Origin of the sequence: Pandoraea sp. 64-18, from assembly GCF_001899225.1 — a bacterium.
Lineage (GTDB): Bacteria > Pseudomonadota > Gammaproteobacteria > Burkholderiales > Burkholderiaceae > Pandoraea > Pandoraea cepalis.
This window is the reverse complement of record NZ_MKVU01000020.1, coordinates 100,869-157,605: the sequence shown is the minus strand read 5'-3', so window position 1 is coordinate 157,605 and position 56,737 is coordinate 100,869. Positions and strand designations below refer to the sequence as shown.

Below are 56,737 nucleotides of genomic sequence, written 5' to 3'. Positions count from 1 at the left end.
CAGTTGCGCCAGACGCTCGAACGGATTCAGCACGAACGGCACATGACCCCGGTTCCAGGTCGAGACCATCAATTGGCCCTGGTAATCCGAGTCGATCAGTCCCACTAGATTGCCAAGCACGATGCCGTGTTTGTGGCCGAGGCCCGAGCGCGGCAGGATCAACGCAGCGTAGCCGGGATCGGACAGATGAATCGCCAGCCCCGTCGGCACGAGCACCGTCTGTCCCGGTTCAATGGTCATCGGTGTGTCGAGGCACGCCCGGAGATCGAGCCCGGCACTGCCCGGCGTGGCATAGGCGGGCAACTGCGAGCGCAGGCGTTCGTCGAGAATCTTGACGTCGAGGTTCATGGTCGTATGGCGTTGGATGAGGGATGGCTGTCGAAAAATGCGGCCAGGGACGCTTCGCGCACAGGCGGGCGCGTCTCCGGTGCCCGTCAGTCGGCGCTGCGCAACGAAAACGCTTGCGCGAGCAGTTCATGTGAGCGCAGCCGGGCGCGATAACTGCCGGCCACGGTCAACACGACAATTTCGTCGGCCTCGAACTGTTCCTGCAACGCCAACACGCGTTCAGTCACGCGCTCTGGGGTGCCGATGATACTACGCGGCTTCTCGCGCGCGATCACGGACAACTCCCGCTCACGATACTGTGCCATGGCCTGCGCGCCTTGCTCAAGGCTCGGAATCGGCTCGTTCATGCCGTAAGCCATCTGCACGCGCCGAAGGTCTACGCCGGCCTCCAGGGCTTCGGCCTCGGCGTCGGTATCGGCACAGATGACGAAGAGCGCCACGGCGCAATAGGGTTTGCGCGGCGCGCCCGGCGTGAAGCGCTCGCGGTACGCCTGCGTAACGCGATGGCCATCATGGGCATTGATGAAGTGGGCGAAGCAGTAGCGCAGACCGAGCTGCGCGGCAAGCAGGCCACCGAACTCGCTCGAGCCCAGTACCCACAGCTCGGGGCGTGTTGCCACCGCCGGCTGCAGCAGCACGTCGCGGTATGGGTGATCGTCGGCCAGCGTGTCGTTGAATAGGCCGGCCAGCTCTGCCACCTGTTGCGGGAAGTGCTCGCCGGCGTCGTACGGCCCTTTCGCCACGGCGCGCGCCGTGCGCATGTCGCCGCCGGGGGCACGTCCGACGCCAAGGTCGATGCGATTCGGAAACAACGCCTCGAGCGTCAGAAATTGCTCGGCCAACTTGAACGGGCTGTAGTACGGCAGCATGACGCCGCCCGAGCCGACCCGCAGGTGCTTCGTCACGCTGGCGAGCCGGGCGATCATGACCTCCGGTGCCGGATTGGCCACACCACGCAATCCGTGATGCTCCGCGCACCAGTAGCGCGTGTAGCCCAGGTCGTCGGCGGCCTGCGCCAGTTCCACGGTCGCTGCGATGGCGTCCGCCACACTGTGGCCGTGAATTACGGGAGTTTGATCGAGGATCGACAGCTTGATGCGTGCCGCGGCCGTAGTCGTCATGAATTCGAGGCTCCAAGTCGATGGCGTCGGGCCATCGACGTCGTCGTGGTGCGGAATCAGTGGCCGCTGCCGGCGGACGAATCCGCCGGTGTCGCGACCGGGCCTGCGTGCGGCAGGCGCGCAATCATGAGAATCGCGACGATGCCGCCGAGGGCACCGCACAGGAAGATCGAGGCATAGCCGAAATAGTTGGCGACGAGACCGGCCATCGGACCGATCAGCCCAAGCGCCAGATCGAAGAATGCCGAGTAGGCCGCCAGCGCCGCGCCGCGGTTCTGCGGCGGGACCTGACGCAGCGCCTCCACGCCGAGGGCCGGGAAGACCAGCGAGAAGCCCACGCCGGTGAGTCCGGCGCCCACGAGGGCCATGTCCGGGTTCACCGCGCCCCACAGCAGGAACTGGCCGATGGCGCTGAACACGAGCGAGGCCATAGCCACGCGGCGTCCGCCGAATCGATCGACGGCGTGCGCGAGCACGATCCGTATGCCGATAAAGCATGCGCTATAGAGCGTGAGCGCGAACGCGGCACCCGACCAGCCGTGGCTCGCATAGTACAGCGTGATGAACGCGGCAATGACGGCATAGCCGATGCTGCCCAGCGTCATGGCCAGTCCCGGGCGCCATACCAGTCCCACCACACGGAAGAACGGCAAGCGATTCCCGCCAATGGGCGCGGCTGCTGGCAGACGCAGCGCGATCGCGAACGCGATGGCGGGCAGCGCGATGTTCACCAGCGAGACCGCCGTAAAGCCGGCCGATTGCAGCAGGTAGGCCCCGAACGGGGCACCGATGGCGATCGCCGTGTACATGGACACGCCTTGCCACGAAATCGCCTTGCTGGCGTGGGCGGCGCCGAGCAGGCCGATGCCCCACGACATGCCGCCGGTCAGGATCAGGCTTTCGCCGAAGCCGAGCACAACGCGTCCCGCGATGAGAATGCCCAGCGCAAGTGCCGGGTGCGGCACCATCGACGCCGCCAGATAGAGCACGCCCGCCACGCCGCAGCCGCACAGGCCGGTCAGCACGGCGCGGCGCGGGCCGCGGGTGTCGACGGTGCGTCCGGCGTAGGAGCGCAGCAGCAATGTGACGACCGACTGGATGCCGATGGTCACGCCCACCACGAAGGCGCCGTAGCCGAGCGTTTCGTGCACGTAGACCGGCAGTACGGGCAGCGGCATGCCGATCGTCATGAAACCGAAGAACATGATTGCGGCGAGCATGCTCAGGGTCCCGTAGACACTGACGGCGGGCCGCGCGGAGGTAGGAGGTTGCGTCATTGGGCTTGTTATTGTTTGCGATGGCCTTCGAGGGCCGACGGCGGAAGGGCCGAAGGGCCGCGGTGCTGAGGCCGTGACGTCGAGCGTTGCCGCCAGTCTGTCAGCGTCGTCGGACAACGACGATGACAGACGAGACACCGATGAGACGGTGTGCGGCACGTGGTTGGGCGCAGACGATCGTCAGCCCGGCGCGCGCGAGGGAAGCCGGGCGGCGATTTCGGCGATCAGGCGTTGGGCGAGCGATGCCTTGTCGGCACGCGGCAGGTGTTGCTGCCCGGCCTCGTCGAACAGGATGACCTCATTGTCGTCCTGCCCGAACGTGGCCGGCCCGAGATTGCCGACGAGCAGCGGCACCTGCTTGCGTTTGCGCTTCTGGGCGCCATGCGTCTCCAGATCGCCTGACTCGGCTGCGAACCCCACGCAGTAGGGCGGCGTCGGCAGCTGCGCGACGGCCGCGAGGATGTCGGGGTTCTGCACGAATTCGAGCGTCGGCACGTCGGCGTCGCCCGCCTTCTTGATCTTGTCGCGGGCCACATCGCGCACGCGCCAATCGGCCACGGCGGCCACCGCGATGAAGATGTCGTTGTGCGAGATGTCGGCCATCACGGCGTCATACATTTGCTGCGCCGTCTGGACGTTGCGGCGCGTGACACCGTAGGGCGTCGCCAGCGAGCACGGGCCGGCGATCAGATGCACCTCGGCACCGGCCTGCGCCGCGGCACGCGCGAGCGCGAAGCCCATCTTGCCGCTGGACAGGTTGGTCAGGCCGCGGACCGGGTCGATGGGCTCGAAAGTCGGGCCGGCGGTAATTAGCACGCGGCGCCCGGCGAGTCGCTTGGGCTGGAAGAAGCTGGCAAGCGCCTCGAACAGGTCCTCCGGTTCGAGCATTCGTCCGTCGCCGATTTCGCCGCAGGCCTGCTCGCCGCTGCCGGGGCCGAGGATCGCGACGCCATCGCCGCGCAGCGTCGCCGCATTGCGCTGAGTGGCCGGGTTGGCCCACATCTGACGGTTCATCGCGGGCGCCACCAGCAGCGGGCAATCGCGCGCCACGCACAGCGTGGACAGCAGATCGTCCGCCATGCCGTGCGCGAGCTTGGCGAGAAAGTCGGTGGAGGCCGGGGCGATGAGAATGGCGTCGGCCTCGCGCGAGAGGTCGATGTGCGCCATGTTGTTGTCGATGCGGCCATCCCACTGACTGGTGAAGACCGGGCGGCCCGAGAGCGCCTGCATCGTGAGCGGGGTGATGAATTGCGTGGCGGCCTCGGTCATCACGACCTGCACCGTCGCACCGGCCTTGATGAGCAACCGGGTGAGTTCGGCCGACTTGTAGCAGGCAATGCCGCCGGTCAGGCCGAGAACGATGGTCTTGCCCGCAAGTTCACCGCGATCCATAGGAAGTGCCTCCTCCAAAGTGCTGCGCGGCGCCTCCTGGGCGCCGCGACGGTGTTTTGCCTCGATCCGCGGTGCGCTATTTGCCGCGCCGCACGCGTCGCAGCTCGTCGATCACCAGCAGTACGGCGCCCACGCAAATTGCCGAGTCAGCCATGTTGAACGCCGGCCAATGCCTGCCGCCGACGTGAAAGTCCAGAAAGTCGATCACGTGGCCGTAGATCACCCGATCGATCACGTTGCCCAGCGCGCCGCCCAGAATCAGCGAGAGCGACAGGCAGAACATCTTCTGGCCGTGATGGCGCTTGAGCAGGAAGATGATCACGGTCGCCGCCACCAGACCGAGCAGCGTGAAGAACCAGCGCTGCCAACCGCCCGCGGCCGCCAGGAAGCTGAACGCCGCGCCCTTGTTGTACACCAGCACCAGATTGAAGAACGACGTCAACGGATGAAACTCGCCGTACTGGAACGTCTTCAGAATCGTCAGCTTGGTGACCTGATCGATCAGGATCGCGATGACCGCGACCCCAAGCCACGGGGCCAAGCCATAAGCGGCGCCACCCCGCGCGCCCCCATTGCCATTGCTGCGTCGTGCGCCCGTACGGGCGCCTGCCTTGCTTGCCATTATGCCGCGCTCCGGTGTTCGCCGCTGCCGAACAGATTCGACACGCAGCGGCCACAAAGGGTGGGATGGGCCGCGTCTGCGCCCACGTCTTCACGATAGTGCCAGCAACGCTCGCACTTCTGGTGCGAGGACGGCGTGACCATCACGCCTTCGTCGGCTTCGGTCGCCACCTGCGTGACGGCCGCCGCCGATGTGATCAGCACGAAGCGCAGGTCGTCGCCGAGGCTCGCCAGCACCTCGTACTTGCGCCCCGAGACGCGCACGTCGACTTCGGCCTGCAGCGACGAACCGATCTGCTCCGCCGCGCGTGCCTCTTCGAGCGCCTTGGTGACGTCGCCGCGCACCGTGCGCAGGAGGTACCACTTCTCAAGCAGACGCGAGCCTTCCGCGACGTCCGGATAAGCGTAGTACGTCTCCGTGAAGATCGTGTCATTGCCCGGCTGGAACACCTGCCATGCTTCTTCGGCCGTGAACGACAGGAACGGGGCCATGAGCTTGAGCAGGCCATGCGTGATGTGGTACAGGGCGTTCTGGGCGGCGCGGCGGGCCGGCGAGTCCGGTGCGCTCGTGTACAGACGATCCTTCAGAATGTCGAGGTAGAAGCCGCCGAGGTCCTCGGAGCAGAACGTCTGGAGCTTGGCCACGACCGGATGGAACTCGTAGCGGTCGTAGTGGCCGAGCACTTCGGTTTGCAGCGACTGGGCCAATGCCACGGCGTAGCGGTCGATTTCCAGCCATTGGTCGGCCGGCAGCGCGTGCTTCGCGTGGTCGTAATCGGCCAGATTCGAGAGCAGGAAGCGCAGCGTGTTACGGATACGGCGATACCCTTCGGTGACGCGCTTGAGGATTTCGTCCGAGATCGACAGCTCGCCCGAGTAATCGGTCGACGCCACCCACAGGCGGATGATTTCGGCACCGAGCTTGTCTGCGACGTCTTGCGGCAGAATCGTGTTGCCGATCGATTTCGACATCTTGCGGCCCTGACCGTCGACCGTGAAGCCGTGCGTGAGCAGCGCCTTGTATGGCGGGCGGCCGTCGATCATCGAGGCCGTGAGCAGCGACGAATGGAACCAGCCGCGGTGCTGATCCGAGCCTTCCAGATACAGGTCGGCCGGGAAGCCCAGCTCATGCGCGTGCGAGCCGCGCAGCACATGCCAGTGCGTCGTGCCCGAGTCGAACCACACGTCGAGCGTGTCGCGGTTCTTCACGTAATCCTTGGCCTCGTCGCCGAGCAGCTCAACCGGGTCGAGCGTTTGCCACGCTTCGATGCCTTCGGTTTCCACGCGCTTGGCCACGGCTTCGAGCAGTTCCGGGGTGCGCGGATGCAGCGCGCCGGTTTCCCTGTGCACGAAGAAGGCCATCGGCACGCCCCATTGGCGCTGGCGCGAGAGCGTCCAGTCCGGGCGGTGCGCGATCATGTTGTGCAGACGCTGCTTGCCCCACGCCGGGAAGAACTCGGTGGCTTCGATGCCGGCGAGCGCGATCTCGCGCAGGGTGTTGCCGCCGCCCGGCGCGCCGTCGACCGGCTTCACGTCCATGCCCGCGAACCACTGGTTCGTCGCGCGATAGATGATCGGGGACTTGTGACGCCAGCAGTGCATGTAGCTGTGCGTGTACTTGAACGAGTGGAACAGTGTACCGGCTTCGCGCAGCGCTTCGACGATCTGCGGGTTGGCGTCCCAGATAGACTGGCCGCCGAACAGCGGCAGGCTGTCCTGATAGTGTCCGTCGCCCAGCACCGGCATGCGGATATCCGCGTCGGACATGCCATGCGCCTTGCACGACACGAAGTCTTCCACGCCATAGGCGGGGGCCGAGTGGACGATGCCCGTCCCCGTTTCGGTCGTCACGTAGTCGCCGAGATAGACCGGCGAGGTGCGCTCGTAGCCGGCGTCGGCCGTCGACAAGGGGTGACGGAAGCGGATCAGCGAGAGCGCTTCGCCCTTCGTGCGCGCGACGATGTCGCCGTGCAGGCCGTAAGTCTTCAGGCAGTCTTCAACGCGTTCGCTTGCCAGAATCAGCAGACCGCGCTCGGTCGAGACCAGCGCGTATTCGACTTCCGGGTGAACATTGAGCGCCTGGTTCGACGGGATCGTCCACGGGGTGGTCGTCCAGATGACGATGTGGCCGTCTTCGCGCGGCAGCTTCGGCAGGCCGAAGGCCTTCGCGACTTTCTCCGGCTCGGCGAAGGCAAAGCCGACATCGATGGCCAGATCGGTCTTGTCCTTGTACTCGACTTCCGCTTCGGCGAGTGCGGATCCGCAGTCGAAGCACCAGTTCACCGGCTTCAGACCACGGTAGACGTAGCCGTTCTCCATGATCTTCGCGAGCGCACGAAGCTCGTTCGCTTCGTTCGAGAAGTTCATGGTCTTATACGGGTTGTCCCAGTCGCCGAGCACGCCCAGACGCTTGAAGTTGGGCTTCTGGCGTTCGATCTGTTCCGCCGCGTAGGCGCGCGCCCTTTCCTGTACTTCGCGCACCGGCAGGTGCTTGCCGAACTGCTTTTCGATCTGGATTTCGATCGGCATGCCATGGCAATCCCAGCCCGGTACATAGGCGGCGTCGAAGCCCGCCAGGCTGCGTGCCTTGACGATCATGTCCTTGAGGATCTTGTTGACCGCGTGGCCGAGGTGGATGTCCCCGTTGGCATACGGCGGGCCGTCATGCAGGATGAACTTCGGACGGCCTTTGCTTGCGCGGCGGATCTTGTCGTAGATCTTCTTGTCCTGCCATTGCTTGACCCACTGAGGCTCGCGCTTGGGCAGATCGCCGCGCATCGGGAACGGCGTGTCCAGCAGGTTGACGGGATATTTGCTCGGGGCTTTCTTTTCGCTCATGGGGCTTCGCTACGAATTTGGAATATCAGGTGTAGGGCGCTCGCGCCGTTGGCGTTGCAGGCGGGCCTTGTGGGCCGGAAGCGGCAACGCCCGGGCAGGTGCCAGTGGCGGCGGCGGGCCGCGCGCGAGGCGCTGGGCGCCGGCGCACGCGGGCGAAGATCAACTAATTCGGTCGGTAGCTGAGGTGGCAAAGTCGCGTCGTGCGCTCGGGCTGTTGGCATCAAGCGCATGCGCGAAGTAGGCGCGCGCCTCGCGCGTGTCTTGCGCGATGGCCGCTTCCAGTTCGGCCAGACCGTCGAATTTGGCTTCGTCACGCAGCTTCTGCAAGAATTCCACACGCACCAGCTTGCCATAACAATCGCCGTCGAAATCGAGCAGGTGGACTTCGAGCAGCACGCGCCCGGAATCGTCCACGGTCGGGCGCCAACCCAGGCTGGCCACGGCGGGCAGCGGTCGGTCCGCCAGGCCATGCACCTGCACGACGAAAATTCCCGTCAACGCCGGATGCTTGTGGGCGATGCGCAGATTGAGCGTCGGGAAGCCCAGCTTGCGGCCGAGCTTCATGCCATGCACGACGTGGCCCGTGATCGCGTACGGACGGCCGAGCAGCGCGTGGGCGCGCTCGAAATTGCCGTCGGCGAGCGCCGTGCGCACTTCGGAGCTGGAAATCCGCACGCCGTCGTGTGCGAAGGTCGGCATTTGTTCGACGACGAAATCGAAGCGACGGCCGGCATCGCGCAAATATTCGATGTCGCCCGCGCGTTTCGCGCCGAAGCGGAAGTCGTCGCCCACGAGCAGCCAGCGGGTGTGCAACCCGTCGACGATGATATTGCGCACGAAGTCTTCAGGCGACTGGCCGGCGAAATGGGCGTTGAAGTGTTCCACCACCAGGCGGTCGACCCCATGCGAGCGAAGCGCCTCGAACTTGTCGCGCAGGTTGGAAATGCGCGCGGGCGCCCGGTCGGGCATGAAATACTCACGGGGATGCGGCTCGAACGTCATCACGCACACCGGTAGGCCGCGTGCGGCCGCCGAGGCGCGAACGCGAGCGAGCAGCGCCTGGTGGCCCAGGTGCACGCCGTCGAAATTGCCGATCGTCAGCACGCAGGGCGCTTTGCTCTGCGCGTTGGGTAGACCCCGGAAGACTCGCACGATAATGGAAGCGTCAGGTCAGGACGTCGAATTGAGCGTTGGTGGATAATCCCGCGCGGCGCGGATGCGAAGACCCACCGGCCTGCGGCGACGGGGCGAGCCCAGGGCGGCGCAGGACGGCCGATCCGACATTGCGGCGCCGCAGAACGTTGAATTATAAACGCTTCGGGGCCATCGCGGCGCACGACGCGGTCAATGCCACGTGTCTGGTGCGTCGCACCAATGATAAAATCCTGCGATGAAGAACATTGTCATCCTGATTTCCGGACGAGGCAGCAACATGCAGGCCATCGTCCGTGCCTGTACCGCAGAAGGCTGGCCGGCCCGCGTGGCGGCCATCATCACCAATCGCGCCGACGCCGAAGGCCTGGCATTCGCCCAGGAAAACGGCATCGCTACGGCCGTGGTGCCCAGCCAGGGCAAGACGCGCGAGGCGTTCGACGCCGAACTTGCCGCCGAGATCGATCGCCATCAGCCCGATGTGGTGGTGCTCGCCGGCTTCATGCGCATTCTGACGCCGGGCTTTACCGAGCGCTACGCCGGCCGACTCCTGAACATTCACCCGTCGCTGTTGCCTGCCTTCCCGGGTCTGCAAACGCACGCCCGCGCGCTCGACGCCGGCTGCAAGGTCGTGGGCGCAACCGTGCATTTCGTCACGGCCGAGCTCGATCACGGCCCGTACATCCTGCAGGCGGCCTTGCCGGTGCGGGCAGGAGACACCCCCGAGACGCTGGCCGAGCGCATTCTGCCGCTGGAACACATCATTTATCCGCGCGCCGTGCGCTGGTTCGTGGAAGATCGTCTGGTCGTGGCCGATGGCCGCGTGACGACCACGCCCGGGGCCGACGGCACGCCCGATCCGCAATGGCTTTTTGGTGAGGACGCATGAGCACCCGCCCGACACAGCGCCGCGATGGCGCCAATCAATCCGGTCATCGCGCCGGTGGCCGATCCACCGATACCCGTCAGCCGTCAAAGGGCGGGCAGGCGGGAGAGCGTCAGGAGCGATATGTCCGCCCTGACCGCTACGACCGTTCACGCAACGATCGCCGCCCGGAGGCGCCGCCCGCCGAGACGGCCCGCATGCGCGGCGAGCACCTGTCGCCCGCACTCTTCGAGCACACGCAACGCCTGCTCGGCAGCGTGCTGACGTTCAGCGGTCCGGCCGATACGCTTGTGAGCACGTACTTCCGCGCCAACGCCAAGCTGGGCCACCGCGAGCGCGGTGTGCTGGCGGAAACGGTCTTCGCCATTCTGCGCCGCAAGCTCGAATTCGGTCAGCATGCAGGCAGTGGCTCCGGGCCGCTGGAGCGACGCCTGGCATTGCTCGGTCTGGCGTTCACGCGCGGTCTGGCGTCGGTGCAACTGGTGGCAACGCCCGATGAAGTCTCGTGGCTCGAGCACGTCGGTCAGATCGACCCGGCCAGCCTGTCTGCTCGCGTGCGCACCAATTTGCCGGAATGGCTCTATGAGCGTCTGGCCACGCGATTCGACGGCACTGAACTCGAAGCGCTCGCCGCGGCCCTTAACCAGCCCGCGCCGCTCGACTGCCGTGTGAACGTGGTCAAGGCGAACCGGGACGATGTGCTCGCGCAACTGCGTGTGGACGGCTTTTCGGCCGAGCCGACGCCGTTCGCGCCCAACGGCATTCGTCTGGCCGGCAAGCCTGCACTGCAAAAGCATCCGCTGTTCATTTCCGGTGCGATCGAAGTTCAGGACGAGGGAAGCCAGTTGCTGTGCCAATTGGTCGCGCCGCGTCGCGGGGAGATGATCGTCGACTTCTGCGCCGGGGCCGGCGGCAAGACGCTCGCCATCGGCGCGCAGATGCGTTCGACGGGGCGCCTTTACGCGTTCGATATCTCGGAAAAGCGCCTGGCGAAGCTCAAGCCGCGTCTGGCGCGCAGCGGCCTGTCGAACGTCTATCCGGTCATGATCGACAGCGAGAACGACAGCAAGATCAAGCGTCTGGCGGGCAAGATCGACCGCGTGCTGGTCGACGCCCCTTGCAGTGGGCTTGGCACGCTGCGTCGCAATCCGGATCTGAAATGGCGTCAGTCGCCACAGTCGGTCGCGGAGCTCACGCAAAAGCAGGCGTCGATCCTCGCGAGCGCAGCACGTCTGGTGAAGCCGGGCGGCCGTCTCGTGTACGCTACGTGCAGCCTGCTGAACGAAGAGAACAGTGCCATCGCCGAGGCGTTTGCGGCCGCACATCCGGATTTCGCGCTGTTACCGGCGAATGCGTTGCTTGCAGCGCAGAAAATCGACATCGACACGGGCGAGTATCTCGAATTGCTGCCGAACCGCCACGCGACCGACGGCTTTTTCGCCGCCGTGTTCGAGCGACGTTCGGCGTAACGCTGTGCTCGGCGTCGGCTAACAAAAAACAAGAAGAGAGAGAGCGATGCAGGAAAGTCCGGCTTTCGCGAGATTGGTGCGTGATGTCGTGCGTGATGTCGGCGAACCGCAGGTCGTCTGGCAGGTCGTGGCGCTCGCGCTCGCGCTTGTCGTTGCCTTCGTGCTGCGGCGCTGGATGATCGGCCGGCTCGACCGTCATTTCGAGCGTGTCGCACCGGCGCGCCGGGCGGGGTCGTCGAGCCTGCGTCGCGCCTTCTTCCCGATTTTCGGCTGGATCTGCGTGGCGCTCACGCGCGTGGTGCTGCAGGACTACACGCACGTCTCGCTGCTGATGCTCGCGGAGGTGCCGCTCTTCGGCACTGCGCTCATCTATCTGGCGTTTTATTTCGCGCGCCGATTGTTCGCGTCGTCTCCCCACGCGTCGGGGCTGCTGAAAGTCTTCGAGCGCGTTTTCACGGCGCTCGCCTGGCTGTCAATGCTGGCGTACGTGCTCGGTGTCCACGACGACATCCTGAAGTGGCTCGCCAGCGTGCGCTTCGCCGTGGGCTCGAGCCATCTGACGTTGCTCTCGATCCTCTCCGGCCTGCTCTGGATCGGCGTGACGCTCGTGCTGGCGATGTGGGTGGGGGCGCTGATTGAAGACCGGATCATGCGCACGGCCACGCTCGACGGCAATCTGAAGGTGGTGCTTTCGCGGCTGGTCAAGGGCGTGCTGACGCTGATTGCGGTGCTCACGACGCTGTCGTTCGTCGGCATCGACGTTACGGTGCTCGGGGTGTTCGGCGGCGCGCTCGGCGTGGGGCTGGGCTTCGGTTTGCAGAAGATCGCGTCGAATCTCGTGTCGGGCTTCATTATCTTGCTCGACCGCTCGGTGCGCATTGGCGACCTCATTACCGTCAGCCCGTACCACGGCACGGTTTCGCAGATCAATACGCGCTATACGGTCGTTCGGGGGCTGGACGGCGTCGAAGCCCTGGTGCCGAACGAGCAACTGGTGACGAACGTCGTCCAGAATCACTCCTTTACCGAGACCCGCGGGCGCGCCAAGGTCAATGTGCAGGTGGCTTACAGTGCCGACGTCGAACTGGCGATGTCGCTGATGCTCAAGGCGGCCGTGGGCATTCCCCGCGTGTTGGCCGATCCGGCGCCTTCGGCGTTGTTGTTGAACTTCGGCGCGGATGGGATGGATCTCGAAATGGGCTTCTGGGTACAAGATCCGGCTCAGGGCAGTGGCGCGATTCGTTCTGAGATCAATTTGCGGATTTGGCGCACTTTTCGTGAGCATGGTATTGAAATTCCGTATGCGCAGCGCGAAATACGCATTCTGAATGATTGGACCGATGGCGTGCCGGTCGGCGGTGCGCATCCGACGGTGTTGCCGGCAGAATCGTCTGAACGCGCGCCACAGCCGGCCGAAGACGGCGCCAAGCGGCCTGCATAGCCCGGAATTGATGCTTTTCCCCGGGCAGCGGGTTGACCTGCGACAAAATGCGTGGCGGGGACGTTACACACGGGCGTCAGTCCGTCAGGTAAAATGCTTGCCAAACCATAAAAACCCGACGTTCACTGGCACGTTTTCCGCCCATCTCGCCCCGGCATTCAGCAACTAGCCGATCTTCAGCGAATCCAAGCGTCAAGCGAGCTCAAGAACGAGACCTGACGCGACGGCCATCGATGCCCTACCGGCCCGACAAGACAAGACACGGCAGCGATGCCGTGATTGCTACCGTATTGATTAGTTTGGAGTGATATTTTGCTGGACAGTCTCCTTGGATTCATCTCGACCGGCCTGCTCGACTGGAGCGGCTGGAAGATCACCTTGTTCACGTTGATCGTCACCCATGTGACGATCGCGGGCGTGACGATCTACCTGCACCGTTGCCAGGCGCACCGCGCGCTCGACGTGCATCCGATCGTCGCCCATTTCTTCCGTTTCTGGCTGTGGATGACCACTGGCATGGTCACCAGCGAGTGGGCTGCCATTCACCGCAAGCACCACGCCAAGTGCGAAACGCCGGAAGATCCGCACAGCCCGCAAACGCGCGGCCTGTGGAAAGTGCTGGCCGAAGGGGCCGAACTCTATCGCGCCGAAGCGAAGAACGAAGAAACGCTGCGCAAGTTCAGCCACGGCACGCCGAACGACTGGATCGAGAATCATCTCTACAAGCGCTATCCGATTCTGGGTGTGAGCTTCATGATGATCATCGACATCGCCCTGTTCGGCGCGGTCGGCCTGACGGTGTGGGCCGTGCAGATGGTGTGGATTCCGTTCTGGGCGGCCGGCGTGGTCAACGGTCTGGGCCACTATTGGGGTTACCGCAACTTCAATTGCGCGGACGCGTCGACCAACCTGCTGCCGTGGGGCATCATCATCGGCGGTGAGGAGCTGCACAACAACCACCACACGTACGCGACGTCGGCCAAGCTCTCGAACAAGTGGTATGAGTTCGACATCGGCTGGCTCTATATCCGTGTGTTGTCTGCGCTGGGTCTGGCCAAGGTGAAGAAGATCGCGCCGACGCCGAAGCTCGCGAAGAACAAGGCAGCGTGCGACGACGACACGCTGCAGGCCGTGCTCTCGAACCGCTACGAAGTGATGGAGCGATACGCCAAGACATTCAAGCGTGCCTACGGTCAGGAACTGGCGCGCTTCAAGGAAAAGCGTCAGCTTGGCGAGTATCAGTTGCTGCGTGGCGCGAGCAAGTGGCTGCATCACGACGAAGCTTCGCTGCAAGAGCCGCAGAAACAACAGTTGGGCGAGATCTTCGCGCACAGCAATGCCGTCAAGACGTATTACGAACTGCGTCGTGAGCTGGCCGGCATCTGGGAGCGCTCGAATGCATCGCGCGAACAGCTCCTGGGCCAGTTGCAGAACTGGTGCCATCGCGCGGAACAGAGCGGTATTCACGCGCTGCAGGAGTTTGCGACGCGTCTGCGCCGTTACGCATGAACGGGCTCAGCCAGAAATTCGTTTTTGACGCATAATCAAAACCCCGCCAAGGCGGGGTTTTGTCATTCCCGGTCCCCCCGCGGGCCACGTGAAAATGAACGCCTCAATCAAATCCGTACAATTCGAGCGCCCCGCACCGAGCGGCGCCACGTGTGTTGCCCATGCGTGGGCACGGGTCCCGGATGCGCCATCGCAAGTAGAACGCGCAGCCCTCAAGGCCCGAATCAAGCGCCTGCTCGTAGAGCAGAATGCTGTGCTGGTGGCCCATTACTACGTCGACGCCGACTTGCAGGATCTCGCCGAAGAGACGGGCGGTTGTGTGGCTGACTCGCTCGAAATGGCCCGTTTCGGCCGAGACCATTCAGCCAAGACGCTCGTGGTGGCCGGCGTGCGTTTCATGGGCGAGACCTCGAAGATTCTGAGTCCCGAAAAACGCATTCTGATGCCCGATCTCGATGCGACCTGCTCGCTCGATCTCGGTTGTCCCGCCGACGAGTTCGCTGCATTCTGTGATGCGCATCCCGACCGAACGGTCGTCGTGTATGCGAATACCAGTGCTGCCGTGAAGGCGCGAGCCGACTGGATGGTGACGTCGTCGATCGGGTTGGAAATCGTGGCGCATCTGCACGCGCAGGGGAAGAAAATTCTCTGGGCGCCGGATCGTCATCTGGGCAGTTACGTCCAGAAGCAGACGGGCGCCGACATGCTCTTGTGGCAGGGCGCTTGCCTGGTGCACGACGAATTCAAGGGGACCGAGCTGGAAGTGCTGCGTCGGGAATTTCCGAACGCCAAGGTGCTGGTGCATCCGGAGTCGCCCGCCTCGGTCGTCGAACAGGCCGATGTGGTGGGTTCGACGTCGCAGATGATCACGGCCGCTCAGACGATGGCGGCAACCGAGTTCATCGTGGCGACCGACAATGGCATTCTGCACAAGATGCGCGCTGCGGCGCCGGGCAAGCGTTTCATCGAAGCGCCGACGGCCGGCAACAGTGCCACGTGCAAGAGCTGCGCCCACTGCCCTTGGATGGCAATGAACAGTTTGCAGAATCTGGCCGACGTACTGGCGTCGGGGCGCAATGAGATTCACGTGGATGCGGAGATCGGCCGTCGCGCCCACACCTGTATCGACCGAATGTTGAAGTTCGCCGAGGCGCGCAAGCAGAACGTCCGCGCCAGTGGCGATTTCGCGCGCGATGGTGCGCTGTTTGCCGGCGTGGGCCCCGCATGATGACGTCATCCAAAATGCTGAATACCGACGAGGCGCTCTCGCCCGATTTCGCCGCGTTCGGCGAGCCGCTCGAGGCGGCACTCGCGCGCAACGTGCGCGACGCGCTCGCGGAAGACATCGGCGCCGGCGATTTGACCGGCTTGCTTGTACCGTCCGAGGAGATGGCGCACGCGCGCATCATCGTGCGTGAGTCGGCGGTGCTGTGCGGCGTACGTTGGTTTGAGCGCTGCATGCAAGGGGTCGATGCCTCGGTGCGCGTGCAGTGGCACTACCGGGAAGGCGAGCGCATGACGCCCGACTCGGCGGTGTGCGATATCCACGGCCCGGCGCGCGCGCTGCTCACGGGGGAGCGCACTTCGATGAACTTCCTGCAATTGCTTTCCGGCGTCGCGACGGCGGTGCGTCGTTATTCGGATATCGTCGAGGGCACGAAGGCGCGGGTGCTCGACACGCGCAAGACATTGCCGGGCCTGCGCCTCGCGCAGAAGTTCGCCGTGCGCGTGGGCGGCGGGGCGAATCAACGCCTGGCGCTCTACGATGGCATTCTCATCAAGGAAAACCACATCGCAGCGGCCGGCGGCATTCGGCAAGTGCTGGCGAACGCCGACCGTCTGGCCGACGGTGCGCCGGTGCAGATCGAGGTGGAGTCGCTCGAGGAGCTGGAAATGGCACTGGAATGCGGCGCGACCTCGATCCTGCTCGACAACTTCACCTTGGAAATGATGCGCGAGGCGGCACGCGTCACGGATGGCCGCGCCGTGCTCGAGGCTTCGGGCGGGATCCATCTCGAAACGCTGCGAGCGATTGCGGAAACGGGCGTCGATCGGATTTCCGTCGGTGCACTGACCAAGGATGTTCGCGCGACCGATTTTTCGATGCGGATTTTGGAGACGGTGGGGTAAGCGCCGTTCGCGCCTGTCATGCGCAAGATCGAAGGCCGCAGGGTTTCCCTCTGCGGCCTTTTTGCTTTCGCCGGTGCGGCGGTGTGCGTCGATCGGTGGCCGATCAGCGGGCGCGACGCGGTAACACGGGCGAAAGCACGGTCGGCAGGGCCTTCGGCAGGGTGTCGGGGAAGTCTCGCGAGAAGTGCAGGCCGCGACTCTCGTGGCGCGACAGGGCACTGTCAACGATCAACGACGCCACGTCGACCAGGTTGCGCAATTCCAACAGATCGCGGCTCACGCGGAAGTTTGCGTAGTACTCGGCAATTTCCTCGCGCAGCAGGGCGATACGATGCTGCGCCCGCTCCAGCCGCTTGGTCGTGCGCACAATGCCGACGTAGTTCCACATCATGCGGCGCAATTCGTCCCAATTATGCGCGACCACCACTTCTTCGTCGGCATCCGAGACACGGCTTTCATCCCACGCCGGGACGTCTTCTGCCGGCGGCGGCGTCGCTTCGCCCCGTTGAATATCTTCGGCAGTCGCCTTGCCGAGTACCAGGCATTCCAGCAGCGAGTTGCTGGCAAGACGGTTGGCGCCATGCAGGCCGGTGTAGGTGGCTTCGCCGACGGCATGGAGTCCTGGCAGGTCCGTGCGGCCGCGCATGTCGGTGACGATGCCGCCGCACGTATAGTGTGCTGCCGGCACCACCGGAATCGGTTGCTTCGTGATGTCGATGCCCAGTTCAGCGCAGCGCGCCAGAATCGTGGGGAAATGCTCGTGCAGGAATTCGGGGCTTTGGTGGCTGATGTCGAGATACACGCAGTCCAGACCGTGCCGCTTCATCTCGAAATCGATGGCGCGCGCCACGATGTCGCGCGGTGCCAGCTCGGCGCGCGGATCGTGTTGCGGCATGAAGCGAGTGCCGTCGGGCAACACCAGGCGTCCGCCTTCACCGCGCACGGCTTCCGTGATCAGGAACGACTTGGCGTACGGATGATAAAGACAGGTCGGGTGGAACTGGATGAACTCCATGTTCGCGATGCGGCAACCGGCACGCCACGCCATCGCGATGCCGTCGCCGGTCGCGGTGTCGGGATTCGTCGTGTAGAGATACACCTTGCCCGCGCCGCCCGTGGCCAGCACCGTGTGCCGCGCCGTCATGGCGTGGACCTCGCCGGTGCCGAGATCCTGCACGTAAAGGCCTTGGCAATGACGCCCGGCTGTCGGTGCCGCATCGGCACGGTCGGAGGTGATCAGATCGACCGCGAAGTGATTCTCGAAGACGGTGATATTCGGATGCTGGCGCACGCGTTCGGTGAGCGTGGCGATCACGGCGTGCCCAGTGGCGTCGGCGGCATGAATGATGCGGCGGTGGCTATGGCCGCCTTCGCGCGTCAGATGGAAGCCGAGTTCGGCGGCGTCGTCGCGGGTGAACGGCACGCCTTGCGCAATGAGCCATTCGATGGCTTCGCGGCTGTGTTCGACGATGAATCGCGTGGCGGCTTCGTCGCACAGGTCGGCGCCGGCGATGAGGGTGTCCGCAACATGCTCGTCGACGCTATCGGTCGAGTCGAGCACGGCGGCGATGCCGCCCTGTGCCCAGTCGCTGGCCCCTTCGGGCATGGGGCGTTTGGCGACCAGCGCTACGCGGCAGGTTTTGGCCAGGTGCAGGGCGACGGACTGGCCGGCGAGCCCACTGCCGACGATGACGACATCGAAATTCATGATACGCGCGCTCTCTGGAATCGACGCCACGGGCGTGGTGCCATTCTCGTGATGGGAAATGAGCCAGTATAGCGAGTCAATACGCGCGCGACACATGACCCTATGCGCACATCGGAGAAATTCTATGTTGCGTGACTACGCATAGCGTAGCGTTGCGAATTTCGGGACGCCCAAACGAAAAACCCCGCCTGTGGCGGGGTATCGAACGCAGCAGCGAACCGCTGCGAGAAAACCTGTTGATCTTATTTGATCTTGGTTTCCTTGTAAGCCACATGCTTACGAGCCACCGGATCGAACTTGCTGATTTCCATCTTTTCCGGATGGGTACGCTTGTTCTTGGTGGTCGTGTAGAAATGACCCGTGCCAGCGGTCGATTCCAGCTTAATCTTGTCGCGAGCGCCTTTTGCCATGATGATCTCCTAAAACTTAGATGGCGTTGCGCGAACGCAGGTCCGCCAGAACGGCGTCGATGCCGTTCTTGTCGATCAGGCGCAGGCCGGCCTTCGAAATGCGCAGGCGCACAAAGCGGTTTTCGGTCTCAACCCAGAACCGGCGATTTTGCAAGTTCGGAAGAAAACGACGCTTGGTTTTGTTGTTGGCGTGGGAAACGTTATTGCCGACCATCGGCGCTTTCCCGGTCACTTGACATACGCGTGCCATGAAGCACTCCTAACCCAGAATTCTGTGTAAAAAAAGGTGAGTCGAAAAGACAGACCGCGATGATACCACAAAAATCCCAGACAAATCAATCGCTTTCGCGATGCAGGATGCGAGTCCCTGGCGGGAAACGTCTGTCGGAGATTCGGGAAGGGACGAATTATAGCGCAAGCGCTGCGCGAACGCGACCCAACTGCCAAAATTCTGTGCAGATGTTGTTGTGGGGTGTCACAGCTCGCCGTTCTCCGCGAGTGAATACACGCGGGTTCCGGCCACGATGAAGTGGTCGAGCAGCCGGATTTCCAGCAGCGCCAGCGCGTCGCCCAACTGGCGCGTGAGCGCCAGATCGGCCGCACTTGGGGTAGGCACGCCGGACGGATGATTGTGCGCGACGATGACGGCCGCCGCGTGCACGTCGAGCGCGGCGCGCACAATCTCGCGCGGATAGGCGCAGGTCTGGGTGAGCGTTCCCTCGAACATGACGCGCGTGCTGATCAGCCGATGCGCGGCATCCAGAAAGAGACACGCGAAGCGCTCGCGCGACCGATCCTGCAATGTGAGGCGCAGATAGTCGTGCACGCGCGCCGGAGAATCGAGCAGATTGCCGGACTGCATGCCTTCTCCCAGCATGCGGCGCGCCACTTCGAGGGCGGCCTGAAATTGCAGAATTTTGGCCTGACCTAGCCCCGGAATTTGCCGTAACGTCTCGAAGGGCGTGGCGAGCAGCCGAGTCAGCGATCCGCTTCGCGCCAGCAATTCGCGACCTAGATCGACGGCATTGCGCCCGTGCGAGCCCGTCCGCAACAGGATGGCGAGCAACTCGGCATCGGACAGCGCACCGGCACCGCGGGCCAGCATTTTTTCACGGGGACGCTCGGCGAGCGGCCATTGAGCGATGGACATGACGACTCCAAGGAGGGACACCATCGCGCGCATGATCGCGGGTGCCACGAATATCACAAACGATGCCGTCGACAGGAAAAAATCGGGGCTGCTTCGATGGGGAGCCGGACGCGCAACGCGCCGTCCTTTACAATATTAGCTTGACCTTGCTGTGAGACCCCCATGAGTTCTGCCGTAACCCCTGTGGTTCAAGACGATTCCTATCTGACGCTCCACTACCGGATCGCCGCCCCCGACGGCGCGGACATTGTCAACACTTTTGAAGGTACGCCGGCGACGCTGCAACTCGGCGGCGGCCAGATGGCGCCGACGTTGGAGCAGTCGCTGCTGGGGATGACGGTCGGGGAGCGCCGCCGGACCGAGCTGGCGCCGGAGCAGGCATTCGGCCCGCGCAACCCGGAGCTGCTGCAACGCGTTTCGATGAAGACGTTGCAGGAAAACAGCAATTTTGGCGAAGCCTATAGCGTTGGCGATCTGGTCGAGTTCAACGCGCCGAGCGGCGGCCGCTATGCGGGCATCCTGCGAGAGTTGGGTGACGGCTGGGCCTTGTTCGACTTCAACCATCCGCTGGCCGGCCAGCCGATCGTGTTCGAAGTCCAGATTATCGGCATTCTGTAGGAATCGAAATGAGCGCCACCCAAGTCGTAGCACCGACCCTGTCGGATGCGGAAATTCTTCTGGCCCAGCCGCGCGGTTTTTGCGCGGGCGTCGACCGCGCGATCGAGATTGTCGAGCGCGCGCTCGCGATGTACGGCGCGCCGATTTACGTGCGCCACGAGATCGTGCACAACGCCTATGTCGTTGACAACCTGCGTAAGCAGGGCGCGATTTTCGTCGAGGCGCTGACCGACGTGCCGGCGGGCAACACGCTGATTTTCAGTGCCCATGGTGTGTCGCAGGCCGTACGGGCCGAGGCGGAAGCGCGCGGCCTGCGCATCTTCGATGCCACCTGCCCGCTCGTCACCAAGGTGCACGTCGAAGTCGCGAAGATGCGTAGCCAAGGGCTCGAGATCATCATGATCGGCCACAAGGGGCACCCGGAAGTGGAGGGCACGATGGGGCAGTCGGGCGAGGGCATGTTCCTCGTCGAGACGATCGACGACGTGCTGGCGCTCCAGGTCGCCGATGAGAGCAAGCTCGCCTATGTGACGCAGACGACGCTATCCGTCGACGACGCCGCCGAGGTGATCAATGCACTCAAGCAGCGTTTCCCTTCGATTACCGAGCCGAAGAAGCAGGATATTTGCTACGCCACGCAGAATCGCCAGGATGCAGTGAAGTTCATGGCGCCGCAGTGCGACGTGGTGGTCGTCGTTGGTAGCCCGAACAGTTCCAACTCCAATCGCCTGCGCGAAGTGGCTGAGAAGATGGGCGTGCCCGCGTACATGATCGATGCGCCGGAGCAACTCAAGCCGGAGTGGTTCGACGGCAAACGCCGGATTGGCGTGACGGCGGGGGCGTCGGCCCCGGAAGTGCTGGCGCAATCGATCGTTTCGCGTCTGCGTGAGCTGGGCGTCAATCAGGTCAAAGTGCTCGATGGCGTGGAAGAAAATATTGCGTTCCCGCTTCCGAAGGGTCTTGTGCCGGTGGCGGCCGGCTAAGCGCCGTCGTCGCAACAATGCCGATCGGCCAGCGGTAACCCCGCATGGCTGACAAACCGGGTGCCATATTACGTGGCCCCGGTTTTTTTATGCCTCCTTCCTTTGCCTCGCCTCCCCGCGCCGGATTCCCCACGACCCCGCGCGTCGACCCTCCCTGACGCAAGCGCCGCGTCGCTCACCGAATCGCAGATCGCGCTCGGGATTCGTCTTGCGGAATCTATGCAAAATCAAATTGAATTTCGCGGATAATCCGCGCGACGCATTTCATCGATTTTGGCGTCTTGTTAGATAAAACTTGTCGACTCGACACGCAATTCAGCGAATACAGAATTGATTGAGCAATTAGCATTCGCTTTCCAGAAAATCAATTATTTATTTATTCCCTTAATTAGAACAAGCGCTCCAGATAGCGCGGGCATGCAACTTGCATATCTAGTTATTGCTGTGTCCGAGCCCATGACTGGTGCATCGGTTGCACCATGACGTTACCCGCACCGGTGGGCACGGTGTGTAAAACCTTTAACCAATCCGGGGTTGCGCTTTTGAAAAAATCGGGTTGCACAAGTCGGTATAAAACCTTAGGCCTCCATTATGGAAAACCCTGTGGCGGCGAGCATCGCATCCGCAAAGAATGGAGTTACAATGCGCGCGTTTCGCATACGAAACGTTGAATTGGCGTTACTGGCGTTATTCATCCGCCGACAATTTGGAGATAATCACATGCAACTCAAGTTCGCGAAGGTACTGCCCGTCGTTGCCGCAGTGACGCTGTTGGCGGCATGCGGTCAGAAGGAAGAAAAGCAGGCCGATTCGGGCGCCGCTTCGGCGCCCGCCGCGACGACTGCCGCCAGCGGGGGCGGCGATGCGGTTGTAGTTAAAATTGGTCACGTTGCGCCGCTGACGGGCCAAATTGCTCACTTGGGCAAAGATAACGAAAATGGTGCACGCCTCGCTATCGAAGAAGCCAACAAGGCGGGCCTGACCATCGACGGCAAGCCGGTCAAGCTCGAACTGCTGGCTGAAGATGACGCGGCCGATCCGAAGACCGCAACGCAGGTCGCCCAGAAGCTCGTCGACGAGAAGGTCGTTGCCGTGGTGGGCCACTTGAATTCGGGCACCACGATCCCGGCCTCGAAGATCTATAGCGATGCTGGCATCGTGCAGATCTCCCCGTCGGCCACTAACCCGGCCTACACCCAGCAGGGCTTCAAGACGGCCTATCGTGTGGTGGCTACCGACGCTCAGCAGGGCCCGGCACTGGCCAACTACGCGACCAAGGCATTGGGTGCCAAATCGGTGGCCATCGTCGACGACGCAACGGCCTACGGCAAGGGCTTGGCCGACGAGTTCGAGAAGACCGCGAAGGCTAACGGCCTGAAGGTGCTCTCGCACGACGCGACCAACGACAAGGCCACGGACTTCCGCGCGATTCTGACGAAGATCAAGGGCGAGCGTCCGGACATCATCATGTACGGCGGTATGGACGCGACCGGCGGCCCGTTCGCCAAGCAGTCGAAGGAACTGGGCATTGGTGCCAAGGTGCTGGCCGGCGACGGCGTGTGTACCGACAAGGTGGCCGAACTGGCCGGCGACGCGATCGACAACATCGTCTGCTCGGAAGCGGGTATGGCGCTGTCGAAGATGGAAGGCGGCGCGGACTTCTCGAAGCGTTATGAAGCCCGTTTCAACCAGCCGATCCAGATCTACGCCCCGTTCACGTATGACGCTGTCAACGTGATCATCGACGCCATGAAGCGTGCCAACTCGACCGATCCGGCCAAGATCCTGGCCGCCATGCCGGCCACCGACTACAAGGGCGTTATCGGCCACATCGCCTTCGACAGCAAGGGCGACATGAAGGAACCGGTGATCACGCTCTACAACTACAAGGACAAAAAGAAGAGCGTGCTTGACGTGGTGAAGATGTAACTCTAAGGCATTTGCGCCATGAAACGGCACCGCTGCCTACCCGTTCGGTGCCGTTTCGATCTCTGCGGAAATACGCCGTGCCTGCATGACGGGCACGGCCCCCCCTCCTGACACAGGATTACGCCTCATTACCCGCAATTCTCTCGACCCCCTCGCGCGCCCGATCGGGCAAGCGTGTCGAGAGCCCGTTCTCGGGACAAGGAGTTAGCTTCATGGATATCTTTATCCAACAAATCTTGAACGGCCTCGTGCTTGGTAGCGTCTACGCGATCATTGCACTGGGCTATACGATGGTCTATGGCATTTTGGGCATCATTAATTTCGCCCACGCCGACGTGATGATGATCGGCGCGATGGTCGCGCTATCCACCATCAATCTCTTGTTGAAAATCGCGCCGGACATGAACCCGGCGCTCATGCTGGCCATTGCCACGCTCGTGTGTATGCCCGTGTGTGCCTTGACCAACTTCGTGATCGAGCGCGTGGCCTACCGGCCGTTGCGCAATGCGCCGCGTCTGGCGCCGCTGATCACCGCGATCGGTGTGTCGCTGCTCTTGCAGACGATCGCCATGCTGATCTGGTCGCGCAACCCGCTCTCGTTCCCGCAACTGCTGCCGACCGACGCCATGACCGTGATTCCGCAACACGGCGACCAAATCGGCGCCGTGACCAACGGCACGGGTGTCGTGATCGTGGTCGTTGCCTTCCTCGTGATGTTCGGTCTCACGCAGCTTGTGAACCGCACCAAGCTTGGCCGCGCCATGCGGGCCACCGCGGAAAATCGCAACGTCGCCGGCCTCATGGGCGTGAACCCGAACTTCGTGATCTCCGCAACGTTCGCGCTGGGCGGTGGGCTCGCGGCGCTCGCGGGCGTAATGATGGCGTCGAACTACGGCAACGTGCACTTCTACATGGGCTTCATTCCCGGGATGAAGGCGTTCACGGCGGCGGTGCTGGGCGGTATCGGCAACCTGCAGGGCGCGATGGTCGGCGGTGTGTTGCTGGGCCTGATCGAAGCGCTGGGTGCGGGGTACATCGGGGATCTGACCGGTGGTGTGTTCGGCAGTAACTATCAGGACGTGTTCGCTTTCATTGTCCTGATCGCGGTGCTCGTGTTCCGTCCGAGTGGTTTGCTCGGCGAGCGCGTGGCGGATCGTGCATAAGCGGGGAGAAACGACATCATGAATCAACCCGTGCAAACCTCCACTGGCGAGGCCACGCAGATCTCTGCGGCGGCGGCCACGCGCAAGGCCTATCGCGGCCTCGCATTCTTCCTCATTGCGGCGATTGTCGCGCCGGTGCTCGTCGGCTACGCCGGCGGCAACTACTGGGTGCGCGTGCTCGACTTCGCGCTGCTCTACATCATGCTCGCGCTGGGCCTGAACATCGTGGTGGGCTTCGCCGGCCTGCTCGACCTGGGGTACATCGCGTTCTATGCCGTGGGTGCGTACGTCACCGCTTTCCTCAGCTCGCCTCACCTCACGCTCCACTTCGCGTGGATCGCGCATCTGTTCCCGGGGGGGCTGCATGTGCCGATATGGTTCACGATTCCGATCGGGGCGGCGGTCGCGGCCACGTTCGGCATCCTGCTCGGCGCGCCGACGCTTCGTCTGCGCGGCGACTATCTGGCCATCGTGACACTGGGCTTCGGCGAGATCATCCGTATCTTCATGAACAACCTGGACCGGCCGGTGAACATCACCAACGGCCCGAAGGGGATCACCGGCATCGAGCCCGCGTCGTTTGCCGGCTTCGATTTCTCGAAGGTGCACAACTTCTTCGGGATCCAGGTCGCCTCGGTGTACATGTATTACTACCTGTTCGTCTTCCTGGCGCTGTTGATCGCGTTCGTCTGCGTGCGTTTGCAGCACTCGCGCATCGGACGCGCCTGGGTGGCCATCCGTGAAGACGAAGTTGCCGCCAAGGCGATGGGTATCAACACGCGCAACATCAAGCTGCTCGCGTTTGCCATGGGCGCGTCGTTCGGTGGTGTGGCCGGCGGCATGTTCTCAGCGTTCCAGGGCTTCGTCTCGCCCGAGTCGTTCACCTTCTGGGAGTCGATCATTGTGCTCTCGATGGTGGTGCTCGGCGGCATGGGCCACATTCCGGGGGTGATCCTGGGCGGTATCCTGCTCTCGGCGTTCCCGGAAGTTCTGCGCTCAACCATGGGCCCGTTGCAAACGAGCCTGTTTGGCAGCGTCATCGTCGATCCCGAAGTGATCCGGCAGTTGCTGTACGGTCTGGCCATGATCCTGATCATGCTGTACCGTCCGGCCGGCCTGTGGCCGTCGCCGCGTCCAGAAGAGCGGACACTGTAAGTTGAGGGAGATGACCTGACTATGAGCGAACAAATTCTTCTGTCCGTCAAGGGCGTGAACAAGCGCTTCGGCGGTCTGCAGGCCCTCACCGATGTGGGCCTGGAGATCAAGCCGGGGCAAATCTACGGGCTGATCGGCCCGAACGGTGCCGGCAAGACCACGTTCTTCAACGTGATCACCGGCCTTTATACGCCGGACTCCGGCGAATTCAGGCTCGATGGTTCGGCCTACAAGCCGACCGCCGTGCACGAAGTGGCGAAGGCGGGGATTGCCCGTACATTCCAGAACATCCGCCTGTTCGGCGGCATGACCGTGGTCGAGAACGTGATGGTCGGCCGCCACGTGCGAACGAAGATGGGCGTGATCGGCGCGATCGTCCGTTACCCGGGCGCGAAGGCCGAGGAGCGTGCCATTCGCGATCGCGCGATGGAGTTGCTCGAGTATGTGGGCGTGGCGAAGTATGCCAACTACACGGCGGCGAACCTCTCGTACGGCCACCAGCGCCGTCTGGAGATCGCGCGTGCGTTGGCGACCGACCCGAAGCTGCTCGCGCTCGACGAGCCGGCCGCAGGCATGAACGCGACCGAGAAAGTGGAGCTGCGCGGCTTGCTCGACAAGATCCGTAGCGACGGCAAGACGATTCTGCTCATCGAGCACGACGTGAAGCTGGTGATGGGCTTGTGCAACCGCATGACGGTGCTGGATTACGGCAAGGTGATTGCCGAGGGTTTGCCGCAGGATGTGCAGAAAAATCCGGCGGTGATTGAAGCGTATCTGGGTTCGGGAGGCCATTGATGAGCGCAATGTTGACGATCAAGGGCCTGAAAGTCGCTTACGGCGGGATCAAGGCGGTCAAGGGGATCGACCTGAGCATCCAGCCGGGCGAACTGGTCACGCTGATTGGCGCGAACGGCGCAGGCAAGACGACCACGATGAAGGCGATCACAGGTCTGCTGCCTTGGGCCGATGGCGACATCGAGTATCTGGGCAAGTCGATTCGCGGTGTGAAGGCGTTCGATCTGCTCAAGCGAGGGCTCGCGATGGTGCCGGAAGGGCGCGGCATCTTCACGCGCATGACCATTCTCGAGAACATGCAGATGGGCGCGTATCTGCGCAACGACACCGCGGGGATCAAGCAGGACGTCGACAAGATGTTCGGCATCTTCCCACGCCTCAAGGAGCGTCGTGACCAGCTCGCCGGCACGTTGTCGGGCGGCGAGCAGCAGATGCTTGCCATGGCGCGCGCGCTCATGAGTCAGCCCAAGCTGTTGCTGCTCGACGAGCCGTCGATGGGACTCTCGCCGATCATGGTGGAGAAGATCTTCGAGGTGGTGCGTACGGTGTCGGGCGAAGGGGTGACGGTGCTGCTCGTGGAGCAGAACGCGCGCCTGGCGCTCCAGGCCGCGCACCGCGCCTATGTGATGGACAGCGGTCTGGTCACCATGACCGGTGATGCGAAAGACATGCTCGACGATCCGAAGGTGCGCGCCGCGTATCTGGGGGAATAATCAAGCATGAGCGTCCGGCGTGAGCCGGACGACGATCGAAGGGCGCCGAAGGCAACTCCGGCGCCCTTTGTGTTTTTCGTCGAGCGCTATGTGCGCAACGCGGTCCCGTCGAACCGGACTATAGCGATGTCGACGGCGCCGCACCCGGCGCGAGCGGCAAGCGTTTGCCGAGGCTCACGACATCGTCGGCCGCATAGCCGTGCGCGGTGTAGAACGCCAGCGCATCGCGCGATTGCGTGAGCACTTGCAAGTTGAGCTTGAGGCAGCCGCGCTCGGCCAGCGCGCATTCTGCGTGGCGAAGCAGGGCGCTGGCCACGCCGCGACGTCGCAGCGCACGCCCTACCGCCAGGGAGTACACCCAGCCGCGGTGGCCGTCATACCCGGCCATGACGGTGCCCGCGATTGTCTGCTCGCGTACGGCGACGAAGAACAACCCGTCACGCATGGCAACCTTGTTGGCGATCGAGCGGCGTGGCTCGCGGTGCGGCTTGTCGGCCGAGAGGTATTCGGGAAACGCGTCGCGCCAGAGAGCGAGCACGGCGTCGGTGTCGGCGTCGTCGAAGCCGCGGATATGAATGTCGGCGGGCGGGGCGATCATGGCGCGTCCTGTTGACCGGTGTAGATGTCGGGGCGATGGATCTGCATCATCTTGTTCACCGGGTCGAGCGGTTCGAATCCGTAGCGGGCATAAAGGCCCGCCGCGTCGGTGGTGGCGAGCAGGAAACGCCGCAACCCTTGCAAGGCGGGATGCGCCAGCACGTTCTCGCACAGGCGCTTGCCGATGCCGAGCCCGCGCATTGACGGATCAACGAACACGTCGGCCAGGTAGGCGAACGTTGCACGATCGGTGATCACGCGCGCGAAGCCCACCTGACGCGCCGCGCCGCCTTCAACCTGTGTGGCATAGGCGCCGAAGCACAGAGAGTGCGCGATGGCGCGCATGAGCGTCACGCGTGGGATGTCCTTCGCCCAATAGGTTTGCGTCGCGAGCGCGTGATGGATGAAGCCGATGTCGAGCCGTGCCGGATCGGAAGAAATGTCGACGATGGCGTCGGCGGGCGGTGTCGGGTGCGCGTGACTCAGATCGTTCATTGAGGGTGCCTCCTGTGCGATAGGGTGAGCGCCGCGCCGCGCCGCCCGGCAGTGCCGGGCATGTGGCGGCGCGCATCACGTCGATTCGTTAAGCGTGCTTGGCGAGCAGCGTGTCGAGCATCGAGAGCATCTGGTCGATCTCGTCGCGACTCACGTTGAGTGCGGGCATGAAGCGCAGCAGGTTCGGACGCGCTGCGTTGAGCAGCAGCCCGTCGGGGGTCATCTCACGCGCAGCTTCCACCAGTTGCGGGCCAATGTCGCGCCCGAGCAGCAATGCTCGCAGCAGGCCGGCACCGCGCTCGCCCTCGCCACCGTAACGCGACGACAGGTGCTGCAATCCGGCACTCAGGTAGTCGGCCTGGGCGCGGACGAATTCGAGGAAGCCCGGTGCGCTGACCGTGCGCATGACCGCGAGGCCAACGGCGCACATGAGCGGATTGCCGTTGTACGTGCCGCCCTGATCGCCCGGCTGGAAGACCGCGAATTCGTCGCCGCAGAGCATCGCCGCGAGCGGCACGCCGCCGCCAATGCCTTTGCCGAGCGTCATGATGTCGGGCACGATGCCCGCCTGCTGATGCGAGAAGAGGGTGCCGGTGCGCCCGCAGCCGGTTTGCACTTCATCCACGATCAGCAACAGTCCGCGCGACTTCGTGAGTGTGCGCAGTTCCTTCAGAAACACGTCGGTGGCCGGCACGACACCGGCTTCGCCCTGAATCGGTTCGAGCATCACCGCGACGGTGTCGGGGCCGATGAGGGCTTCGACGGAGGCGATATTGTTCAGTTCGGCCTTCGGGAAGCCCGGCACCTGCGGCGCGAAGATCGTGTCCCAGCCGGGCTTGCCGCTCGCCGACATGGTGGCGAGCGTGCGGCCGTGGAAGGCATCCTTGAACGTGATGATCTCGAAACGAGCACCGCCCGACGGGTTCGGATGTAATTGGCCCCACTTGCGCGCGAGCTTGATCGCACTCTCGTTCGCCTCGGCGCCGCTGTTCGCGAAGAAGACCTTGCCGAGTCCCGAGAGCGTGGCGAGCAGGCCGGCCAGCTCGATCATCGGCACGTTGTAGTACGCGGGACTGGGATTGAGCAGCAACGCGCTTTGTGTGGCGAGCGCATCGCGCATCACCGGATGACAATGGCCGAGGCTGTTGACCGCCCAGCCCTGAATGAAGTCGAGATAGCGCTTGCCCTCGTGGTCATACAGCCAGCCGCCCTTGCCGTGCGTGAACACGAGCTCGGGGCGCGACGTGATGGGCAGCAACGCCTGCGTGGGGAATTCAGCGAACCTGGCGTGGCGTGCCGCCTTGGGGGCGGCGGACGCCATGGGCGATGCAGCGGCGGACGGGTTGGCAAGCGACATGACGGTCTCCGAAGGACGAGGGTGAGCGAGACGGAACAATAAAAAAAGCCACGGGGGTTGCCCGTGGCTTCGCTGTGCTTGAGAACCTGCGAGTTATCGCAGTCGATAGCGTGCCGCGCGGCATCCCGGTTGGGGCAGCGTATGGCGACGTCGGATCGAGGCGATGGCAATCAGGTTCATGTCGGCAAGCATAAGTCGGTGACGCGGCGCTTGTCAAAGGGTTCGCGCGCACTGTGGCGTGCGCGCCGCGTGGCGCCCGGTCAGCATCGCTCGATTCGTGCGGCTCACAGACCGCCACCCGGGTTGTCGGCCTCGGTGGTGAACGCATCGGCGAAGAATGCCGCGTCGGGCAGGTGGTGATGCGCGATGAAGTCGCGGCGCGCCGATTCCACCATCACGGGGGCCCCGCAGGCGTAGATCTCGTACTCCGACAGATCCGGCAAGTCTTCCACCACGGCACGATGCACGAACCCTGTGCGGCCTTGCCACTGGTCTTCCGGTGCGGCGTCGGAGAGCACCGGCACGAACCTGAAGCCGGGAATCTCGCGCGCCCATTGTTCGGCCAGCTCGCGCAGGTAAATGTCCTTCAACTGTCGCGCGCCCCAGTACAGGGTCATGGGGCGCTTCAGTCCCTTGTGCACCGCATGTTCGACGATGGCCTTGATCGGCGCGAAACCGGTGCCCGACGCGAGCAGCACGATCGGCTTGTCGGTGTCTTCGCGCAGGAAGAACGTGCCGAGCGGGCCTTCGAAGCGCAGGATTTCGCGTTCCTTCATTTGAGTGAAGACGTGGTCGGTGAACACACCGCCGGGCATGTGACGCAGGTGAAGCTCAAGGAAACCTTCTTCGTGCGGCGCGGTGGCCATCGAGTAGCTGCGACGCTTGCCGTCTTTCAGAATGAACTCGATGTACTGCCCGGCGAGATATTGAAAGCGCTCATTGGCAGGCAGTTGCAGGCGCATGACGATGACGTCGTCGGCACGGCGCTCCAGCGCGTTCACGCGGCAGGGCAGGCGCTTGACCGGGATGTCGCCGAAGCCTTTGACTTCGCGCGATTCGATGACGAGGTCGCCCTTGGCATGGGCGCAGCAAAGCAGCGCAAAACCGCGTGTTTCTTCGTCCTTCGAAAGGGCTGAGCTGGAATGCGCGCCGTGCTCGACGTTGCCCTCGACCAGCTTGGCCTTGCAGGACCCGCAACCGCCGTTTTTGCACCCGTAAGGCAGGCCGACGCCCTGACGCAGCGCAGCGCTGAGTACGGCCTCGCCGTCTTCGACCTGGAACTCGCGCCCGCTCGGCACGAGGGTAACGTTGTAAGCCATACTACAATCCGAAAAATGAATAAATCGTCAAAACCCTTCGGTCGCCCGCGCCTGCTGGTAGTGGGCTGCGGCGACGTCGGCATGCGCGCGCTGCCGGCCCTCGTCAAACGCTTTCGTGTCTTTGCGGTCACGTCGAGCGATGCTCGCCATGCGGCATTGCGCGCGGCGGGGGCCGTGCCCGTTGTCGCCAACCTGGACGACGCGGCAAGCCTGCATCGCATCGGCCGATTGGCGCCGCGAGTTTTGCATCTCGCCCCGCCCACCGGGGTTGCCGGCAGCGGCACTCTGGACCGGCGAACTCGCCGTTTGCGCGCAGCGCTCGCCCAGCCGCCCAAGCCCACAATTGTACCCGAGGGAGGGCGGCGCGCCTTGTCGCGCCTGCCTCGAGCGCCGCGTCGCATTCTCGTCTACGCGAGCACCAGCGGCGTATACGGCGACTGCGGCGGCGCCCATGTGGATGAAACGCGCACACCGCGGCCGCGATCGCCGCGTGGCCAGCGTCGTGTGGACGCGGAGCGCACGGTGCGCACGCTCGGCCGACCGTCGCGGCACGGGCATGACGTGCATCGTGTGCTGGCGGCTGGGCCGGCACGCGCCCGTGCGACATCGGTGAGCGCCACGCCAGCGGTCTGGCGTTTCACCGAGCGTGCGCGCGTGCCGTGGCGAACGACGCTCGTGCGCATTCCGGGGATTTACGCGGCGGATCGTCTTCCGGTCACGCGCTTGCAAAAGGGCACCCCGGCACTACAGGCGTCCGACGACGTTTTCACCAACCATATTCATGCCGACGATCTCGCCGCGATCCTGGTGCGCGCGATGTGGCGCGGCAAGTCGCAGCGGATCGTGCATGCCAGCGACGACACCGAATGGCGCATGGGCGAGTATTTCGACCATGTGGCCGATGCGCTGGGGCTGCCCCGGCCGCCGCGGATTTCGCGAGACGAGGCGCAGCGCGTGCTGGAGCCGACGCTGCTGTCGTTCATGTCGGAGTCGCGACGGCTCGCCAACACGCGGCTCAAGCGCGAACTGGGCTACCGGTTGAAGTATCCCGATGTGGCGGCGCTGCTCGTCACGCTCTCCCGCTGATCGATTCGCGATCCTGATTGAACGAGGTGTCGCCCACGGTTTGACGTTGTTGAGGCCACGACGCCAGTTCGATTCGTGCATGGCAGCGCCGAGCGGGAAGATCGGCAACGGCAGGAGAAATGTGGAGATGCGGATCGGGGTCAACGTTGCGCGTTGCCATCGGCACAATCGCCCGCGAGCAGGGGGGGGGCGGCGGTTGCGATAGCCCAGCCGGGCAGGGGGCTGGGGGCGTTGGTGAGCAGGGTGGGACGCACAGCGGAGCGCGTCGCCACGCGGCTGCACAATGTGAAGATCGCACGCGCTGCGCGACCTCCGATGTCAATCGCGGCCTCGGCGGCCTCGGCGTGCCCTCACTAAATTCTCTATAATTTACTTTTACGTCGGCTAACATCGGTGAATTGTCGATATTTGTGCGCGCCAATCAAGGGCGACGCCGATGATGGACATCGACGCACCTTTCCAATCCTTTCTGAAATAAGGATTGAGCTGCATTTTGTAAGATGCTTCGGCCAATGCCGGTCTGGATGAACGCACACACTTCGGTGCATCTCGACACCAAGGGAGCACACGACATGACCACAGGCATAGGCGCGCCGGGTTCGGCGCTACATCGCGCCTGGCGTTTGCCGGGGCAGGGACCTGCCGCGACGCTCGGCACACGTCGCGCGTCGCCGGCGCCGGATCGATTTACGAATGCGCTGCGGGCGCTGTCCACGACCTCGGCGCCGTCTGCGGTGACGCAAGACAGTGCCGTGACACTGTCGCACGCCGCGAGCGCCCGGCGTCAAACTTAAACCACCGAGAGAATTTCATGAGTCTGCATGTTCTGCTGGTCGACGACGATCCTGTCGTTCGCGACCTCTTGCGCGAATTGCTGCATGCCAACGGCATGCAGGTCTCGGTGCTGCACAACGGGGCCTCGCTGCTGCGCCGGCTCGAACTCGAGCGGCCGTCGGTGATTCTGCTCGACATCATGATGCCGGAGCGTGACGGCTTGCGGGCGTTGCAGGATTTGCGCGCGGCCGGCGAAGACATCCCGGTGATCATGCTCTCGGCGCGTGGCGGGCCGCTCGACCGGGCGCTCGGGCTGGAACTGGGCGCCGACGACTATCTGGCCAAGCCGTTCGATCCGCGTGAGTTGCTCGCGCGGATTCACGCTGTGCTGCGCCGCCGCGGGCCGGTGGCCGCCAGCGCCCCCGACGCGCGCGCCCCGTACCGCTTCGGTCCGTTTGAACTCGATTACTCGCTGCGCACGTTGCAGCGCGAAGGCGAGCGTTTACCGCTGCGCGATACCGAGTTCGCCATGCTCAAGGCGTTCACGCAGCACCCCATGCAGGTGCTCCCGCGCGTCAAGCTGCACGCCATGCTCTATGGCGACGGCATCACGTTTCGCGATCGCAGCCTGGACGTGCCGGTGTGGCGTCTGCGACGGCTCGTCGAGGCCGATCCGTCCGAGCCTCGCTATATCCAGACGATTCGCAGCAAGGGTTACGTCTTCGTGCCGGGCGGCGAATTGTCCGATGGCGCGACGCCGGACTCGCGTGAGCGATCCAGGGCTGGCGGCGTAGGCAGTCAAGACGACGGGCGGGCGCTCGCTTCGCCCGCGCCAGTGGTCAAGCGTACGGTGCGCGGCTGGCGGGAGTCGGCGGCGTGACAATGCGTTGGCGGCTGCGCGACTCGCTCTTCGCGCGCATGGCAGGGCTAGGCATTGCCGTCCTGCTGGTGATGCATCTCGTGTGGAGTGCGTTGGTTTTCTATCAGCGTCCGCGTCAGCAGGTGGACGGATTTGCGCGCGGCCTGCTCATTGCCATCCAGAGCGTGGATCAACGCGCAGTGGACCCCGGCAGCCTCGCGCCGCCGCATGGCCTGCGTCGCGTGCCGCTGACGCGGGCGCCGGCGTTCGCCGATCGCGCAGACGACACACGCACCGCGCGCCTGCGCAGCGAATTGCTCGCGCGCTTGCCGGCCGGCACGCAGCTGCATCTGGTCGACGAGCGCAAGCAGGGTAGTTTGTGGGTCTTGCTGCCCCAACGCAGCGAGTGGATCGTCATCGGATTAGATTTGCCGCCGATGCCACCCTTCGTGCGCGAGACGGTCGGTATTCTGATCGGCGCGGTATTGCTGGCGTTGCTGGTGGCCTGGCAGATGCAGCGCCCGATTGCGCGCGTCGCCCACGCCGCGCGCGTGATCGCGCGTGGACGTCGTCCCGCCTTGTTGCCCGAGCAAGGGCCGCATGAGTTGCGCGACCTCACGCACGCCTTCAACGACATGGCCAAGCGCCTGGCCGAAGCGGAGGACAATCAGGCGATCATGCTGGCGGGCATTGCCCATGACTTGAAATCGCCGCTCACGCGTTTGCGTCTTCGCGCCGATTTGATCGACAGCGACAGCTCGCGCGACGGGTTTGTGCGCGACATCGCGTCCATCGATCACATCGTCCAGCAGTTCCTCGCCTACGCTCGCGACGAACCCGATACGAGTCCGCTTGTGGGCGTCGATGCGTTCTTGCGCGAACAGTTTCCGGCGCAGGGGGGCGACGAAGCCACGGCATCCTCGGCCACGGCGACCGAGTTGGCCGAGAGCGCGCCGCTGTTCGCCAGCCATTTGCGCGCGGGCCCGGCGTTCCAGTTGCCGCGCACGTTGCTCGACCGCGTCATGATGAATCTCGTCGACAACGCCCTCGAGCACGGCGCGCCGCCCGTGCGTCTGGCGACGTGGTGCGAGGGCGCGGTGGGCTGTATCGAGGTGAGCGACTGCGGGGAGGGGATTCCGGACGATCAGGTGGCGCTGGCGATGCGTCCGTTCGTGCGGCTCGACGCCTCGCGTGGTGGCGAGGGCCATTGCGGACTCGGTCTGTCGCTGGTGGCGCGGTTGGTCGAGGGGCTGGGCGGCGCCGTGCGTCTGGCGAGGTCGCCGGACGGCGGCCTTCGTGTCACGCTGCGCTTGCCCGTGACGCCCGCACCTGGGCTTACCGGCGGCTGAGATGATGCCTCAGGCGGCGTGCTGCCGCGCTGAGCCGCCATCGCGCCAGGCGCGTCAGTAGACCTCCGGCACGATCATTTCATCCGGCACCGGGTGACGCATATAGTCTTCGCTGCGGGCGCGTTCGGGCAATATCACCGACGAGCGCTCCACGTCGTGATACGGCACTTGCGCGAGCAAGTGATGCATGCAATTCAGGCGCGCGCGCTTCTTGTCGTCGGCCTGCACGACCCACCAGGGGGCTTCCGGAATGTGCGTGCGCTCGAGCATCACTTCCTTGGCGCGCGTGTAACTTTCCCAGCGACGGCGGCTTTCCAAGTCCATCGGACTGAGCTTCCATTGCTTCAGCGGGTCCTGAATCCGTGCGAGGAAGCGCGCCTCCTGTTCATCGTCCGAGATCGAGAACCAGTACTTCACGATCTGGATACCGCTGCGAACGAGCATCTTCTCGAACTCGGGCACCGAGCGGAAGAATTCTTCGTATTCGCTCTCGGTGCAGAACCCCATCACGTGCTCCACGCCGGCGCGGTTATACCAGCTGCGGTCGAACAGCACGATTTCGCCGGCGGCGGGCAGATGCTGAACGTAGCGCTGGAAATACCACTGCGTGCGTTCGCGGTCGTTCGGGGCGGGCAGGGCGGCCACGCGGCACACGCGAGGGTTCAGCCGTTGGGTGATGCGCTTGATCGCGCCGCCCTTGCCGGCCGCATCGCGGCCTTCGAAGATCACCACGAGCCGGTGGCGGCTGCGGATCACCCAATCCTGCAATTTGACGAGTTCGCCCTGCAGACGAAACAGTTCGCTGAAATAGTGCAGGCGGTCGCTGCGGGCCTCGGCGCTCAGGTCATTCAGCCCGGGCAGACGAAGATCGTCGATCTCCATCTCGATCTCTTCATCGTAGCTGTCGATCAGGTCATCCTGGAGGCGGCGCGCAAGCGAGGCGTCGCGGTCGGCATCGGAATCGAATTGGGTCATGGCGACGGACTCTTACGGACCAAAAAATACGGAAGGCACCCGTCCAGCGTGGGTGAAGACAGGCCGGCACACGGCGCAGTCCCGCGTGCAGGGCGCACCCGAGAGTGAGCCAAAGTCTGCGACGATTTTATGACATTAGCATGGCGCGGACGAACGCCGCGCCAAGGCGTTTGCGTTCCGCCTCGCCCGGTGGGCGAAAGCGGCGTTGACAGGCGGTGTGCGAGGTGTGTGCGTTGTCACAAAAAAGCCATGTGACGGGGCCATGATGTCAGGTCGGCCCGCGCTGAGGTACGGGTCACGCCGCCCCCACTTTCGCCTACACACCGCGCGCATGTTCGCCGACTTGGTTCACAACGCTTATGGCTGCGATCAGGCGGGTCTGATCTATGGCTATCGATTCACCGACGGCACCTCGCCTGAGCCCATCGATTCGGGCGAGGCCCTCGCGTGGCTGGCGCAGGGCGAGCGTGCGCCCGGCTTCCTGTGGCTGCATTTCAACTTCGCGCATGCCGCGTGCGAGCGGTGGCTGCAGCAGCATCTGCGCTTGCCGGACGAATTCTACGAGCATCTGAGCGAAGGTTCGCGCTCGACTCGCATCGAACATTCCGACGACTGGCTGCTGGCCGTCATCAACGATGTGATTTTCGCGTTCGACATTGCGCAGTCGGAGATTTCAACGCTGCGTGTCGCGGCCAATGCCCGGCTGCTGGTCACGGGCCGGGTGAAGCCGCTGCGATCCATCGATAAGTTGCGCGCATCGGTCAAACGTGGCGAAGCCTTCCGTTCGCCGCTGGCGTTGCTGGTGCATTTGCTGCGCGATCAGGCGGATGTGCTCGAACGCATCGTGCGCGAGACGAGCGGGCGCGTGGATATGGTGGAAGACCGGCTATTGCAGCAGCGTATCGAGAGCAATCGCGCCGATCTGGGGTCGTTGCGCCGGGTGCTCGTTCGCTTGCAGCGATTGCTGGCACCGGAGCCGGCGGCGCTTTTTCGTCTGCTGAGCCGTCCTCCGCCCTGGGGGCATGTCGAGGACGTGCAGGAGTTTCGTCAGGCAACCGAAGAATTTGCCGTCGTGCTCAATGACTTGTCGGCCTTGCTGGAGCGAATCAAGCTGCTGCAGGAAGAGATTGCGGCAATGGTCAGCGAGCGCACCGAGCGCACGATCTACACGCTCACCGTCGTGACCGTGCTCGCCTTGCCCATCAACATCGTGGCGGGTTTCTTCGGCATGAACGTGGGCGGTATACCGCTGGCGGATCACCCGCACGGCTTCTGGGTTCTGGTCGCGATTGTCGCCACGGGGACCGCCGCCGCTGGCGGATGGGCGTTTCGGCGGCGGCCGGATTGATGGTGTCACGTCGAACCGCGACGCCAACACGGGCGGCTCATTGACCGTCCGGCGCGGCTTGAATCATCTTCCATCCGTTGCCGGCCGGGTCGCGAAAGCCCGCGTCGACACTGCCCTAGCGCTCGACCGGCGCCTGCGTGAACTCGACGCCGCCGGCTTTCAGTCTGGCGTAGCTTTCCTGGCAGTCCGATACGTGAAGTACCAGTGGCGGCATGGCACCCTTGGCGACCATCGCCCGCAACGTTTGCGCGGTCGCGTCGTCGTGGATGGGCGGGCCAGGGGTGAACAGGCCGAGCTGGAACGAGGGCTGGTCCGGATGCTGGACTGTCAGCCAACGGTACGGCCCGTTGCGCACGTCTGTGTGAACACGGAATCCGAGCTTCTCGACGTAAAACGCGAGGGCTTCATCCTGATCGTCGACGTACACACCGACCACTTGAATGCCTGGCTTCATAAGACCTCCTTGGTTGATGGAGGGACTGTACCTTGGGTTGCGCGGCGGCGCTTCTCCAAAACTGCGATCTTGAGATCGGGCCGCTGCGCCGCTTTCAGGACGCATGCGGGAACACGATCCGGGCAGTTGGGCGCGGTGGTCCGCGCCGACTGTCGGACAGCGCTCGGGCTTTGTCCATTGATGTCGCGAAAGATGCGGCCGAACGTGCCTACGCTCTCCCAGCCGGTGGCGAAGGCAATGTCGGTGATGCTCAGATCGGTGTCGCGCAACAGCGTGTTGGCCTGCTCGATGCGCCGTGTCAGCAGGTAGCGATGCGGAGGAATACCGAAGGCTCGCTTGAACGAGCGCGCGAAGTGCGCTTCGGAAGTGCCGCTGACCGCGGCCAGGCGCTTGACGGGCCAGGCCTCGTGCGAGGCCGAGTCCATGCGGTCTTTGGCGCGCAGCAGACGCCGCAGCAAGGCCGGGTCTTCCAACGGCGCGGTGTCGGCCGATTCGGCGCACGGGGCCGAAGACGGGGCTGGCATCGAGTCACGACGGCATTCGCGAGGGGCCATGAGTTCCAACGGCACAGACGAGATCCGCCCAGTTTAGGCGAAACAAGGGGGGGCGGGTATGGCCATGTGCGCAAGGGGCGGCGGCGGGCGCCGCCGGAGGCCGAATTCCTGATGTCTTCAGAACGTATGGTGCATGCCGCTCAGCACAAGCACCTGATTTTCATTGCTTGATGCCCCCGCGATCGACAGATACGCCTTTGTTCCGGCGTTGGTGTGCTCGCACAGCGCTTGCAGATACAGTTGCGTCGACTTGGACAGCGAGTAGATGTATCCCACCTCGACCTGCGACCATCGGTGACCGGACATCGTCGTCGTCGCAACGCCTCCAGTCACTTGATTGGAGCGCGTTAGCTGGTACTCGGCACCGGCTTCGTAGCTCTGATACACGTCTGAGGCAACGCCTTTTTTAAGGCGAACGCGCGTGTAAAGCCCGTGAACGCGAAGATTGCCGAATGTGTACAGAAGGCCTGAACCGAATGTCTGCGAATGGTCTGCAACGTATGCAGAAGCTGCGCTTCCTTGAAATGTGGTGAGACCTGTTGCCGCCACGCCAAAGGCGCGATTGTGCTGGTTGGAGAAAATGGCTGCCGTTTTCAGATTCCCGGACGCGAAATCGACGCCGATGCTGAAGGTGTTGCCGAAGCCGAAATTGGCCGTATTGCCAAGGCCGAACACCGAACTCGCGGAGAGGCCGTGATAGTTCGCAGAACGATACTTGATCGCATTGTCGATCGATGACGTCGCCGAGTTTGCGAGATTGTCGATATTGCCAGGATGGAACGCGTTCCATGACTGTGCGAGATAGGCGTTACTGAGCGGGGTGAGCAAATCGAAGTTAAGAGAACTTTGGTGCCCGACGGTAAGGGTGCCGGTGGTCGGCGAGGCGAGTCCCACGTATGCCTGGCGATTCCACATGGTTCCGCTTGAGACGGAAGTTCCGGTGCCTGTGAAAAAACCGTTCTCCAGTCGAAAAACGGTATGTAGGCCACCCCCGAGATCTTCAACGCCTCTGAACCCCCATCGATCCGGCTGCATATTGCTCTGATTGAATTTGAACAGGGCACTGCCCGCGCTGTTACTGACATAAGCGCCCCCTGCATCCAAGCTCCCGTACATCGTGACACCAGTTTGCGCCGAGACATTGCCGGCGAGTGAGCACATCAGTAATCCAGTTGCGATCGAGACCTTCATATTTCCCCGTCGATTCGAAACGGAAGTCCGGACAAATCGAGACTTCGTTAGTTAGTCGAGATGGTGTTGTTAAATGTTCAAATATGAACATGTAGAACAAAATTTGAGATTTCGAGGCGGATGGTTACATACTCAAAATTTCCGAGATGCTAGTGATTTCACCAGTAGCGAAAGGGGAGGTCGTGATGGCTACAATTTCTCATTCGTGAATCAATGTTTCGTATGTAAAACAAAGGAAGCAAATGGATACTCGGAGCACGACAGAGACCGATGCCGATTTACGGCCGGAGGGTGAGCGCCGCCGCGCGTTCCTGAAGACGACGGGAGCCGCACTTCTGTCCACATCGATCAGCAATCTCGTGCCTGCGACCGCCGCTCCGACGCAGCACATTGCAAAATCTCCTCCGGCCTCGCCACCGACGGGTTACAACGTTCTGTTCATCCTCGTCGACCAGGAACGTTACTTCGACGAGTGGCCGATGCCGGTGCCTGGACGAGAAAAGTTGAAGCGGCGCGGGATTTCGTTCGTCAATCACCAGATCGCGTCGTGTGTGTGTTCGCCGTCAAGATCGAACATCTACACGGGCCGCCATATGCAGCACACCGGTATCTTCGACAATGCGGGACTGCCATGGCAACCCGATCTGGGGCAGGACGTCCGCACGGTCGGGCATATGATGAAAGATGCCGGCTATCACTCAGCGTACTTCGGCAAATGGCATCTCAGCGCGACCATGCATGAGTCGCGCAGCCCTTACGATGCCCCCGTCGCGGATTATGCGAAGACGATGCGGGTATATGGCTTTGACGATTACTTTGGCGTGGGCGATCTTGTCGGGGCCGCTCATGGTGGCTATATGTACGATGGCACGACGACCGAGGCGGCGGTGACATGGCTTCGGAATCGCCGACCGAACGCGAGCACCTCCGAAACGTCAGCCAAGCCTTGGTTTCTCGCGGTCAATCTGGTGAATCCGCACGACGCGATGTGGTTCGACCCTGCACCGAGCGACAAAGGGCATGCGGGGTTGCTGCCTACCCGCGGCGCGCCAAACGACAAGCTGTATGAAACGCCATGGCGAAATGTGCCACTACCGCCGTCGCGCAAGCAACCACTGAACGGTCAGGGGCGACCGGCAGCCCATGCCATGTACGGCGCGGCGCACGCAGCGCTGATCGGCAGGTTCGACTTCAGCGACAGGAGTGTCGGCCTCTATCAAGACAATTACTTGAATTGCATTCGCGATTGCGATCGGCACGTCGCACGGATTCTGGAAGAATTGGACAACCTCGGCATTGCCGACCAGACCGTCGTGATCCTGACGTCAGATCATGGGGAGCTTGGCGGATACCATCAAATGATTGACAAGGGGGCGAACGCCTACCGCCAACAAAACCATGTGCCATTCATCGTCGCGCACCCGGCATACGAAGGTGGGAAACAATGCTCGGCCATCACATCGCACGTCGACATAGCGCCCACGTTGCTGGCGTTGGCCGGGTTGCCGGAGGAAAAGGTGCGCGCCATCGCGGGAAAAGCATCGGTCGGCCGCAGTTTCGCGCATCTGTTGAAGGCGCCGGACACGGCGCCCGTGGACGCCGTTCGTCCTGCAGCGCTGTTCAACTACGCGATGCTGCTGTATTACGACAGCGAATGGATGCTCGCGGAGTTCAACACCATGCGGCAACGCGGTGTGCCGCCGCAGGAGATGCATCGACGCGCATGCGCCCTGCAACCCAATCTAACGCTCAGGGGGGCGATACGGAGTGTATTTGACGGTCGTTATCGTTTCAGCCGGTATTTTGCGTTGTCGGATTTCAATCGTCCGACGACATTGGATGCGTTGATGCAACACAACGATCTGGAGCTTTACGATCTTCAATCGGACCCGGACGAAATGAATAATCTGGCGTCGCAGCCGGGGCGATATGGGACCGAGCTGCTTGCGATGAACGGCAAACTGAATGCCCTTATCGACGCGGAAGTCGGCGAGGACGCCCTAAGCAGTCTGCCGTTCATCGACAACCGGCTGCAATTCAATTTCCGGAAACATTCATAGCGAGGCGCTACCGGTGGGGGCGACTTGGCGCAAGCGCTTCCTTTACCCCGGCACGCGATCCAGCGCGGCCAACACATCTTCCGGGCGAATCTCCCGCGTGCACTCGAACGCGCGCGGCGTGTCGCGATGCCGTGGGCACCAGTGAAAGTCGTCGTGGTTGAAGCGCAGCGCCGGGTCGTGCCAGCAGCCGGTGCAGACGTCGCGCGCACTCACCCGGTAGGGCGTGGCGAACTCGTTGTGCGGCAGGGTGAAACCCGAGATCAGCACCGTAGGCGTGCCCATCGTCCAAGCGAGCCACGACAGTCCGCTCGACAAGCCGATAAAGGCACTCGCGTGCATCAGCCAGCGCGCGCGTTCGGTCAACGGCAGGTCGCCCGTGGCATCGATCGCGCCCGCCGGGATCGACTGCCAGAAATCCCCCTTGCCGTGCCGCGCCTTCTGATCGATGCACACGACCTGCATACCGCGTTCTCGCAGTCCGGCCACCACCGCATCCCATCCCCCCGGCCGATTCCAGTATTTGCATTGCGCGGTACTTTGCACGGCGATGCAGACGTAAGGTGCCGCCATCGGCCGCGACGCGTCCGGCAGCACCGTCTTCGCGCGCGCCTCGGCATCGTCTACGCCAAGAATGTGCGCCGCGGTGCGATGTAGCCCTGTCGCGCGGAAGTCGCGCGGTTGTTTCACGCGTGCCACGTCGTCGAAAAACAGGCCGATGTTGTACGTCGCGTAATACTTGCGTCGCTCCACCTTGTCCTGCGGGACGAAATCGACGTCCGGATACGCGTCGCGGAACAGCGACGCCACGGCCGGGGTAACGACACAGGCCAGACGGCACCCGTGCACTTGTGCAAAACGCAGCGCATAAGGCAGCCAGCCGAGCACATCGCCCAGGGCGGCCAATGGAAACTGGACCAGTACCGCCTGCTCGCGTGCATCGTAACGATGCGCAAAGACCTCCACGTCGTTCAGCCAGATCGTGATGCCATAGCGCACAAAATACTTGGCCGGGCTGCGCACGACGCCCGAGGAGAGGGAGACATCGGCCAGCGTGCTGTCGTCTCGCAGGTCGCTGATCCGCACGCGCCACGGCAGCGGCTGACCGAAATCGGGAATGACCACGCGTGCGCCGTCATTGAAATCGAAGCGCAGGCCGGCCGGGCCGACTTGCGTGGGCAGCAGGGCCGGCGACAGGAAAATCTGGTGCGGTGAGGGCGCAAACGGCGTGACTGCCGGCGAAGGGTCGGCGGGTGCAGTATCGGAGTGAGGCGGGGCGGGCATGGCATGGGTCATGCCCGACACCATACGCCGGACATAGCGCGAGCGATTGCGCGGCGAACGAGCGGAAAAGGGTCTATTTCTGGAAATTGGCTGGTTTTGGCGTCCAAAGGCCTTTCAGACCCTTTCGGTAATCCGTCCGGCAACGGGCCCGCAGACCCATTCGACGACGCCAAGCCCGGTCCATGGCGCCACTCGAACGCAACCGTAACCGGGGCCGCAGCGGCAAACGCTCATGCCGCGCCAGCCACCACCTGGTACTGCGCGCGCAGCGCCTGCGTGAACAGACGATGCGTCTCGCGCGGATTTTCCCGGCGCGTGAACATCGCCACCGGCGGCAGCGTCCATGTGAGCGACCAGGGTACGATCGCCACGCCGGCGATACGCACCAGCTCCTCGGCAATGTCTGCCGGCAACAGCGACACCGCGCGCTCGCTGCTGGCGAGCAACTCCCCCGTCAGCCGCGACGAGAAGCTCTCGACCACCGGCACCGGCGGTACCACGCCCGCGTGCAGGAACAGATCGGATAACTGGTCGCGCATCGGTGTGTGGGGCGCGCCCATCACCCAGTCGAGTTCGGCGAGCTGCGCCCACACCGGGGCGCTTCGTCCGAGCCGGGCGGCCAGACGGCGGTTGGCGACAACGCGCGGCATCTGGTGATGCAGCACTTCGAATTGCACCTGTGTCAGGTCGAGGCCGGCGCCCGCGCGTCCGATCACCACGTCGAGCGAGTGGTCGCGCAGTTGCGCCATCAGTGATTCGCTGGTGCCTTCATGGAGGGTGACGGTCAGTCGCTGGGGGATCTCGGCGAGCGTTTGCTGAATCGCGGCCGCCAGCGTCTTGCCGGAGATGTAGGGAATCACGCCCACCTGCAGTCGCGCCGCGTGTCCGGCCATCACGGCCTCGATGTCGCGGGTCAGGTGATCCAGGTCGTGCACCATCGCTTGCGCACGGGCGAGAACGACGTCGCCGAGCGGCGTGGGCGTCATGCCGCGCGGCGTGCGGTCGAACAGCGGGCCACCGAGCATGCTTTCCAGCTCCGCGAGGGCACTGGTGACCGCCGGCTGACTCGTCGCCATATGTTCGGCCACTCGCGTGAGCGAGCCGTGCTGCTGAATTTGCAGCAGCAGCACGAGATGACGCATCTTGAGCCGAGTGGTCAACCGCCGGACCACTTCCCCCGTGTCGAAAGGCACCGCCCCCATCTGTCCCCAATCCCCTGAAACCCCCGATGCTCCGGGCTTATAACGAAAACATGATGCCCCCATAGTAATTCAGAATCGTCCCCCGCTGGCGGCTGCCTAGAATGGCCTCACCTCTGATGCGCCAGGGCGGTAACCGTCTCCAGAATGGTCCGCGGCGCAAGGCAGAGCCGAGACATCGACCGAGGACGACACCCCCATGAGCCAAAGTAACGATCACCAGGCCGCCCTGGAATATCACCAGTTCCCGACCCCGGGCAAGATTTCCGTGACGGCCAGCAAGCCGCTCGTCACGCAGCGCGATCTGGCGCTCGCCTACACCCCGGGCGTCGCCATCCCGTGCCAGGAAATTGCCGCCGATCCCGCGCAGTCGTTCAAGTACACCGGTCGCGGCAATCTGGTCGGCGTGATCACGAACGGCACGGCCGTGCTGGGTCTGGGCAACATCGGCGCACTGGCCTCCAAGCCGGTGATGGAAGGCAAGGCCGTCCTCTTCAAGAAATTCGCCGGCATCGATGTGTTCGACATCGAAATCACCGAGAGCGACCCGGACAAGCTGGTCGAGATCATCGCGAGTCTCGAAGCCACGTTCGGGGGTATCAACCTCGAAGACATCAAGGCCCCGGAGTGCTTCACCGTTGAGCGCAAGCTGCGTGAACGGATGAAGATCCCCGTCTTCCACGACGATCAGCACGGCACCGCCATCACCGTTTGCGCCGCGTTTATCAACGGCTTGAAGGTCGTAGGCAAGGACATCCGCGAAGTCAAGGTCGTGACCTCGGGCGCCGGCGCCGCCGCGCTTGCCTGTCTGGACCTGATGGTCGACCTGGGCCTGCCCGTCGAGAATGTCTGGGCAACCGACATCGACGGCGTAGTCTACGAAGGCCGCACGGTGGGCATGGACCCGGACAAAGCGCGCTTCGCGCAGCCGACCGACAAGCGCACGCTCGCGGAAGTGATCGAGGGCGCCGACGTGTTCATCGGGCTGTCCGCCGGCGGCGTGCTCAAGCCGGCAATGCTGGGGACGATGGCGGCGCGTCCGCTGATTCTGGCGCTCGCCAACCCGACGCCGGAAATCTTCCCGGAAGAAGCGCGCGCCGCGCGCGACGACGTGGTGCTCGCCACCGGCCGTTCGGACTTCCCGAACCAGGTCAACAACGTGCTGTGCTTCCCGTATATCTTCCGCGGCGCGCTCGACGTGGGGGCGACCACGATTACGCGCAACATGGAAATCGCCGCCGTGCACGCGATTGCCGCGCTGGCCCAGGAAGAGCCGAACGACTCCGTGGCAACCGCCTACGGCGCGTATGACCTGTCGTTCGGGCCGGAGTACCTGATTCCGAAGCCGTTCGATTCGCGTCTGATCGTGCGCATTGCGCCGGCCGTGGCGCGCGCCGCCATGGAAGATGGCGTGGCCACGCGCCCGATCGCCGACTTCGACGCGTATGCCGATCAGTTGCAACAGTTCGTGTACCACTCGGGCGCGTTCATGAAGCCGATCTTTTCGGCGGCCAAGCAACTCGTGCGCGACGGCGGCAAGTCGCGCATCGTGTTCGCGGAAGGCGAGGAAGAGCGCGTGCTGCGTGCCGTGCAGGTGATCGTCGACGAAAAGCTGGCGCGTCCGATCCTGGTGGGCCGCCCGGAAGTGCTGCTCGCGCGCATCGAGAAGTTCGGTCTGCGCCTGCGTCTGGGCGAGGATGTCGAGGTGACCAATCCTTACTACGACGAGCGCTTCCACCAGTACTGGACCAACTACTGGGAGCTGCGTTGCCGTGACGGCATCACGAAGGAAATGGCGCGTGTCGAGATGCGCCGCCGTCTCACGCTGATCGGCGCGATGATGGTGCGCCTGGGCGATGCAGACGGCATGATTTGCGGCACCGTGGGCGCGTATCACGACCACCTGCGCTTCGTCGACGAAGTCATCGGCAAGCAGCCGGGCGCGAATACTTACGCGGCGATGAACATCCTGCTGCTCGACAAGCGCACCGTGGCGCTCGTGGACACGCACGTCAACGATGACCCGACGGCCGAGCAGATCGCCGAGTTCACGATGGCCGCCGCCAAGCAGATGTCGTGGCTGAACCTGAACCCGAAGGTCGCGCTGCTCTCGCGTTCGAATTTCGGCTCGGGCAGCGCCGCGTCGGGAACGAAGATGCGTCGAGTACTGGAGATGGTCAAGGCGCAGGCGCCGGAGTTGGAGATCGACGGCGAAATGCACGGCGACTGCGCGCTCGATGAAGGTCTGCGCAGCCGCATTCTGCCGCAGTCGCGTCTGAAGGGCGCGGCGAACCTGCTGGTGTGCCCGAACGTCGATTCGGGCAACATTGCCTACAACCTGCTCAAGACGGGCGCGGGCAGCAACGTGGCGGTAGGACCGTTCCTGTTGGGTGTCGGAGCACCCGTCAACGTGCTGACGTCGAGCTCCACCGTGCGCCGCATCATCAACATGACGGCGCTGACCGTTATTCAAGCCAATCGCGACTGATGACTACACGGGGGGCACGCTTGGGGAGAATTTCCTGGGTGTGACACCCGTCACGGCCCCGGCCGGTCCGGCAGACGTATCGATCCGATACGCTGCCGGCCACGCCGGGGCTTTTTTCGTTTTCAAGCCTCGCGGCCCGAATCAGTTGCGGTGGTCGCGGCCGTGATCTCGGCCGTCGTGGCCATGGCCGCGGCCATGATCGTGGTCGTCACGACGATCCGGTCCCCGGCCGCGATCACCGCGATCCCAGCCGCCGCGACTCAGTGCCCAGCCGTTCGGGCCTTGATGCCAGGCCGGCGCGCGATACGCGTAGCCCGGACGGTCACGTTCCCAGTGACCGCCGCGCCACTCATGGCGATGGCCGTCCCAGTCCCAGAAACCCGGCGCCCAAACATATCCGACGCGCGGCGGCGGCATCGGCTCATAGCGCGGCGCCGGCGGCGCGCCGATGTTGATGGACACGCCCACCTGTGCATGGGCCGGGGCGGTGGCAATGCCCCCGAGCGTCGCGGTAACGAGGACAACGGTCAGCGTCATTTTTTTCATGATGGCTCCCTTTGAGTTCGATTTTTGGGTACGTCTTCATCGTACGAGGAGCCGCGTCTGCCGCGAAGCGAATAGTCGTAAAAAAGTGTTGGAATTGTTTCGTTTTGTTTGTCGAAACGTGACGTGAGATGACGTAGCGCAAGCCGGAGCTTTGCATCGCCTGGCAGACGCTCGGGAGCGCCTCGCCAGTCAATGTGAGCGCCGAGGCGTCACGACTTCGACGCGTGCTGATGACGATATTCCTGCGTGCGTCCGCCGTAACCATAAGCCGCGCCGCGGGCATCGATCACGTGGATGTACGAGCACTCGTGCACGTTGCCGAGCAGGCCCGACAACGTTTCGAACACCTGAGCAATGAATTGCGCCTTTTCGGCCTTTGTATTCGTCTCGTCGGTCACGCTGATGTCCAGATGGAAGGCGTTTTTCCCTTGCTCCGAGAGGGGCGCTCCGCCGATGAACCAGCGCGTGTGCGGAATATAGTCGACGGTCACGGCGACGACCTCCGGCGCCTTGTGCAGCGTGTCGACGGTCAGTTGCGAGACCGCGCGAACGGCGTTGCGGGTGAGGGCGTCGTCGGGCGTGCCCGAGAGTTGCAGAACGATGTGCGGCATGGTGCGGCTCCCAAAGATTAAGCGGTGTTGGGTGATGTGAAGACAACGCCCTAAGTCTAGGGAGAGGATTGACATCGGAAAAGCGGGAATTTACGATTTGATCCATCGTTTTTGTCAATGGATGAATGCATGACGCCCGGTTTCGATTTCGATCAGTTGCGCACCTTCGTGGCGGTGGCCGAGGCGGGCAGTCTGTCGGCCGCCGCGCCGCGCGTGTTCCTGTCGCAGTCGTCAGTGAGCGAGCAGATTCGCAAGCTCGAAGTGCGCATCGGCGTGACGTTGTTCACGCGCGGCAAATTTGGCGTAAGCGCGACGCCGGCGGGCGAGCGGCTGCTCGGACACGCGCGGCAGTTGCTCGCGCAGTCCGAACGGGCGTGGCATGACGTGCGCGGATTCTCCCTCGCCGGCGAATTGCGGCTGGCGATCACAGACTACTTCCGTCCGGCCGAAGTCGCGCGCATGCTGCGGCATCTCGGCATGGCGTATCCGTCGCTGCGCATTCACGTCACGATTCTGAAAAGCGGGGAGATCGAGGCGGGCTATGACACGGGCGACTTCGACATCGGTCTGTCGATGCGCGTGCTCGGCAAGGCGCTCGCTCGCGAGGCGGTGGCCGGCACGCGCACGCTGGGGCGCGAGTCGCTCGAGTGGGTGGCATCGCCGGACCTCGTTCTGGCGGCCGGCGCGCCGCTACCGCTGCTGGTGCTGCCCGATAGCTGTGCGCTGCATCGCTTCACCACGCAATGGCTTGACGACCACCGTGTGCCCTTCACGATTGCGCACGTGGCCTCGGGCGTGGCGGGGCTGCAATTAGCGTTGAGCGCGGGGCTCGGGGTGGCGTGCCTGAATGCGTCGGCGTCGGGGCCGTCGCTTGCGCGTATCGAAACGTTGATGCCCGGGCGGCGCCTGCCCGCACTGCCGGACGCCGAATTTCATTTGCTTCCCGCGCGCCGTGGCGAGCCTGAGTGGGTCACGCACGCGCGCGATGCGTTGGCCGAGCAGCTTACAGCGCGTTGAGGGGGATCTTCAGATAGCGCGTGCCGTTGGCTTCCGGCGCCGGCATGTCGCCTGCACGGATGTTGACCTGTACGGCGGGCAGAATCAGCGTCGGCATCTCGAGCGTCTTGTCGCGGGCCTCACGCATGGCGACGAAGGTGTGCTCTTCGATGCCGTCGTGCACGTGGATGTTGGCGCGCCGTTGCTCGTCCACGGTCGTTTGCCAGTTCGCCGTGCGTCCGGCGGGCGGATAGTCGTGGCACATGAACAGACGCGTCGACGCCGGCAGCGCCAGCAGGCGGCGGATCGAGCGGAAGAGCGTGTGGGCATTGCCGCCGGGGAAGTCGCAGCGTGCCGTGCCGACATCGGGCATGAAGAGGGTGTCGCCGACAAACACGGCGTCGCCCACGCGATAGGCCATGTCCGCCGGCGTATGGCCGGGGACGAACATCGCTTCGGCCTGCAGCGCGCCAATGGCGAACGTCTCGCCGTCTTCGAACAAATGGTCGAATTGCGAGCCGTCTGGCGGCACGTCGGCGCCCAGATGGAACAGCGTCTTGAAGACGTGCTGCACCTCTCGGATGTGCGCGCCGATGGCAATGCGTCCGCCGACGCGTTCCTTGAGCCAGTGCGCTGCGGACAGGTGATCGGCGTGCGCATGCGTCTCAAGAATCCAGTCGACTGTGAGCTTGTGTGCGGCCACGAAGTCGAGCACGCGCTCAGCCGATTCCGTATGCGTTCGGCCGGCCTTGGGGTCGTAGTCGAGCACCGGATCGATGATGGCCGCGCGTGAGCCCGGCGCATCGAACACCACATAGGTCACCGTGGAGGTGGTGGTGTCGAAGAAGGCTTCGATGTTGGCGGGCGTGGCTGGCATGATCGGCTCCTGCATTAATTTATTAATTGATATATTATAGTCTAGTATAATGTTTATGGCGACGTGACCTCTCGCCGCGCCGCAATGCTCTGAATGGTTCGATCCTGCCATGCCAAAAGTGACTGCGCTATCCCCTGTCGAACGGGCCACGGCCTCCGCGGACACCGCGCCGCTGGATGTCGCACGGTTGCGCGCCGCCGCGTGCGATGCCACCGCGCTGCTGCGTGCGCTGGCCAACGAAGACCGTCTGCTGATCCTGTGCCAGCTCACACAGGGCGAACTGTCTGTGGGGGAACTGGAGGCGCAGCTCGACATTCGGCAACCGACACTCTCCCAGCAGCTCGCCGTGCTGCGTACCGAGTCGCTGGTGACGACCCGGCGTGACGGCAAACGTATCTACTATTCGGTCGCCGATGGCGCAGTGCTTGCCTTACTGGCATGCCTCTACGACCAGTTTTGTCCGAAATTCTGATTAATTGACGGGACGCTCCGCACATGACCCTCGATACCCTTCACTTCACCCCATGGACCGCGTTGGCCGGCGGTTTGCTCATTGGCGTTGCCGCCGTCTGGCTGATGCTGGCGACCGGGCGCATTGCAGGCATCTCCGGCATTGCCGGAGGCCTGTTGCGTCCTCGCGCCGGCGATGTGGGCTGGCGCATCGCCTTCGTCGTCGGGTTGATGGCAGCCCCTTGGGCGTACCGCGCCGTGGCCGTCGTGCCCGCGGCGCAGATCGACGCCAGTGCCGCGATGCTCGTGGCGGCGGGTGTGCTGGTCGGCTTCGGCACGCGACTCGGGTCGGGCTGTACGAGCGGCCACGGCGTGTGCGGCTTGTCGCGGCTGTCGTGGCGCTCGCTCGTCGCCACGCTGTGTTTCATGGCGATGGGTTTCCTGACCGTGTTCGTCGTGCGCCACGCACTCAATCTGGGAGGTGCGGCATGAAGAAGCTGCTTTTTGCGTTCATTGGCGGGCTCGTCTTCGGGCTGGGGCTGATACTTGCCGGGATGGCGAATCCGGCGAAAGTGCTGGGCTTTCTCGATTTGGCCGGCCGGTGGGATCCGTCGCTGGCGTTCGTGATGGGCGGGGCCATCGCGGTGGGGCTGGTCGGGTTCCGGCTGGCACGCTCGCAGGCACTGGCCTGGACGGGCGAGCCGCGTGCCTGGCCGGGGGCGAAAGGTTTGGACAAACGGTTGGTGCTCGGGGCGCTGACGTTCGGTGTCGGCTGGGGAATCGCCGGGATTTGCCCGGGACCTGCGCTGGTGCTGCTCGGCGCGGGTTCGGGCAAGGGACTGCTGTTCGTCGTCGCCATGATCGCCGGTATGGCGCTGCACGCGGTCATGACACGGGCCGACGCGAAGTAACGCGCGCGGCTCAGTGTTTTCTCGCCAACTCCGTGCCCGCGTCGGCAGCCAGTTGGCGGGTGACCGGAATCGATAGCCACGAGAACAGGCCGATCACGAGGAACGCCGGCAGGAAATCGCGGGTGGTCAGGTGTTCGTGGCCGGCCAGCCGGCTGCTCGCCTGCAGCACCATTCCCGAAATCGTCACGCCCAGCCCCAGCGACAACTGCTGAACCACGCTCGCAAGACTCGTGGCTCGGCTGGCGTCGGCGCTGGCAATGTCGGCGTACACGATCGAATTGAGGCAAGTGAACTGCAGCGACGGGAAGAAGCCGCCGAACGCCACGACGGCAAGCATCACGATCACCGGCGTGTCATGCGAGAAGAATCCGTAAGACGACAGCGCCAGACCGGCCAACGCCGCATTGACGATCAGCACGCGGCGAAAACCGAATCGCGCGAGCACGCGCTGTGCAATCGCCTTCATGAAAATCGCCCCGAACGCCGACGCGCAGGTAATCATGCCGGATTCGAACGGATCCATGTGGAGCCCCTCCTGCAGCGCCAACGGCAGCAGAAACGGCACGGCCCCCAACCCGATGCGAAAGAGCGATCCGCCGACGACACTGGCGTGGAACGTCGGGATGCGCAGCAACCTGAGGTCGAGCAGAGGCGCTTGCACACGATTGGCATGGCGCCAGTAAGCATAGACAAAGAGGGCCCCCACGGCGCACAGGGTGACGACAACGCTGCCGTCGATGTGGGGTTCGCCGATCATGGCCAGCCCGAGCATGAGCAGGCCGCTGCCGAGCGCGGAGAGGACGAAGCCCAGCGTGTCGAGGCGTCCGGCGTCGCCGCCGCGCTCGTTGTCGATGTATTTGCCCGCGAGGTAGATGCCGAGCAGGCTCACCGGAATGTTGACGAAGAAGATCCAGCGCCAGTGCAGATAGGCCGTGATCGCGCCGCCCAATGGCGGGCCGATGACCGGGCCGAGCAGCGCTGGCATCGTCAGGTAGCCGATGGCCTTGACCAGATCGTGCTTGGGCACCGCACGAAAGATGACGAGACGGCCGACCGGCACCATCATCGCGCCGCCCACGCCCTGCAGAAAGCGCGCGAACACGAACGTCGGCAGCGAAAACGACAGCGCGCAGAGAATCGAGCCGGCCATGAAGATGCCGATCGCCGTGCGGAAGACGTTGCGCGCGCCAAAGCGATCGGAGACCCAGCCGCAGATCGGAATGAAGATGCCGAGCCCGACCACGTAGGCGGTGAGCGCCATCTTCAGCGAAATCGGGTCTTGATGAAGATCTCGCGCCATGGCGGGCAGCGAGGTGGTGATCACCGTGGCGTCGATGTTCTCCATGAACAGGGCGCAAGCGATGATGAGCGGAATGATGACGGCGCGCGACACAATGGGGGAATGGCTGGCGCAAAGATTCGGATTGTCCCACGATTTAAGCGACTGCTTCAATCGCCGAGGCGACGCCTAGCGCTGGTTGGCCGCCAATTCGTCGGCGTTGAGCCGGTACAGCACGTGACGGCGCATTCGGTGGCCGGCCGGAATCAGCGGATGCAGAAAGTCTTCGTCGGGGCAATGGCGCATGCCGATGCGCGCCATGACCGCGCGCGAGCGAACGTTCGCGGGAACGGTGAACGACACCAGTGCTTCGAGGCCGAGCGTGTCGAACGCGAAATGTGCGGCGGCGAAGGCCGCCTCGGTCGCGTACCCTTTCGACCACCAGGCACGCGCCAGCCGCCAGCCGATTTCCACGGCCGGCGCGAAAGGGGCGTCGAAACCCACGCGCATCAGGCCGACGAATCCCGCGAACGGCGTCACGCCAGGGATTTCCAGCACCCAGGGACCATAGCCATGCGTCTCGATATGTTGGGCCAGCCGGTGCGCGACGGCGTCGCTCTGGGGCCGGTCGAGTGTCGTCGGAAAGTGGCGCATGACATCTCGATCGGCATTGAGCGCAGCGAAAAGTGGCAAATCCTCCGGTCGCCACTGACGCAAGACCGTGCGCTCGGTAGTGAGCGCGCGCGCGGGGGTACCGAACGGCGAATGCGAATCCTCAGCCAGCGTCGACGTGCTCATGCGCTCAAAATTCCGTTGAATTCGCCCGAATCCGAATGGCAAATCGCCGATTGTGACAATTCTGGATTGACTTAATTCGATTTGCGCGAACATTGTGTTCGTGCCCGTCAATATTGCCATACCTACCGTGATGCGCAGTAGCGTCAGGCGCGACGGTTCTATTGTACGAAAATGCGATCGACTCGGGAGATGGCATCGACGCACGCGTTTGATGGCTACGATTCGAAAATCGAGGGTGACACCAATGGCACGTCCGAGACGACGTCCGGCGAATCGCATGGATCCGGGGGGCACTCGGGTTATCCGTGAATTACGGCGCTGGGATGCGAATAATCCGAATAAGTGAAGTCTTTCGGATCGCGGAACGATCGGATAGCGATTGAATGTTTGGGGAGCACCTATTGTCTGAGGCATCGAGCGATGATGCCATCTGCGTCGTCGGCGCCAAACATCGCCCGGCAAAAAAGCCTTACGAAAACTTGCAGGAGAAAGTGTGAACTTATCACGCCGCCTCGCGTCCACATCGCACGATGGCGGGAATGCTTTTGCGATTGCCGGCAATGGGGCACGCTAATGCCTCGATATCGACGAGGCCGATCTGATGATATTCCCGGAATCGCGCTCCGATTCTGTGCATTGTCGGAAGCATCGATCGGACGATTCAATGCGATTTTGGCGTTTCCAGACTCATTCTCTGGAAATGCGGTTTTCAAATTATTAAAACTCGTGCTATTTTAAGTGGCGATCCATTTTAACAACCCAAGGACAGGCCAGATGGCAAGCTATAAAGAACTCGTCGCGCAGCGCGAAAAGATTGAAAAGCAAATCGAAGAGGCTCGGGCCCGTGAAGTCGCTCAGGTCATCGCTGAAGTCAAACAGAAGATTCAGGAATATGAACTGTCCGCCAAGGATCTGGGGCTTGTCGCAACCGATGGCCGTCGCCGTGCCGCGCGAGCCCAGATTGCGCCGAAGTACATGAATCCGGCCACGGGCGAAACGTGGTCGGGCCGTGGCCGCGCCCCGAAGTGGGTCGGCAAGAACAAAGAGAAATTCCTGATCAAGTAATTCGCTGACCCAATCCGAACCGGTACTGCCGGTCACATGTCAGGGTGGTCGGGGAGCCACCATCGCTGCGCCGCGGTCACGTCCGCGGCGGCGAGCGTTGGCCGCCGTGTCCCTGTGCGCACTAGCGCAGCCATCCAGTCGTCGCATTGCCCCCAACCCGGATCGTCTGGCTGTGGCTTGATGTGATGCCGTGCCGTAAAGGACAGAACCCGCCGTTCGTACACCGACGGCGGGTTTTTTATGGTGTGTGCCGTGTATCCGGCACGCGTCGTACGCAGAGTCCGCTTATTCCGAGCCCGGATTTTCCGGCGGAAACATCAGCGTGACCTGTAAGCCGCCGGTAGGCCGATTGCTGAACGATACGCGTCCGCCCAGTTGCTGGGTGAGCTTATCGACAATGGCGAGACCGAGCCCGCAATGCGCATTGCCGCCGCGAGCCGGGTCAAGCCGGACGAACGGCCGCACGATGCGATTGATGTCTTCATTGGCAATGCCCGGGCCGCTGTCTTCGATCACGAGACGCCATCCGCTCGCGTCGTGTGACGTGCGAATCGCGAGCGGCGCCTGTCCGTACGTCACCGCGTTATCGAGCAGGTTGTTTACGATGCGCTCGAGATAGGTCTGCCTGAGCTTGAAGCCCGGACCGGCCTGAAGATCCAGTTCGATGGCATAACCTTGATCGAGGAACGGGGCGACCAGTGCGGGAATGCGGGCTTCCACCGGCGACGTCGCACTTTCCATTTCGATCCCCCGGGCAAACAGCAGGAACTGATCGACGATGCGAGTCATCGATTCGGCGTCGCGTGTAATGCCCTCGCTCATCTGGGCGTCGTCGAGCATTTCGGCACGCAGACGTAACCGTGCAAGCGGCGTTTTCAGATCGTGGGCAATGCCGGCAAGCATGGTGTTGCGCTCCCGGTCGGTTTGCACGATGTCGTGGCTCATGCGATTGAAGCGCTCGGTCAGTTGACGCAACTCCAACGGGCCGCGCTCCTTGACCTGGGTGCGAATGCGATGGGTGGCGAGTTGCTCGGCGGCGGCGGCCATGTCCCGCACCGGCCGCTGCAATTGCCACGCCGCGAACAACGCAAAGATGACGGTAATGCCGAGGACTGCGGCCAGACCCGGCAAAATCATGGCCGTGCCTGGCGGATTACGCACGGACAGCACCGGCGTGGCGATCCAGTAGTCGCGGCCCGGCAGGCGGGCCCAGATGCGAGGCGGTGGCGTGCGCTCCACGCGCAACTGCGTGCCCGCGGGAAGGCGCCGGGCGAGTTCGGTCGTCAGGCGGGCGGTCTTGCTGGCGGCCTCGAAGACGTCGCCATGCGCGAACGAGACCGGCACGACCTGCACGAGATCCGGCAATGTGAGCGTCGAGCTGCCGTCGTGCACTTCGGCCGCCGCCTTGATGATGAAGGCCATTTGCTCAGCGGCATTTTGCACACGCGTCTCATCGTGATCGCTGCGCAGGATCGTGAGATATGAGAAATGGCTGATGACCAGCGCTGCGATGATGAGTAGCGCGAGCCGGCCAAATAAAGTGTCGAAACGGCCTTTCATGCAGGGCTCTGCCTGTGGGCTGGGGTAAGCAGTATCGGCAGCATGCCGGCGTCCTTGTCAGACGGGGAGGTGACGTCGTCGAACAGGGCGACGACGCAGCGTTGTGTCCGGCGCCGGGCCATCAACCGGTGGCCATGTCGGCGCGTTGACCGTCGGGAACGAAGATGTAACCGCGCCCGCGCACGGTCTGGATGAAGCGCGGGCTCTGCGCGTCTTCGTCGAGCAGACGGCGCAGGCGCCAGATCTGCACGTCGATGCCGCGATCGTTGACATCGCTGTCCGCGCCGTAGAGCAGTTCGATGATGCGCTCGCGCGAGAGCACCTGCATCGCGTGGTTGACCAGCAGGCGCAACAAGCCGTATTCGCCGTCCGAGAGCGTGAGCAACTGCGCATCGCGGGTGAGCGTGCGGCTGCGGAAGTCGAGCACGAACGGGCCGAATGTATAGTTCTCGCGCTGCTCGGGCACCGCGGCATCGGGCTGCTTGCGACGGCGCAACACGGCATTGATCCGGGCGAGCAGCTCGCGCGGACTGAACGGCTTGCCGAGATAGTCGTCGGCACCGATTTCCAGTCCGACGATGCGGTCGATCTCGTCGCTGCGCGCGGTGAGCAGGATCACCGGCACATCGTCGTTGCGCGCGCGCAGGTCCCGCAGGGCGGTGAGGCCATCGACCTTGGGCATCATCAGGTCAAGCACGATCAGCGACGGACGCTCACGCTCCAGGCGTGCGGCCAATCCGTCGCCGTCATGCATCACCGCCACCGAGAAGCCGTGGCGGCTCAGGTATTCGCGCAGCAGATCACGCAGATCGGGATCGTCGTCGACAACAAGAATCTTCATATTCGTTCGGACAGGGAGTGTTGTCATGATAGTGGCCTCCCCGCGCGCCTTGACGCGGGTATTGTTTCCAGACATTACAGCATTGGTCACCCGTAACGTTGCGTAATAATAGAGCCAGCGCCGGTGATACACGAAATTCGTCCCCATCGCATAAGGTTCGATCTAACCGGCAAGCCACCCTGCCGGTGGCCGATTCCGCACACCCAGTCGTACGTCTCGCGTTGCGAGAGCGCTGCGATAAGGCAATGCAGCGCATCGCGACGCGCGGTGCCAACGCTGTCATGCGAACCATCGCGCGCGCGGCCGGTCTTTCCTTTGCCGCGCCAAGCGCGATTCCCCTTGGGGAAAGCGGGTGTAATCAGCCGTCCTATCGGGCTTCGACAACGGTCTGCTATGCTGATTGGCCGGATCTGGCGTGAGGCAAGGCCCCCGGGGTTGACGGACGCTTTGCTGTGCCGCGGCACTCGATCGCAAGACCATCGTCCACACGGGACGAATCCACCTACCACTGCGCTGTAATGAGGAAGTCATGACCGAGCACGGTCCCCACGGTTCCGAACCACCGAACGGTTCTGATCGGCCCGCACCCGCCACTGCTGGCACGCAACG

The 56,737-nt window shown here is 63.6% G+C and carries 51 protein-coding genes and 1 pseudogene (1 of these 52 running past the window's edge); 24 read left to right on the top strand and 28 right to left on the bottom strand.

Annotation, left to right across the window (positions count from 1 at the left end):
* The 7 genes from dut to BGP02_RS17715 form a co-directional block, all read right to left on the bottom strand.
* A protein-coding gene (gene dut / locus BGP02_RS17745) for a dUTP diphosphatase (protein ID WP_017232771.1) crosses the window boundary here: on the bottom strand, positions 1-348 show its 5' portion. 99 nt of this gene lie to the left of the window's left edge; 348 of the gene's 447 nt are visible here — the first part of the coding sequence; its start codon is at positions 346-348; its stop codon lies beyond the left edge, outside the window.
* Between the two features lie 86 nt (positions 349-434).
* Positions 435-1,469: an LLM class flavin-dependent oxidoreductase gene (locus BGP02_RS17740; RefSeq protein ID WP_017232772.1), complete on the bottom strand. Its 1,035-nt coding sequence runs from the start codon at positions 1,467-1,469 to the stop codon at positions 435-437.
* 56 nt (positions 1,470-1,525) lie between these two features.
* The gene (locus BGP02_RS17735; protein ID WP_083902226.1) at positions 1,526-2,746 is read right to left on the bottom strand and encodes an MFS transporter; all 1,221 of its coding nucleotides are present in this window, start codon (positions 2,744-2,746) and stop codon (positions 1,526-1,528) included.
* A 180-nt stretch (positions 2,747-2,926) separates the two neighbouring features.
* A complete protein-coding gene (gene coaBC / locus BGP02_RS17730) occupies positions 2,927-4,138 on the bottom strand; it encodes a bifunctional phosphopantothenoylcysteine decarboxylase/phosphopantothenate--cysteine ligase CoaBC (RefSeq protein WP_017232774.1) in 1,212 nt (403 codons plus the stop codon).
* A 76-nt stretch (positions 4,139-4,214) separates the two neighbouring features.
* Positions 4,215-4,760: a signal peptidase II gene (gene lspA / locus BGP02_RS17725; protein ID WP_286798924.1), complete on the bottom strand. Its 546-nt coding sequence runs from the start codon at positions 4,758-4,760 to the stop codon at positions 4,215-4,217.
* Positions 4,760-7,597 (bottom strand): isoleucine--tRNA ligase, encoded by a 2,838-nt coding sequence (ileS, locus tag BGP02_RS17720; RefSeq protein ID WP_017232776.1) that lies wholly within the window; start codon positions 7,595-7,597, stop codon positions 4,760-4,762. Before ileS ends, lspA begins: the two co-directional genes overlap by 1 nt.
* A 159-nt stretch (positions 7,598-7,756) precedes the next feature.
* Positions 7,757-8,749 (bottom strand): bifunctional riboflavin kinase/FAD synthetase, encoded by a 993-nt coding sequence (locus BGP02_RS17715; protein WP_026131737.1) that lies wholly within the window; start codon positions 8,747-8,749, stop codon positions 7,757-7,759.
* A 238-nt stretch (positions 8,750-8,987) separates the two neighbouring features.
* Here BGP02_RS17715 and purN point away from each other — a divergent pair, with 238 nt between their 5' ends.
* From purN to nadC, 6 genes are all read left to right on the top strand, one after another.
* Complete coding sequence (purN, locus tag BGP02_RS17710; RefSeq protein ID WP_017232778.1) at positions 8,988-9,638, top strand: phosphoribosylglycinamide formyltransferase; 651 nt, start codon at positions 8,988-8,990, stop codon at positions 9,636-9,638.
* 194 nt (positions 9,639-9,832) lie between these two features.
* Positions 9,833-11,104 (top strand): RsmB/NOP family class I SAM-dependent RNA methyltransferase, encoded by a 1,272-nt coding sequence (locus tag BGP02_RS17705; protein WP_286799087.1) that lies wholly within the window; start codon positions 9,833-9,835, stop codon positions 11,102-11,104.
* Positions 11,105-11,150: 46 nt separating this feature from the next.
* Positions 11,151-12,545 (top strand): mechanosensitive ion channel family protein, encoded by a 1,395-nt coding sequence (locus BGP02_RS17700; RefSeq protein WP_286798923.1) that lies wholly within the window; start codon positions 11,151-11,153, stop codon positions 12,543-12,545.
* 312 nt (positions 12,546-12,857) lie between these two features.
* Positions 12,858-14,054, top strand: a complete 1,197-nt coding sequence (locus tag BGP02_RS17695; RefSeq protein ID WP_017232781.1) for a DesA family fatty acid desaturase — start codon at positions 12,858-12,860, stop codon at positions 14,052-14,054.
* A 94-nt stretch (positions 14,055-14,148) separates the two neighbouring features.
* A complete protein-coding gene (gene nadA / locus BGP02_RS17690; RefSeq protein ID WP_026131739.1) occupies positions 14,149-15,282 on the top strand; it encodes a quinolinate synthase NadA in 1,134 nt (377 codons plus the stop codon).
* Positions 15,283-15,296: 14 nt separating this feature from the next.
* Positions 15,297-16,184, top strand: a complete 888-nt coding sequence (gene nadC / locus BGP02_RS17685) for a carboxylating nicotinate-nucleotide diphosphorylase (protein ID WP_232424549.1) — start codon at positions 15,297-15,299, stop codon at positions 16,182-16,184.
* A gap of 103 nt (positions 16,185-16,287) precedes the next feature.
* Here nadC and nadB read toward each other — a convergent pair whose 3' ends face one another.
* The 4 genes from nadB to radC all read right to left on the bottom strand — a co-directional run bounded on the left by nadB (position 16,288) and on the right by radC (position 19,452).
* Positions 16,288-17,892, bottom strand: coding sequence for an L-aspartate oxidase (gene nadB, locus BGP02_RS17680; RefSeq protein ID WP_261938061.1), 1,605 nt, complete (start codon positions 17,890-17,892; stop codon positions 16,288-16,290).
* A gap of 242 nt (positions 17,893-18,134) precedes the next feature.
* Positions 18,135-18,302, bottom strand: a complete 168-nt coding sequence (rpmG, locus tag BGP02_RS17675; protein ID WP_017232785.1) for a 50S ribosomal protein L33 — start codon at positions 18,300-18,302, stop codon at positions 18,135-18,137.
* 16 nt (positions 18,303-18,318) lie between these two features.
* Positions 18,319-18,552: a 50S ribosomal protein L28 gene (gene rpmB / locus BGP02_RS17670; RefSeq protein WP_017232786.1), complete on the bottom strand. Its 234-nt coding sequence runs from the start codon at positions 18,550-18,552 to the stop codon at positions 18,319-18,321.
* Between the two features lie 225 nt (positions 18,553-18,777).
* A complete protein-coding gene (gene radC / locus BGP02_RS17665) occupies positions 18,778-19,452 on the bottom strand; it encodes a RadC family protein (protein WP_017232787.1) in 675 nt (224 codons plus the stop codon).
* A 162-nt stretch (positions 19,453-19,614) separates the two neighbouring features.
* Here radC and BGP02_RS17660 point away from each other — a divergent pair, with 162 nt between their 5' ends.
* The 7 genes from BGP02_RS17660 (at position 19,615) to BGP02_RS17630 (ending at position 26,808) form a co-directional block, all read left to right on the top strand.
* The gene (locus BGP02_RS17660; protein WP_150562640.1) at positions 19,615-20,070 is read left to right on the top strand and encodes an FKBP-type peptidyl-prolyl cis-trans isomerase; all 456 of its coding nucleotides are present in this window, start codon (positions 19,615-19,617) and stop codon (positions 20,068-20,070) included.
* Between the two features lie 8 nt (positions 20,071-20,078).
* A complete protein-coding gene (gene ispH, locus BGP02_RS17655; RefSeq protein ID WP_017232789.1) occupies positions 20,079-21,053 on the top strand; it encodes a 4-hydroxy-3-methylbut-2-enyl diphosphate reductase in 975 nt (324 codons plus the stop codon).
* Positions 21,054-21,773: 720 nt separating this feature from the next.
* A complete protein-coding gene (locus tag BGP02_RS17650) occupies positions 21,774-22,982 on the top strand; it encodes a branched-chain amino acid ABC transporter substrate-binding protein (protein ID WP_017232790.1) in 1,209 nt (402 codons plus the stop codon).
* A 212-nt stretch (positions 22,983-23,194) separates the two neighbouring features.
* Entirely contained in the window at positions 23,195-24,145 is a 951-nt protein-coding gene (locus tag BGP02_RS17645; protein ID WP_017232791.1) for a branched-chain amino acid ABC transporter permease, read from the top strand.
* Positions 24,146-24,163: 18 nt separating this feature from the next.
* Positions 24,164-25,300: an ABC transporter permease subunit gene (locus BGP02_RS17640; protein WP_017232792.1), complete on the top strand. Its 1,137-nt coding sequence runs from the start codon at positions 24,164-24,166 to the stop codon at positions 25,298-25,300.
* 21 nt (positions 25,301-25,321) lie between these two features.
* Positions 25,322-26,095 (top strand): ABC transporter ATP-binding protein, encoded by a 774-nt coding sequence (locus BGP02_RS17635; protein ID WP_017232793.1) that lies wholly within the window; start codon positions 25,322-25,324, stop codon positions 26,093-26,095.
* A complete protein-coding gene (locus BGP02_RS17630; protein ID WP_017232794.1) occupies positions 26,095-26,808 on the top strand; it encodes an ABC transporter ATP-binding protein in 714 nt (237 codons plus the stop codon). The genes BGP02_RS17635 and BGP02_RS17630 overlap by 1 nt, the downstream gene beginning before the upstream one ends.
* Before the next feature lie 118 nt (positions 26,809-26,926).
* Here the strand turns inward: BGP02_RS17630 and BGP02_RS17625 are convergent, their stop codons facing one another.
* The 4 genes from BGP02_RS17625 to BGP02_RS17610 all read right to left on the bottom strand — a co-directional run bounded on the left by BGP02_RS17625 (position 26,927) and on the right by BGP02_RS17610 (position 30,576).
* Complete coding sequence (locus BGP02_RS17625; RefSeq protein ID WP_150562642.1) at positions 26,927-27,406, bottom strand: GNAT family acetyltransferase; 480 nt, start codon at positions 27,404-27,406, stop codon at positions 26,927-26,929.
* Positions 27,403-27,900: a GNAT family N-acetyltransferase gene (locus BGP02_RS17620; RefSeq protein ID WP_150607410.1), complete on the bottom strand. Its 498-nt coding sequence runs from the start codon at positions 27,898-27,900 to the stop codon at positions 27,403-27,405. The genes BGP02_RS17625 and BGP02_RS17620 overlap by 4 nt, the downstream gene beginning before the upstream one ends.
* An 88-nt stretch (positions 27,901-27,988) precedes the next feature.
* The gene (locus tag BGP02_RS17615; protein WP_051060096.1) at positions 27,989-29,221 is read right to left on the bottom strand and encodes an acetylornithine transaminase; all 1,233 of its coding nucleotides are present in this window, start codon (positions 29,219-29,221) and stop codon (positions 27,989-27,991) included.
* A gap of 320 nt (positions 29,222-29,541) precedes the next feature.
* Positions 29,542-30,576, bottom strand: coding sequence for a CDP-6-deoxy-delta-3,4-glucoseen reductase (locus BGP02_RS17610; RefSeq protein ID WP_017232798.1), 1,035 nt, complete (start codon positions 30,574-30,576; stop codon positions 29,542-29,544).
* A 15-nt stretch (positions 30,577-30,591) separates the two neighbouring features.
* On the opposite strand from BGP02_RS17610, the gene BGP02_RS17605 reads away from it, so the two are divergent.
* The 3 genes from BGP02_RS17605 (at position 30,592) to BGP02_RS17595 (ending at position 34,644) form a co-directional block, all read left to right on the top strand.
* Positions 30,592-31,662 carry a Rossmann-fold NAD(P)-binding domain-containing protein gene (locus tag BGP02_RS17605; RefSeq protein ID WP_286798922.1) on the top strand — a complete coding sequence of 357 codons (1,071 nt, stop codon included), beginning with the start codon at positions 30,592-30,594 and terminating at the stop codon, positions 31,660-31,662.
* An 811-nt stretch (positions 31,663-32,473) separates the two neighbouring features.
* Positions 32,474-33,316 carry a response regulator gene (locus BGP02_RS17600; protein ID WP_150562645.1) on the top strand — a complete coding sequence of 281 codons (843 nt, stop codon included), beginning with the start codon at positions 32,474-32,476 and terminating at the stop codon, positions 33,314-33,316.
* 2 nt (positions 33,317-33,318) lie between these two features.
* Positions 33,319-34,644, top strand: coding sequence for an ATP-binding protein (locus BGP02_RS17595; RefSeq protein WP_026131744.1), 1,326 nt, complete (start codon positions 33,319-33,321; stop codon positions 34,642-34,644).
* 54 nt (positions 34,645-34,698) lie between these two features.
* Here the strand turns inward: BGP02_RS17595 and ppk2 are convergent, their stop codons facing one another.
* Entirely contained in the window at positions 34,699-35,619 is a 921-nt protein-coding gene (gene ppk2 / locus BGP02_RS17590) for a polyphosphate kinase 2 (RefSeq protein ID WP_017232804.1), read from the bottom strand.
* Between the two features lie 331 nt (positions 35,620-35,950).
* On the opposite strand from ppk2, the gene BGP02_RS17585 reads away from it, so the two are divergent.
* Complete coding sequence (locus tag BGP02_RS17585; protein ID WP_017232805.1) at positions 35,951-36,967, top strand: transporter; 1,017 nt, start codon at positions 35,951-35,953, stop codon at positions 36,965-36,967.
* Positions 36,968-37,004: 37 nt separating this feature from the next.
* On the opposite strand, the pseudogene BGP02_RS17580 reads toward BGP02_RS17585, so the two are convergent.
* The 3 genes and pseudogenes from BGP02_RS17580 to BGP02_RS17570 all read right to left on the bottom strand — a co-directional run bounded on the left by BGP02_RS17580 (position 37,005) and on the right by BGP02_RS17570 (position 39,166).
* Positions 37,005-37,421, bottom strand: a pseudogene (locus BGP02_RS17580) (VOC family protein).
* A complete protein-coding gene (locus BGP02_RS17575) occupies positions 37,418-37,945 on the bottom strand; it encodes a helix-turn-helix domain-containing protein (protein WP_020372910.1) in 528 nt (175 codons plus the stop codon). The pseudogene BGP02_RS17580 and the gene BGP02_RS17575 overlap by 4 nt, the downstream one beginning before the upstream one ends.
* A gap of 147 nt (positions 37,946-38,092) precedes the next feature.
* Entirely contained in the window at positions 38,093-39,166 is a 1,074-nt protein-coding gene (locus BGP02_RS17570; RefSeq protein ID WP_026131746.1) for a porin, read from the bottom strand.
* Positions 39,167-39,525: 359 nt separating this feature from the next.
* Between BGP02_RS17570 and BGP02_RS17565 the strand changes: the two genes are divergently transcribed.
* On the top strand, positions 39,526-41,226 hold the full coding sequence (locus BGP02_RS17565) for a sulfatase family protein (protein WP_232424553.1): 1,701 nt from the start codon (positions 39,526-39,528) through the stop codon (positions 41,224-41,226).
* A 42-nt stretch (positions 41,227-41,268) separates the two neighbouring features.
* Here the strand turns inward: BGP02_RS17565 and BGP02_RS17560 are convergent, their stop codons facing one another.
* On the bottom strand, positions 41,269-42,519 hold the full coding sequence (locus BGP02_RS17560) for an autotransporter strand-loop-strand O-heptosyltransferase (RefSeq protein WP_198288668.1): 1,251 nt from the start codon (positions 42,517-42,519) through the stop codon (positions 41,269-41,271).
* 218 nt (positions 42,520-42,737) lie between these two features.
* Entirely contained in the window at positions 42,738-43,700 is a 963-nt protein-coding gene (locus BGP02_RS17555; protein ID WP_026131747.1) for a LysR family transcriptional regulator, read from the bottom strand.
* A gap of 205 nt (positions 43,701-43,905) precedes the next feature.
* On the opposite strand from BGP02_RS17555, the gene BGP02_RS17550 reads away from it, so the two are divergent.
* Positions 43,906-46,194: an NADP-dependent malic enzyme gene (locus BGP02_RS17550; protein ID WP_017232812.1), complete on the top strand. Its 2,289-nt coding sequence runs from the start codon at positions 43,906-43,908 to the stop codon at positions 46,192-46,194.
* A 141-nt stretch (positions 46,195-46,335) separates the two neighbouring features.
* On the opposite strand, the gene BGP02_RS17545 is transcribed toward BGP02_RS17550, so the two are convergent.
* Both BGP02_RS17545 and BGP02_RS17540 read right to left on the bottom strand, forming a co-directional pair.
* Positions 46,336-46,740, bottom strand: a complete 405-nt coding sequence (locus BGP02_RS17545) for a YXWGXW repeat-containing protein (RefSeq protein ID WP_502688491.1) — start codon at positions 46,738-46,740, stop codon at positions 46,336-46,338.
* A 209-nt stretch (positions 46,741-46,949) separates the two neighbouring features.
* Positions 46,950-47,351 carry a tautomerase family protein gene (locus BGP02_RS17540; RefSeq protein WP_268566829.1) on the bottom strand — a complete coding sequence of 134 codons (402 nt, stop codon included), beginning with the start codon at positions 47,349-47,351 and terminating at the stop codon, positions 46,950-46,952.
* Positions 47,352-47,480: 129 nt separating this feature from the next.
* On the opposite strand from BGP02_RS17540, the gene BGP02_RS17535 reads away from it, so the two are divergent.
* Positions 47,481-48,368, top strand: a complete 888-nt coding sequence (locus tag BGP02_RS17535; RefSeq protein WP_039830025.1) for a LysR family transcriptional regulator — start codon at positions 47,481-47,483, stop codon at positions 48,366-48,368.
* On the opposite strand, the gene BGP02_RS17530 is transcribed toward BGP02_RS17535, so the two are convergent.
* Positions 48,355-49,224 carry an MBL fold metallo-hydrolase gene (locus BGP02_RS17530; protein ID WP_268566828.1) on the bottom strand — a complete coding sequence of 290 codons (870 nt, stop codon included), beginning with the start codon at positions 49,222-49,224 and terminating at the stop codon, positions 48,355-48,357. The two genes, BGP02_RS17535 and BGP02_RS17530, sit on opposite strands and share 14 nt — an antisense overlap.
* A 109-nt stretch (positions 49,225-49,333) precedes the next feature.
* Here BGP02_RS17530 and BGP02_RS17525 point away from each other — a divergent pair, with 109 nt between their 5' ends.
* The 3 genes from BGP02_RS17525 to BGP02_RS17515 are packed head-to-tail and all read left to right on the top strand — an operon-like array spanning position 49,334 to position 50,585.
* Positions 49,334-49,696, top strand: coding sequence for an ArsR/SmtB family transcription factor (locus tag BGP02_RS17525; protein ID WP_017232817.1), 363 nt, complete (start codon positions 49,334-49,336; stop codon positions 49,694-49,696).
* A gap of 23 nt (positions 49,697-49,719) precedes the next feature.
* Complete coding sequence (locus BGP02_RS17520; RefSeq protein ID WP_286798921.1) at positions 49,720-50,166, top strand: YeeE/YedE family protein; 447 nt, start codon at positions 49,720-49,722, stop codon at positions 50,164-50,166.
* The gene (locus BGP02_RS17515) at positions 50,163-50,585 is read left to right on the top strand and encodes a DUF6691 family protein (protein WP_017232819.1); all 423 of its coding nucleotides are present in this window, start codon (positions 50,163-50,165) and stop codon (positions 50,583-50,585) included. The genes BGP02_RS17520 and BGP02_RS17515 overlap by 4 nt, the downstream gene beginning before the upstream one ends.
* A 10-nt stretch (positions 50,586-50,595) precedes the next feature.
* On the opposite strand, the gene BGP02_RS17510 is transcribed toward BGP02_RS17515, so the two are convergent.
* Together BGP02_RS17510 and BGP02_RS17505 are read right to left on the bottom strand one after the other, a co-directional pair.
* Positions 50,596-52,038: an MFS transporter gene (locus BGP02_RS17510; RefSeq protein WP_502688490.1), complete on the bottom strand. Its 1,443-nt coding sequence runs from the start codon at positions 52,036-52,038 to the stop codon at positions 50,596-50,598.
* Positions 52,039-52,053: 15 nt separating this feature from the next.
* Positions 52,054-52,662 (bottom strand): GNAT family N-acetyltransferase, encoded by a 609-nt coding sequence (locus BGP02_RS17505; RefSeq protein WP_268566826.1) that lies wholly within the window; start codon positions 52,660-52,662, stop codon positions 52,054-52,056.
* A gap of 774 nt (positions 52,663-53,436) precedes the next feature.
* Between BGP02_RS17505 and BGP02_RS17500 the strand changes: the two genes are divergently transcribed.
* Positions 53,437-53,727: an H-NS histone family protein gene (locus tag BGP02_RS17500; protein WP_017232823.1), complete on the top strand. Its 291-nt coding sequence runs from the start codon at positions 53,437-53,439 to the stop codon at positions 53,725-53,727.
* 285 nt (positions 53,728-54,012) lie between these two features.
* Here the strand turns inward: BGP02_RS17500 and BGP02_RS17495 are convergent, their stop codons facing one another.
* The gene (locus tag BGP02_RS17495; RefSeq protein WP_017232824.1) at positions 54,013-55,287 is read right to left on the bottom strand and encodes an ATP-binding protein; all 1,275 of its coding nucleotides are present in this window, start codon (positions 55,285-55,287) and stop codon (positions 54,013-54,015) included.
* Between the two features lie 121 nt (positions 55,288-55,408).
* Positions 55,409-56,128 (bottom strand): response regulator, encoded by a 720-nt coding sequence (locus BGP02_RS17490; protein ID WP_017232825.1) that lies wholly within the window; start codon positions 56,126-56,128, stop codon positions 55,409-55,411.
* Positions 56,129-56,737: the final 609 nt, after the last annotated feature.

Bases quoted from the DNA above. Each gene is read 5' to 3' on its own strand.
- BGP02_RS17740 (WP_017232772.1), bottom strand. From the start codon at position 1,469: ATGACGACTACGGCCGCGGCACGCATCAAGCTGTCGATCCTCGATCAA.
- BGP02_RS17735 (WP_083902226.1), bottom strand. From the start codon at position 2,746: ATGACGCAACCTCCTACCTCCGCGCGGCCCGCCGTCAGTGTCTACGGG.
- coaBC (WP_017232774.1), bottom strand. From the start codon at position 4,138: ATGGATCGCGGTGAACTTGCGGGCAAGACCATCGTTCTCGGCCTGACC.
- lspA (WP_286798924.1), bottom strand. From the start codon at position 4,760: ATGGCAAGCAAGGCAGGCGCCCGTACGGGCGCACGACGCAGCAATGGC.
- ileS (WP_017232776.1), bottom strand. From the start codon at position 7,597: ATGAGCGAAAAGAAAGCCCCGAGCAAATATCCCGTCAACCTGCTGGAC.
- purN (WP_017232778.1), top strand. From the start codon at position 8,988: ATGAAGAACATTGTCATCCTGATTTCCGGACGAGGCAGCAACATGCAG.
- BGP02_RS17705 (WP_286799087.1), top strand. From the start codon at position 9,833: ATGCGCGGCGAGCACCTGTCGCCCGCACTCTTCGAGCACACGCAACGC.
- BGP02_RS17700 (WP_286798923.1), top strand. From the start codon at position 11,151: ATGCAGGAAAGTCCGGCTTTCGCGAGATTGGTGCGTGATGTCGTGCGT.
- nadA (WP_026131739.1), top strand. From the start codon at position 14,149: ATGAACGCCTCAATCAAATCCGTACAATTCGAGCGCCCCGCACCGAGC.
- nadC (WP_232424549.1), top strand. From the start codon at position 15,297: ATGCTGAATACCGACGAGGCGCTCTCGCCCGATTTCGCCGCGTTCGGC.
- nadB (WP_261938061.1), bottom strand. From the start codon at position 17,892: ATGAATTTCGATGTCGTCATCGTCGGCAGTGGGCTCGCCGGCCAGTCC.
- rpmG (WP_017232785.1), bottom strand. From the start codon at position 18,302: ATGGCAAAAGGCGCTCGCGACAAGATTAAGCTGGAATCGACCGCTGGC.
- rpmB (WP_017232786.1), bottom strand. From the start codon at position 18,552: ATGGCACGCGTATGTCAAGTGACCGGGAAAGCGCCGATGGTCGGCAAT.
- radC (WP_017232787.1), bottom strand. From the start codon at position 19,452: ATGTCCATCGCTCAATGGCCGCTCGCCGAGCGTCCCCGTGAAAAAATG.
- BGP02_RS17660 (WP_150562640.1), top strand. From the start codon at position 19,615: ATGAGTTCTGCCGTAACCCCTGTGGTTCAAGACGATTCCTATCTGACG.
- ispH (WP_017232789.1), top strand. From the start codon at position 20,079: ATGAGCGCCACCCAAGTCGTAGCACCGACCCTGTCGGATGCGGAAATT.
- BGP02_RS17650 (WP_017232790.1), top strand. From the start codon at position 21,774: ATGCAACTCAAGTTCGCGAAGGTACTGCCCGTCGTTGCCGCAGTGACG.
- BGP02_RS17645 (WP_017232791.1), top strand. From the start codon at position 23,195: ATGGATATCTTTATCCAACAAATCTTGAACGGCCTCGTGCTTGGTAGC.
- BGP02_RS17640 (WP_017232792.1), top strand. From the start codon at position 24,164: ATGAATCAACCCGTGCAAACCTCCACTGGCGAGGCCACGCAGATCTCT.
- BGP02_RS17635 (WP_017232793.1), top strand. From the start codon at position 25,322: ATGAGCGAACAAATTCTTCTGTCCGTCAAGGGCGTGAACAAGCGCTTC.
- BGP02_RS17630 (WP_017232794.1), top strand. From the start codon at position 26,095: ATGAGCGCAATGTTGACGATCAAGGGCCTGAAAGTCGCTTACGGCGGG.
- BGP02_RS17625 (WP_150562642.1), bottom strand. From the start codon at position 27,406: ATGATCGCCCCGCCCGCCGACATTCATATCCGCGGCTTCGACGACGCC.
- BGP02_RS17620 (WP_150607410.1), bottom strand. From the start codon at position 27,900: ATGAACGATCTGAGTCACGCGCACCCGACACCGCCCGCCGACGCCATC.
- BGP02_RS17615 (WP_051060096.1), bottom strand. From the start codon at position 29,221: ATGGCGTCCGCCGCCCCCAAGGCGGCACGCCACGCCAGGTTCGCTGAA.
- BGP02_RS17610 (WP_017232798.1), bottom strand. From the start codon at position 30,576: ATGGCTTACAACGTTACCCTCGTGCCGAGCGGGCGCGAGTTCCAGGTC.
- BGP02_RS17605 (WP_286798922.1), top strand. From the start codon at position 30,592: ATGAATAAATCGTCAAAACCCTTCGGTCGCCCGCGCCTGCTGGTAGTG.
- BGP02_RS17600 (WP_150562645.1), top strand. From the start codon at position 32,474: ATGAGTCTGCATGTTCTGCTGGTCGACGACGATCCTGTCGTTCGCGAC.
- BGP02_RS17595 (WP_026131744.1), top strand. From the start codon at position 33,319: ATGCGTTGGCGGCTGCGCGACTCGCTCTTCGCGCGCATGGCAGGGCTA.
- ppk2 (WP_017232804.1), bottom strand. From the start codon at position 35,619: ATGACCCAATTCGATTCCGATGCCGACCGCGACGCCTCGCTTGCGCGC.
- BGP02_RS17585 (WP_017232805.1), top strand. From the start codon at position 35,951: ATGTTCGCCGACTTGGTTCACAACGCTTATGGCTGCGATCAGGCGGGT.
- BGP02_RS17575 (WP_020372910.1), bottom strand. From the start codon at position 37,945: ATGCCAGCCCCGTCTTCGGCCCCGTGCGCCGAATCGGCCGACACCGCG.
- BGP02_RS17570 (WP_026131746.1), bottom strand. From the start codon at position 39,166: ATGAAGGTCTCGATCGCAACTGGATTACTGATGTGCTCACTCGCCGGC.
- BGP02_RS17560 (WP_198288668.1), bottom strand. From the start codon at position 42,519: ATGACCCATGCCATGCCCGCCCCGCCTCACTCCGATACTGCACCCGCC.
- BGP02_RS17550 (WP_017232812.1), top strand. From the start codon at position 43,906: ATGAGCCAAAGTAACGATCACCAGGCCGCCCTGGAATATCACCAGTTC.
- BGP02_RS17545 (WP_502688491.1), bottom strand. From the start codon at position 46,740: ATGAAAAAAATGACGCTGACCGTTGTCCTCGTTACCGCGACGCTCGGG.
- BGP02_RS17540 (WP_268566829.1), bottom strand. From the start codon at position 47,351: ATGCCGCACATCGTTCTGCAACTCTCGGGCACGCCCGACGACGCCCTC.
- BGP02_RS17535 (WP_039830025.1), top strand. From the start codon at position 47,481: ATGACGCCCGGTTTCGATTTCGATCAGTTGCGCACCTTCGTGGCGGTG.
- BGP02_RS17530 (WP_268566828.1), bottom strand. From the start codon at position 49,224: ATGCCAGCCACGCCCGCCAACATCGAAGCCTTCTTCGACACCACCACC.
- BGP02_RS17525 (WP_017232817.1), top strand. From the start codon at position 49,334: ATGCCAAAAGTGACTGCGCTATCCCCTGTCGAACGGGCCACGGCCTCC.
- BGP02_RS17520 (WP_286798921.1), top strand. From the start codon at position 49,720: ATGACCCTCGATACCCTTCACTTCACCCCATGGACCGCGTTGGCCGGC.
- BGP02_RS17515 (WP_017232819.1), top strand. From the start codon at position 50,163: ATGAAGAAGCTGCTTTTTGCGTTCATTGGCGGGCTCGTCTTCGGGCTG.
- BGP02_RS17505 (WP_268566826.1), bottom strand. From the start codon at position 52,662: ATGAGCACGTCGACGCTGGCTGAGGATTCGCATTCGCCGTTCGGTACC.
- BGP02_RS17500 (WP_017232823.1), top strand. From the start codon at position 53,437: ATGGCAAGCTATAAAGAACTCGTCGCGCAGCGCGAAAAGATTGAAAAG.
- BGP02_RS17495 (WP_017232824.1), bottom strand. From the start codon at position 55,287: ATGAAAGGCCGTTTCGACACTTTATTTGGCCGGCTCGCGCTACTCATC.
- BGP02_RS17490 (WP_017232825.1), bottom strand. From the start codon at position 56,128: ATGAAGATTCTTGTTGTCGACGACGATCCCGATCTGCGTGATCTGCTG.